This window comes from Bradyrhizobium genosp. A, assembly GCF_049949275.1.
Taxonomy (GTDB): domain Bacteria; phylum Pseudomonadota; class Alphaproteobacteria; order Rhizobiales; family Xanthobacteraceae; genus Bradyrhizobium.
The window spans coordinates 3,847,450-3,901,931 of the sequence record NZ_CP188196.1 but is presented as its reverse complement, the minus strand read 5'-3'; the positions used below and the strand labels follow the sequence as shown (position 1 = coordinate 3,901,931).

At 63.9% G+C, this 54,482-nt stretch carries 61 protein-coding genes and 1 pseudogene (2 of these 62 only partly in view); 24 read left to right on the top strand and 38 right to left on the bottom strand.

Going from position 1 to position 54,482, the window contains the following annotated elements; all coding sequences use genetic code 11:
* The 7 genes from mltG to ACP2YP_RS17915 all read right to left on the bottom strand — a co-directional run.
* Positions 1-166, bottom strand: partial view of an endolytic transglycosylase MltG gene (gene mltG / locus ACP2YP_RS17945; protein ID WP_426425702.1) — the start only. Its footprint begins 1,103 nt before the window's first position; only the first 166 of its 1,269 coding nucleotides appear in the window; it begins with the start codon at positions 164-166; its stop codon lies off the left edge, out of view.
* A 125-nt stretch (positions 167-291) separates the two neighbouring features.
* Positions 292-1,557, bottom strand: a complete 1,266-nt coding sequence (gene fabF / locus ACP2YP_RS17940) for a beta-ketoacyl-ACP synthase II (protein ID WP_426425700.1) — start codon at positions 1,555-1,557, stop codon at positions 292-294.
* 107 nt (positions 1,558-1,664) lie between these two features.
* Positions 1,665-1,904: an acyl carrier protein gene (locus ACP2YP_RS17935; RefSeq protein ID WP_008130699.1), complete on the bottom strand. Its 240-nt coding sequence runs from the start codon at positions 1,902-1,904 to the stop codon at positions 1,665-1,667.
* Between the two features lie 310 nt (positions 1,905-2,214).
* Positions 2,215-2,952, bottom strand: a complete 738-nt coding sequence (gene fabG, locus ACP2YP_RS17930) for a 3-oxoacyl-[acyl-carrier-protein] reductase (protein WP_426425699.1) — start codon at positions 2,950-2,952, stop codon at positions 2,215-2,217.
* 11 nt (positions 2,953-2,963) lie between these two features.
* On the bottom strand, positions 2,964-3,923 hold the full coding sequence (gene fabD / locus ACP2YP_RS17925; protein WP_426425698.1) for an ACP S-malonyltransferase: 960 nt from the start codon (positions 3,921-3,923) through the stop codon (positions 2,964-2,966).
* Positions 3,924-4,095: 172 nt separating this feature from the next.
* Positions 4,096-5,121, bottom strand: coding sequence for a fatty acid desaturase family protein (locus tag ACP2YP_RS17920; protein WP_426425697.1), 1,026 nt, complete (start codon positions 5,119-5,121; stop codon positions 4,096-4,098).
* 3 nt (positions 5,122-5,124) lie between these two features.
* Positions 5,125-5,826, bottom strand: a complete 702-nt coding sequence (locus ACP2YP_RS17915; RefSeq protein WP_426425696.1) for a TetR/AcrR family transcriptional regulator C-terminal domain-containing protein — start codon at positions 5,824-5,826, stop codon at positions 5,125-5,127.
* A 344-nt stretch (positions 5,827-6,170) separates the two neighbouring features.
* Here ACP2YP_RS17915 and rpsF point away from each other — a divergent pair, with 344 nt between their 5' ends.
* The 4 genes from rpsF (at position 6,171) to rplI (ending at position 8,659) form a co-directional block, all read left to right on the top strand.
* Positions 6,171-6,671, top strand: a complete 501-nt coding sequence (gene rpsF / locus ACP2YP_RS17910) for a 30S ribosomal protein S6 (RefSeq protein WP_426425695.1) — start codon at positions 6,171-6,173, stop codon at positions 6,669-6,671.
* Positions 6,672-6,676: 5 nt separating this feature from the next.
* On the top strand, positions 6,677-6,916 hold the full coding sequence (gene rpsR, locus ACP2YP_RS17905) for a 30S ribosomal protein S18 (RefSeq protein WP_007592020.1): 240 nt from the start codon (positions 6,677-6,679) through the stop codon (positions 6,914-6,916).
* 639 nt (positions 6,917-7,555) lie between these two features.
* The gene (locus tag ACP2YP_RS17900) at positions 7,556-8,005 is read left to right on the top strand and encodes a DUF2232 domain-containing protein (protein WP_426425694.1); all 450 of its coding nucleotides are present in this window, start codon (positions 7,556-7,558) and stop codon (positions 8,003-8,005) included.
* A 48-nt stretch (positions 8,006-8,053) separates the two neighbouring features.
* The gene (gene rplI, locus ACP2YP_RS17895; RefSeq protein ID WP_426425693.1) at positions 8,054-8,659 is read left to right on the top strand and encodes a 50S ribosomal protein L9; all 606 of its coding nucleotides are present in this window, start codon (positions 8,054-8,056) and stop codon (positions 8,657-8,659) included.
* A gap of 36 nt (positions 8,660-8,695) precedes the next feature.
* Here rplI and ACP2YP_RS17890 read toward each other — a convergent pair whose 3' ends face one another.
* From ACP2YP_RS17890 to ACP2YP_RS17880, 3 genes are all read right to left on the bottom strand, one after another.
* Positions 8,696-9,163 carry a PaaI family thioesterase gene (locus tag ACP2YP_RS17890; RefSeq protein ID WP_426425692.1) on the bottom strand — a complete coding sequence of 156 codons (468 nt, stop codon included), beginning with the start codon at positions 9,161-9,163 and terminating at the stop codon, positions 8,696-8,698.
* On the bottom strand, positions 9,160-9,771 hold the full coding sequence (locus ACP2YP_RS17885) for a TetR/AcrR family transcriptional regulator (protein WP_426425690.1): 612 nt from the start codon (positions 9,769-9,771) through the stop codon (positions 9,160-9,162). The genes ACP2YP_RS17890 and ACP2YP_RS17885 overlap by 4 nt, the downstream gene beginning before the upstream one ends.
* Before the next feature lie 105 nt (positions 9,772-9,876).
* Entirely contained in the window at positions 9,877-10,881 is a 1,005-nt protein-coding gene (locus ACP2YP_RS17880) for a hypothetical protein (RefSeq protein WP_426425689.1), read from the bottom strand.
* 279 nt (positions 10,882-11,160) lie between these two features.
* Here ACP2YP_RS17880 and ACP2YP_RS17875 point away from each other — a divergent pair, with 279 nt between their 5' ends.
* From ACP2YP_RS17875 to alr, 3 genes are all read left to right on the top strand, one after another.
* A complete protein-coding gene (locus tag ACP2YP_RS17875) occupies positions 11,161-12,411 on the top strand; it encodes a class I SAM-dependent methyltransferase (protein WP_426425688.1) in 1,251 nt (416 codons plus the stop codon).
* A gap of 762 nt (positions 12,412-13,173) precedes the next feature.
* Complete coding sequence (locus ACP2YP_RS17870; protein WP_426425687.1) at positions 13,174-14,685, top strand: replicative DNA helicase; 1,512 nt, start codon at positions 13,174-13,176, stop codon at positions 14,683-14,685.
* A 48-nt stretch (positions 14,686-14,733) separates the two neighbouring features.
* Positions 14,734-16,011 carry an alanine racemase gene (alr, locus tag ACP2YP_RS17865; protein ID WP_426425686.1) on the top strand — a complete coding sequence of 426 codons (1,278 nt, stop codon included), beginning with the start codon at positions 14,734-14,736 and terminating at the stop codon, positions 16,009-16,011.
* A 12-nt stretch (positions 16,012-16,023) separates the two neighbouring features.
* On the opposite strand, the gene ACP2YP_RS17860 is transcribed toward alr, so the two are convergent.
* Complete coding sequence (locus ACP2YP_RS17860) at positions 16,024-16,242, bottom strand: cysteine rich repeat-containing protein (RefSeq protein ID WP_426425685.1); 219 nt, start codon at positions 16,240-16,242, stop codon at positions 16,024-16,026.
* A 41-nt stretch (positions 16,243-16,283) separates the two neighbouring features.
* On the opposite strand from ACP2YP_RS17860, the gene ACP2YP_RS17855 reads away from it, so the two are divergent.
* Positions 16,284-17,054 (top strand): exodeoxyribonuclease III, encoded by a 771-nt coding sequence (locus tag ACP2YP_RS17855; protein WP_426425683.1) that lies wholly within the window; start codon positions 16,284-16,286, stop codon positions 17,052-17,054.
* Between the two features lie 119 nt (positions 17,055-17,173).
* On the opposite strand, the gene ACP2YP_RS17850 is transcribed toward ACP2YP_RS17855, so the two are convergent.
* The gene (locus ACP2YP_RS17850) at positions 17,174-17,542 is read right to left on the bottom strand and encodes a GFA family protein (protein ID WP_426425681.1); all 369 of its coding nucleotides are present in this window, start codon (positions 17,540-17,542) and stop codon (positions 17,174-17,176) included.
* Between the two features lie 255 nt (positions 17,543-17,797).
* Between ACP2YP_RS17850 and ACP2YP_RS17845 the strand changes: the two genes are divergently transcribed.
* The 6 genes from ACP2YP_RS17845 to ACP2YP_RS17820 all read left to right on the top strand — a co-directional run bounded on the left by ACP2YP_RS17845 (position 17,798) and on the right by ACP2YP_RS17820 (position 24,680).
* Positions 17,798-18,526 carry a sulfite exporter TauE/SafE family protein gene (locus ACP2YP_RS17845; RefSeq protein WP_426425679.1) on the top strand — a complete coding sequence of 243 codons (729 nt, stop codon included), beginning with the start codon at positions 17,798-17,800 and terminating at the stop codon, positions 18,524-18,526.
* Between the two features lie 16 nt (positions 18,527-18,542).
* Positions 18,543-19,991, top strand: a complete 1,449-nt coding sequence (gene radA, locus ACP2YP_RS17840; protein WP_426425678.1) for a DNA repair protein RadA — start codon at positions 18,543-18,545, stop codon at positions 19,989-19,991.
* A 168-nt stretch (positions 19,992-20,159) separates the two neighbouring features.
* Positions 20,160-20,789, top strand: a complete 630-nt coding sequence (locus tag ACP2YP_RS17835) for a CvpA family protein (RefSeq protein WP_027535210.1) — start codon at positions 20,160-20,162, stop codon at positions 20,787-20,789.
* A gap of 28 nt (positions 20,790-20,817) precedes the next feature.
* A complete protein-coding gene (purF, locus tag ACP2YP_RS17830; protein ID WP_426425677.1) occupies positions 20,818-22,329 on the top strand; it encodes an amidophosphoribosyltransferase in 1,512 nt (503 codons plus the stop codon).
* Positions 22,330-22,486: 157 nt separating this feature from the next.
* On the top strand, positions 22,487-23,230 hold the full coding sequence (locus ACP2YP_RS17825; RefSeq protein ID WP_426425676.1) for an SDR family NAD(P)-dependent oxidoreductase: 744 nt from the start codon (positions 22,487-22,489) through the stop codon (positions 23,228-23,230).
* Between the two features lie 223 nt (positions 23,231-23,453).
* Positions 23,454-24,680, top strand: coding sequence for an ABC transporter substrate-binding protein (locus ACP2YP_RS17820; RefSeq protein ID WP_426425675.1), 1,227 nt, complete (start codon positions 23,454-23,456; stop codon positions 24,678-24,680).
* 206 nt (positions 24,681-24,886) lie between these two features.
* Here ACP2YP_RS17820 and der read toward each other — a convergent pair whose 3' ends face one another.
* The 3 genes from der to ACP2YP_RS17805 are packed head-to-tail and all read right to left on the bottom strand — an operon-like array spanning position 24,887 to position 27,575.
* Positions 24,887-26,269, bottom strand: coding sequence for a ribosome biogenesis GTPase Der (gene der / locus ACP2YP_RS17815; RefSeq protein WP_426425674.1), 1,383 nt, complete (start codon positions 26,267-26,269; stop codon positions 24,887-24,889).
* A 50-nt stretch (positions 26,270-26,319) separates the two neighbouring features.
* Complete coding sequence (locus ACP2YP_RS17810; protein WP_426425673.1) at positions 26,320-26,880, bottom strand: hypothetical protein; 561 nt, start codon at positions 26,878-26,880, stop codon at positions 26,320-26,322.
* Between the two features lie 41 nt (positions 26,881-26,921).
* The gene (locus ACP2YP_RS17805; protein ID WP_426425672.1) at positions 26,922-27,575 is read right to left on the bottom strand and encodes a tetratricopeptide repeat protein; all 654 of its coding nucleotides are present in this window, start codon (positions 27,573-27,575) and stop codon (positions 26,922-26,924) included.
* Between the two features lie 320 nt (positions 27,576-27,895).
* Between ACP2YP_RS17805 and ACP2YP_RS17800 the strand changes: the two genes are divergently transcribed.
* Positions 27,896-28,111 carry a hypothetical protein gene (locus ACP2YP_RS17800; protein WP_426425671.1) on the top strand — a complete coding sequence of 72 codons (216 nt, stop codon included), beginning with the start codon at positions 27,896-27,898 and terminating at the stop codon, positions 28,109-28,111.
* 20 nt (positions 28,112-28,131) lie between these two features.
* Here ACP2YP_RS17800 and ACP2YP_RS17795 read toward each other — a convergent pair whose 3' ends face one another.
* The 3 genes from ACP2YP_RS17795 to ACP2YP_RS17785 all read right to left on the bottom strand — a co-directional run bounded on the left by ACP2YP_RS17795 (position 28,132) and on the right by ACP2YP_RS17785 (position 31,202).
* On the bottom strand, positions 28,132-28,716 hold the full coding sequence (locus ACP2YP_RS17795; RefSeq protein ID WP_426425670.1) for an NnrU family protein: 585 nt from the start codon (positions 28,714-28,716) through the stop codon (positions 28,132-28,134).
* Between the two features lie 185 nt (positions 28,717-28,901).
* Positions 28,902-29,480, bottom strand: coding sequence for a hypothetical protein (locus ACP2YP_RS17790; protein WP_426425669.1), 579 nt, complete (start codon positions 29,478-29,480; stop codon positions 28,902-28,904).
* Between the two features lie 102 nt (positions 29,481-29,582).
* A complete protein-coding gene (locus ACP2YP_RS17785) occupies positions 29,583-31,202 on the bottom strand; it encodes a peptide chain release factor 3 (protein ID WP_426425668.1) in 1,620 nt (539 codons plus the stop codon).
* A 158-nt stretch (positions 31,203-31,360) separates the two neighbouring features.
* Between ACP2YP_RS17785 and sugE the strand changes: the two genes are divergently transcribed.
* Complete coding sequence (gene sugE, locus ACP2YP_RS17780) at positions 31,361-31,675, top strand: quaternary ammonium compound efflux SMR transporter SugE (protein WP_426425666.1); 315 nt, start codon at positions 31,361-31,363, stop codon at positions 31,673-31,675.
* 20 nt (positions 31,676-31,695) lie between these two features.
* On the opposite strand, the gene ACP2YP_RS17775 is transcribed toward sugE, so the two are convergent.
* The 5 genes from ACP2YP_RS17775 to ACP2YP_RS17755 form a co-directional block, all read right to left on the bottom strand.
* Entirely contained in the window at positions 31,696-32,664 is a 969-nt protein-coding gene (locus tag ACP2YP_RS17775; protein WP_426425664.1) for a branched-chain amino acid ABC transporter permease, read from the bottom strand.
* Between the two features lies 1 nt (position 32,665).
* The gene (locus ACP2YP_RS17770) at positions 32,666-33,529 is read right to left on the bottom strand and encodes a branched-chain amino acid ABC transporter permease (RefSeq protein WP_027535195.1); all 864 of its coding nucleotides are present in this window, start codon (positions 33,527-33,529) and stop codon (positions 32,666-32,668) included.
* Between the two features lie 72 nt (positions 33,530-33,601).
* Complete coding sequence (locus ACP2YP_RS17765) at positions 33,602-34,822, bottom strand: ABC transporter substrate-binding protein (RefSeq protein WP_426425661.1); 1,221 nt, start codon at positions 34,820-34,822, stop codon at positions 33,602-33,604.
* A 48-nt stretch (positions 34,823-34,870) separates the two neighbouring features.
* Positions 34,871-35,617, bottom strand: a complete 747-nt coding sequence (locus tag ACP2YP_RS17760; protein WP_426425660.1) for an ABC transporter ATP-binding protein — start codon at positions 35,615-35,617, stop codon at positions 34,871-34,873.
* Entirely contained in the window at positions 35,610-36,365 is a 756-nt protein-coding gene (locus ACP2YP_RS17755; protein WP_426425658.1) for an ABC transporter ATP-binding protein, read from the bottom strand. Before ACP2YP_RS17755 ends, ACP2YP_RS17760 begins: the two co-directional genes overlap by 8 nt.
* Before the next feature lie 339 nt (positions 36,366-36,704).
* On the opposite strand from ACP2YP_RS17755, the gene ACP2YP_RS17750 reads away from it, so the two are divergent.
* On the top strand, positions 36,705-37,352 hold the full coding sequence (locus ACP2YP_RS17750; RefSeq protein WP_426425656.1) for a PAS domain-containing protein: 648 nt from the start codon (positions 36,705-36,707) through the stop codon (positions 37,350-37,352).
* Here ACP2YP_RS17750 and ACP2YP_RS17745 read toward each other — a convergent pair.
* Complete coding sequence (locus ACP2YP_RS17745) at positions 37,349-37,714, bottom strand: ArsC family reductase (protein WP_426425654.1); 366 nt, start codon at positions 37,712-37,714, stop codon at positions 37,349-37,351. The genes ACP2YP_RS17750 and ACP2YP_RS17745 overlap by 4 nt on opposite strands.
* A 105-nt stretch (positions 37,715-37,819) precedes the next feature.
* Here ACP2YP_RS17745 and ACP2YP_RS17740 point away from each other — a divergent pair, with 105 nt between their 5' ends.
* A complete protein-coding gene (locus ACP2YP_RS17740) occupies positions 37,820-38,191 on the top strand; it encodes a tRNA-binding protein (RefSeq protein WP_426425652.1) in 372 nt (123 codons plus the stop codon).
* A gap of 86 nt (positions 38,192-38,277) precedes the next feature.
* Here ACP2YP_RS17740 and ACP2YP_RS17735 read toward each other — a convergent pair whose 3' ends face one another.
* The 7 genes from ACP2YP_RS17735 to ACP2YP_RS17705 all read right to left on the bottom strand — a co-directional run bounded on the left by ACP2YP_RS17735 (position 38,278) and on the right by ACP2YP_RS17705 (position 44,644).
* Positions 38,278-38,982 (bottom strand): glutathione S-transferase family protein, encoded by a 705-nt coding sequence (locus tag ACP2YP_RS17735; RefSeq protein ID WP_426425650.1) that lies wholly within the window; start codon positions 38,980-38,982, stop codon positions 38,278-38,280.
* An 81-nt stretch (positions 38,983-39,063) separates the two neighbouring features.
* The gene (locus tag ACP2YP_RS17730; protein ID WP_426425649.1) at positions 39,064-39,207 is read right to left on the bottom strand and encodes a hypothetical protein; all 144 of its coding nucleotides are present in this window, start codon (positions 39,205-39,207) and stop codon (positions 39,064-39,066) included.
* Between the two features lie 116 nt (positions 39,208-39,323).
* Positions 39,324-39,989 carry a DUF429 domain-containing protein gene (locus ACP2YP_RS17725; RefSeq protein WP_426425648.1) on the bottom strand — a complete coding sequence of 222 codons (666 nt, stop codon included), beginning with the start codon at positions 39,987-39,989 and terminating at the stop codon, positions 39,324-39,326.
* A gap of 8 nt (positions 39,990-39,997) precedes the next feature.
* Positions 39,998-41,194, bottom strand: coding sequence for a serine hydrolase domain-containing protein (locus tag ACP2YP_RS17720; protein WP_426425647.1), 1,197 nt, complete (start codon positions 41,192-41,194; stop codon positions 39,998-40,000).
* Between the two features lie 484 nt (positions 41,195-41,678).
* Positions 41,679-42,371, bottom strand: coding sequence for a GNAT family N-acetyltransferase (locus ACP2YP_RS17715; RefSeq protein WP_426425646.1), 693 nt, complete (start codon positions 42,369-42,371; stop codon positions 41,679-41,681).
* Between the two features lie 4 nt (positions 42,372-42,375).
* Entirely contained in the window at positions 42,376-42,723 is a 348-nt protein-coding gene (locus ACP2YP_RS17710; RefSeq protein WP_027535184.1) for a Lin0512 family protein, read from the bottom strand.
* Positions 42,724-42,979: 256 nt separating this feature from the next.
* Entirely contained in the window at positions 42,980-44,644 is a 1,665-nt protein-coding gene (locus ACP2YP_RS17705; RefSeq protein WP_426425645.1) for an acetolactate synthase large subunit, read from the bottom strand.
* Between the two features lie 413 nt (positions 44,645-45,057).
* Here ACP2YP_RS17705 and ACP2YP_RS17700 point away from each other — a divergent pair, with 413 nt between their 5' ends.
* Positions 45,058-45,207: a hypothetical protein gene (locus tag ACP2YP_RS17700; RefSeq protein WP_426425644.1), complete on the top strand. Its 150-nt coding sequence runs from the start codon at positions 45,058-45,060 to the stop codon at positions 45,205-45,207.
* Between the two features lie 95 nt (positions 45,208-45,302).
* Here ACP2YP_RS17700 and ACP2YP_RS17695 read toward each other — a convergent pair.
* Positions 45,303-45,794 (bottom strand): annotated as a pseudogene (locus ACP2YP_RS17695) (MarR family winged helix-turn-helix transcriptional regulator); the annotation flags it as partial.
* Between the two features lie 109 nt (positions 45,795-45,903).
* On the opposite strand from ACP2YP_RS17695, the gene ACP2YP_RS17690 reads away from it, so the two are divergent.
* From ACP2YP_RS17690 to ACP2YP_RS17680, 3 genes are all read left to right on the top strand, one after another.
* Positions 45,904-46,299, top strand: coding sequence for an Ohr family peroxiredoxin (locus ACP2YP_RS17690; protein WP_426426191.1), 396 nt, complete (start codon positions 45,904-45,906; stop codon positions 46,297-46,299).
* Positions 46,300-46,380: 81 nt separating this feature from the next.
* Positions 46,381-46,797 carry a cupin domain-containing protein gene (locus tag ACP2YP_RS17685; protein WP_426425643.1) on the top strand — a complete coding sequence of 139 codons (417 nt, stop codon included), beginning with the start codon at positions 46,381-46,383 and terminating at the stop codon, positions 46,795-46,797.
* A 41-nt stretch (positions 46,798-46,838) separates the two neighbouring features.
* The gene (locus ACP2YP_RS17680; RefSeq protein WP_426425642.1) at positions 46,839-47,717 is read left to right on the top strand and encodes a bifunctional helix-turn-helix transcriptional regulator/GNAT family N-acetyltransferase; all 879 of its coding nucleotides are present in this window, start codon (positions 46,839-46,841) and stop codon (positions 47,715-47,717) included.
* Between the two features lie 6 nt (positions 47,718-47,723).
* On the opposite strand, the gene ACP2YP_RS17675 is transcribed toward ACP2YP_RS17680, so the two are convergent.
* The 4 genes from ACP2YP_RS17675 to ACP2YP_RS17660 form a co-directional block, all read right to left on the bottom strand.
* Complete coding sequence (locus tag ACP2YP_RS17675; RefSeq protein WP_426425640.1) at positions 47,724-48,944, bottom strand: MFS transporter; 1,221 nt, start codon at positions 48,942-48,944, stop codon at positions 47,724-47,726.
* 299 nt (positions 48,945-49,243) lie between these two features.
* Positions 49,244-50,317 (bottom strand): DEAD/DEAH box helicase, encoded by a 1,074-nt coding sequence (locus tag ACP2YP_RS17670; RefSeq protein WP_426426189.1) that lies wholly within the window; start codon positions 50,315-50,317, stop codon positions 49,244-49,246.
* Positions 50,318-50,360: 43 nt separating this feature from the next.
* Entirely contained in the window at positions 50,361-51,926 is a 1,566-nt protein-coding gene (locus ACP2YP_RS17665) for an SNF2-related protein (protein WP_426425638.1), read from the bottom strand.
* Positions 51,927-52,046: 120 nt separating this feature from the next.
* Positions 52,047-52,568 (bottom strand): SWIM zinc finger family protein, encoded by a 522-nt coding sequence (locus ACP2YP_RS17660; protein WP_426425637.1) that lies wholly within the window; start codon positions 52,566-52,568, stop codon positions 52,047-52,049.
* Positions 52,569-52,701: 133 nt separating this feature from the next.
* Here ACP2YP_RS17660 and ACP2YP_RS17655 point away from each other — a divergent pair, with 133 nt between their 5' ends.
* On the top strand, positions 52,702-53,160 hold the full coding sequence (locus ACP2YP_RS17655) for a cupin domain-containing protein (RefSeq protein WP_426425636.1): 459 nt from the start codon (positions 52,702-52,704) through the stop codon (positions 53,158-53,160).
* Between the two features lie 107 nt (positions 53,161-53,267).
* On the opposite strand, the gene ACP2YP_RS17650 is transcribed toward ACP2YP_RS17655, so the two are convergent.
* The gene (locus ACP2YP_RS17650) at positions 53,268-53,801 is read right to left on the bottom strand and encodes an RBBP9/YdeN family alpha/beta hydrolase (protein ID WP_426425635.1); all 534 of its coding nucleotides are present in this window, start codon (positions 53,799-53,801) and stop codon (positions 53,268-53,270) included.
* Positions 53,802-53,911: 110 nt separating this feature from the next.
* Here ACP2YP_RS17650 and ACP2YP_RS17645 point away from each other — a divergent pair, with 110 nt between their 5' ends.
* A complete protein-coding gene (locus ACP2YP_RS17645) occupies positions 53,912-54,388 on the top strand; it encodes an Lrp/AsnC family transcriptional regulator (RefSeq protein WP_426425633.1) in 477 nt (158 codons plus the stop codon).
* Between the two features lie 65 nt (positions 54,389-54,453).
* Here the strand turns inward: ACP2YP_RS17645 and ACP2YP_RS17640 are convergent, their stop codons facing one another.
* Positions 54,454-54,482: the 3' portion of a DUF308 domain-containing protein gene (locus ACP2YP_RS17640; protein WP_426425632.1), read on the bottom strand. 547 nt of this gene lie beyond the right edge of the window; the window shows 29 of its 576 coding nt (coding positions 548-576); its start codon lies off the right edge, out of view — the gene reads right to left on this strand; the stop codon is at positions 54,454-54,456.

Sequence of the window (54,482 nt, the reverse complement as noted above, 5' to 3'; positions counted from 1 at the left end):
CGCCGCCGGCGCCGAGCATGGCGATCAGCAGCAGGGTGATGATGGCGTTGCCGACCACGACAAAGGGGTTGCGGGCCCGCTCCGAACGCTTCGGCGGCGGCGGGACCTGCTCGGGCTCGAGCGCTGCCCGCGGACTCCGGGGCGAAATGGGCGGCCTTTCACTCATCGAAGCAACCTGAATCCTGCTGGTTCAATCGCAGCCTGACAATCGCTTGCCGAGCCAAATGCACGCGCCCACAGACATGACTATCGCCGAATACGGCAAAACGGTGGATTCGTCGCAACCACAAACTAATGGACCAGACGGCGGAAGATCACCGACGCGTTGGTACCGCCAAAACCAAAAGAATTCGACAACGCGACATTGACCTCGTGCTGCTTCGACTTATGCGGCACGAGATCAATCGCGGTCTCCACCGACGGGTTGTCCAGGTTGATGGTCGGCGGGACGACATTATCGCGAATCGCGAGGATGGCGAAGATCGCCTCGATCGCGCCGGCCGCGCCGAGCAGATGGCCGGTCGACGATTTGGTCGAGGACATCGCAACCTTGGAGGCGGCATTGCCGAGCAGGCGCTCCACCGCGCCGAGCTCGATCTCGTCGCCGAGCGGCGTCGAGGTGCCGTGCGCGTTGATGTAGTCGAGGTCGGATGCCGTGAGGCCGGCGCGCTTGAGCGCGGCCGACATGCTGCGGAAGCCGCCATCGCCATCGGGCGACGGCGACGTAATGTGATAGGCATCACCCGACAGACCGTATCCGATCACCTCGGCGTAGATCTTCGCGCCGCGGCGCTGGGCGTGCTCGAGCTCCTCCAGGACGAGGACGCCAGCGCCCTCGCCCATGACGAACCCGTCGCGGTCCTTGTCGTAGGGGCGCGAGGCCTTCTCCGGCGTCTGGTTGAAGGCGGTCGAGAGCGCGCGCGCGGCGTTGAAGCCGGCAATGCCGATGCGGCTGATCGGCGACTCGGCGCCACCGGCGACCATGACGTCGGCATCGCCGAGCGCAATCAGGCGGGCAGCATCGCCAACGGCATGCGCACCGGTCGAGCAGGCGGTGACCACCGAATGGTTCGGTCCCTTCAGGCCGTGCTTGATCGAGACGTAGCCGGATGCGAGATTGATCAGGCGGCCCGGAATGAAAAACGGCGACACCCGGCGCGGTCCGCGCTCCTTCAGGAGGATCGCTGTCTCGGCAATACCGGTGAGGCCGCCGATGCCCGAGCCGATCATGGTGCCGGTCGCGCATTTGTCCTCTTCGGTCTCGGGATGCCAGTTGGCATCATCGAGCGCCTGGCAGGCCGCGGCCATGCCGAAGATGATGAAGTCGTCGACCTTGCGCTGGACCTTCGGCTCCATCCATTTGTCGGGATTGAAGGTATCGTTCGAGCCGTCGCCGCGCACGACGGTGCAGGCGTATTTGGTCTGCAGATCGGAGACATCGAAGCTCTCGATCCTACGTGCGCCGCTTTCGCCGTTGAGGATGCGTTTCCAGGACGGCTCGACGCCGCAGCCGAGTGGCGACACCATGCCGAGACCAGTGACGACAACCCGCCTCATATCCGAAAACTCCGCATCGAAAGATTCACGGCCAATAACAAGAAACCGGCTGACCGCTGCGAAGCGGCCCGTCCGGTTTCAATGTTGTCCCCGCGAAATGAAGAGCCTTAGCTCTTCGCGTTCTTCTCGAGAAACTTCGTGGCGTCGCCGACGGTGAGAATCGTTTCCGCGGCGTCGTCCGGAATCTCGCAACCGAATTCTTCTTCGAACGCCATCACCAGTTCGACGGTGTCCAGACTGTCGGCGCCGAGGTCATCGATGAAGCTCGCTGCGTCGACAACCTTCTCGGGTTCAACACCAAGGTGTTCGACCACGATCTTCTTAACCCGCTCGCCAATGTCACTCATTGCATAACCTCGTGTTGTTCCCTGTAGACCCGACCCCCCGGGACGATACGAGCCGTCGTGGTCGTTGACTGCCTTCGCTTACGAACTTTGATTTGGCCCCACCTTAACCGATGGAGGCCCGGCGAACGACGGCCAAGGCTCCGCATCGCCAATATACAGGGTTTCAAAAACCTGCAATGGCGTTCTTTGCCCATCCGTTGAAGGTCCGGTTATCATACTTCAATTGCCTTGACTACACGCCTCAATTCGCTCCGGAAACGGCCGTTTGCCGCATCCTGCCCCGCCCATGTGGGCAGTGCGGAACGGCGGATCAGATCATGGCCATGCCGCCGTTGACGTGAATAGTCTGCCCGGTGACGTAGGCTGCTTCGTTCGAACTGAGGTAGACGGCGGCTGCCGCAATGTCCTCGGGCGTCCCCAGGCGGTTGGCCGGAACCTTGGTCAGAATCGCCTCGCGCTGCTTGTCGTTGAGCGCATCCGTCATCGGCGTCTTGATGAAGCCGGGCGCGATGCAGTTCGCGGTCACGCCACGCTTGGCGTATTCGGCGCCGAGCGTCTTGATCATGCCGATCAGGCCGGCCTTCGACGCGGTGTAATTGCCCTGCCCGGGATTGCCGGTGACGCCGACCACCGAGGTGATGGCGATGATGCGGCCGAAGCGCTTGCGCATCATCAATTTGGTGGCGGCACGCGCTAAGCGGAAGGTCGCGGTCAGATTGACGTTGATGACCTCGTCCCAATCCTCATCACGAAGCTGAACGAACAGATTGTCACGCGTGATGCCGGCGTTGGCGATGAGAATGTCGACCTGGCCCATCGCAGCTTCCGCGGCCGGGACCAGCGCCTCGACCTCGTCGGCCTTGGAGAGATTGCAGGGCAGCACGAGGGCGCGCTCGCCAAGCTTGCCGGCCAGTTCGTCCAGCACTTCCTTGCGCGTTCCAGAAATCGCGACGGTGGCGCCCTGCGCGTGCAGGGCCTGCGCGATCGCGCCGCCGATGCCGCCGGTCGCGCCGGTGACGAGCGCCTTTTTACCAGTCAGATCGAACATCGAGTACTCCTCTAGCCCTGCTTCGCAGCGGCCAATGCATCCTTGGCGGCGGCAATGTCGTTCGGACCGCCCACGGCAACGCCGACGGCGCCATCGGCAATACGCTTGACGAGTCCCGTCAGCACCTTGCCCGCGCCGATCTCGAAGAAACGGGTGACGCCCTGCCCCGCCATATAGGCAACCGACTCGCGCCAGCGTACCGTGCCGGTGACTTGCTCGACCAGGCGGCGGCGGATCTCGTCGGGATCGGTGATGGCGCTTGCCAGCACGTTTGAGACCAGCGGCGCAGCCGGCGCCTTGATCGTGACCTTGGACAGTGCCTCGGCCATGGCGTCGGCGGCGGGCTGCATCAGCTTGCAATGGAATGGTGCGGACACCGGCAGCAGTATCGCGCGCCTGGCACCCTTGGCCTTGGCGATCTCGACGGCGCGGTCGACCGCGGCCTTGTCGCCGGAGACGACCACCTGTCCGCCACCATTGTCATTGGCGGCCTGGCAGACCTGCCCCTGTGCCGCCTCCTTGGCGACCTCCATGGCGGCATCGTAATCTAGGCCGAGCAGCGCGGCCATCGCGCCGGCGCCGACCGGCACGGCCTTTTGCATTGCGAGACCGCGGGTGCGAAGCAGCCGCGCGGTGTCCGGGATCGTCAGGCTGCCGGCCGCAGCCAGCGCCGAATATTCGCCGAGCGAGTGGCCGGCAACGAAAGCCGCGTCCCGTCCCACGGAAAACCCGGCTTCAGCCTCCAGCACGCGCAGAGCGGCCACAGACACCGCCATCAGGGCCGGCTGGGCGTTCTCGGTGAGCTGAAGGGTTTCGGCCGGGCCATCCCAGATCGTGGCCGTCAGCTTCTGTCCCAGCGCGGCATCGACCTCGTCGAACACGGCGCGCGCCGCCGGAAAGGCGTCGGCCAAAGCCTTGCCCATGCCAACTGCCTGGGAACCCTGCCCCGGAAATGTGAATGCTGCCGTCATCGGCGCTCCCTGGATCGCTCGAGCCGTGTGCCTCGAGAACCCGGCAGCCGATGACGCCCGGCCCGAGCCTTGGTTCCCGACCATGCTCCGAAAGGGGCCGTAGACCCGCCTAGGGCTAAAATGTCAAGCCAAGATGGGAACTTCGGCCTGCATTCAACCGGGGATTCTGCCCCTAGAATCCACCGTTGGTCTGGTTGGCGTCGACCGCCGCCCCGGCCTGCGCGCGGCGCGCGCTGTTCACCAACTGGCCGGGACGGTCATCCCGATCGGGCTTCGCGGTCGCGAGCCGCAGCACCGCGGCGTAGCCCGGCTGCACCTCCATCCGTTCGGCATGCCGGCTCTCACTGAGCAGGCGGTGAACTTTCGGCAGATTGTAGCAGGGCACGTAGAACAGCAGATGATGCTCGAGATGGTAGTTCACGTAGTACGGCGCGATGAACAGGCGCTCGAGAAAATTGGCGTGCGTGGTGCGCGTGTTGCGCAAGGGATCGCTGCTGTCGGGCACGACGGCATGCTCGGCGATGTTGCGGATGCGGGTGATGACCATCATCCAGGTCAATAGCGGCACCAGCCATAGCAGCGGATAGGCCCACCACACGCCGGCCACCGCGAGCGCTGCGAACATCGCAGCGTTGACGAGGCATTGCGGGCCGAGCTTTTCCCAGAAATGCGCGGCGCGCTGCCGCCACGGCCAGTCGTTCGGACCGATCGCGTTGAGCAATTGCGCCTTGCGCTGCTGATAGCCGGTCTGCCCGGTGATGTCGCGAATGAACTTGCGGCGATAGCTCAGCCTGGTGATCGGAAACGGCGCCGACAGCACGAGATCCGGGTCGTCCTCCTGCTGGGTGCGTGCATGATGCTGCAGGTGGTAGCGGCGATAGCTGCGCGTCTCGGCGAAGAGAGGATAGGCGCAGAGCCATTGGCTCAGGGCCAGATTGGTCTTCTCGTCGGCGGACAGGCAACCATGCGCGCCGTCATGCATCAGAATCGCTAAGCCCAGCTGGCGCGAGCCGATGATAGCAACGGCGAGAACATAGGTGATCGGATTGGGCCACCAGGCGACCAGCACGATCGCGCCAATGATCAGCGCCCAGGCGTGGGCGATCATGGCGACGCCCTTCCACGTCACACGCTGGCGCACGTCTGCCAATTGATCGTCGGTCAGGAAATCGCGGGCACGCATGCGAAGCGCGGTCATGACCTACTCCTCACTGGAAGTGTTGGACGCGTCGCGCTCGTCGACGAGACGCAGGCGCGCAGTGTCAGCAGTGGATTTCGCCTGCTCGCCGAGCACGCGCAGCATCTCTGCGCAGAGTGCCTCTGGCGAGCGGCCCATGGCGTAGCCTTCGAGAATGATTCCGATGGCGACGGCCCAGAACCGCCGCGAGCTTTCGTCGGGCGCACGCAGCGAGCGCCAGCCATGGCGCGCGACCTGGCTCGCATAGGCGCGCGCGCCCTCGCTATGCAAACGTTCGATGGTGCGCTCGACCAGCGGCGCCAGATCCTGCCGCCGCCGCGTCAGCGTCAGCGCCTCGGCGAAGAAGGCGATCGAATCGCTCGCGGTCACGGTCTCGGCCAGCGCATGGGTGTATTCCCGCGGCGTGCGCGCCTTGAGCGCGGCCTGCTCGGTCGCGCGCGCCAGATAGAGGAGATCGCGGCAGGCGCATTCGACGAACAGCGCCTCCTTGGTGCGGAAGTAATAGGTGATCTGGCTCGGGAACGCGTCCGCTGCGGCTGCGATATCGGTGATCGCGGTGCCCGACAGCCCCCGCTCCCGAAACAGCGGGCTGGCGGCGTCCAGCAGCAGGGAACGCATCTTGCGTCCGGCCGAACGCGTCGCCCGCGCGGCATGCTTGGGGTCGCCAGCCGCCTCAAACGGCTCCTGGGCCGACTTTTCCACCATCGGATCCTCTCGTTGACTTATTTGTATGGCATACAAACAAATAGATCAAGCCGGAAGTGATATAGGAGGACGGTCCCCACCACCCCGCACCGGAACGACCCGGGCCGAAAACACGGCCGCAAACCTTGCCAAGCCGGCCAAAATCCGTATAAGGCGCGCATCCGCAGACCCCGGCCGGGAGCTGAACGGACGGTCTCAGCAAATCATTCGTGATTTTGGTGTGGCAGGGCCAGTCGGCCCGTCGTCCCGTGTTTCCGCCTTCTGAGCTTAATCCCAGAGTCCTTTCCGAAGGTCTCTTAAGGGCTTGACGCCGGGCGATGCGCTAACATGAGGAAAGGACGACTATGGCTCTCTATGAGCATGTTTTTCTCGCGCGCCAAGACGCGAGCTCGCAGCAGGTCGAAGAGCTGACTGCGCAGATGACCGGCATCGTCGAAGGTCTCGGCGGCAAGGTCACCAAGACCGAGAACTGGGGCGTTCGCTCCCTCACCTACCGCATGAACAAGAACCGCAAGGCGCACTTCGTGCTGCTCAACATCGACGCGCCCTCCGCGGCGATCGCCGAGATCGAGCGCCAGGAGCGCATCAGCGAAGACGTGATCCGTTATCTCAGCGTCCGCGTCGAAGAGCTCGAGGAAGGCCCGTCTGCGATGATGCGCAAGGCCGACCGCGATCGCGAGCGTGACGACCGTGGCGGTGGATTCCGCGATCGTGAAGGCGGCGGCTTCCGTGGCGACCGCGAAGGCGGTTTCCGTGGTGGCGATCGCGACGGCGGTGGCTTCCGCGGCGATCGCGGCCCGCGCCGTCCGCGCGAAGACGCTGAAACCACGACGGATGGGGAGTAAGAACAATGGCTGAAGCTGGTGCACGCCGCCCGTTTTTCCGTCGTCGCAAGAGCTGCCCGTTCACGGGCGCCAATGCTCCGAAGATCGACTACAAGGACTCCAAGCTCTTGATGCGTTACGTCTCCGAGCGCGGCAAGATCGTGCCGAGCCGCATCACCGCGGTGTCCGCGAAGAAGCAGCGTGAGCTCGCCCGCGCCATCAAGCGCGCGCGGTTCCTGGGCCTGCTGCCCTACGTCATTCGCTAAGACGAATTCGACCGGCGGCGATCACGCCGCCGGTCGTGATTTTCTGAACTCATAAGGCTTCCGGGTCGTCCGGTCGCCGATGGTTGGGGCAAAGCGCCTCTAACCGCTCGAAGGGAGCGGGACAGCTGATGATGGTATTTGGACTGATAGCCCTGATCGCCGGCGCTGCGTCGGCCCTGATGTTCGCCTCGATCCTGTCGGGCGCGCTGATCTCGCTCGTCCTGGTTTACCTCGCTCCGCTGCCGCTCATGCTCGCCGCGATCGCCTGGGGACCGCTCTGCGGCGCACTTGGTGGCCTCGTCGCGACGCTCGTCATCGCCGGCGCGCTCAGCCCGCCCCTCGCCCTCGGCTATGGTCTGGCGTTCGCGTTGCCGGCCTGGTGGCTTGGCCATCTCGCCATGCTGGGAAGGCCCGTGGCTGACGGCGTCGCCGGCAACGATGCCGCACCGCTCCAGGTCGAATGGTATCCGCTTGGACGTATCCTGCTCTGGATTGCGGCGCTGGCGACGCTCCTGACCGCTGGATCTCTGTTTTCGCTGGGAAGTGATGCGTCGACCATTAGCGACGCGATGCGCAACGGCTTCGCCAAAATTCTTTCACTGGTGAGCGAGACGACCGTTACGGAGATGCGTCGGCCTGATGGTCGCGGTCATTCCGGTTCTGGTCGCCGCATCGCAGATGGCGACGCTGACCTTGAACCTCTGGCTTGCCGCCAAGGTCGCTTCTGTCTCAGGGCGGCTGCATCGGCCCTGGCCGGACCTCAACGGTACGAGCCTGCCGCCGATGACTCTGGTCGCACTCTGCATCGCGCTTGCCTTCAGCTTCTTCGGCGGAATGACCGGCATTCTCGCCGTCGTCGTCACGACCGTCTTGATGATGGCCTATGCGCTGGTCGGCCTTGCCGTCCTGCACACCATCACGCGCGACCTCGCCAATCGCGCGTTCTGGCTCACCTCCGTCTACGCCATCCTCTTCATGTTCAGCGTGAGCCTTGTGCTGCTGACCGCCCTTGGGCTCGCGGATGCCGTGTTCGGCTTCCGCGAGCGCTTCCTGCGCAACCGGCAACCGCCGCCATTGCCGACCACTTAAGTCCAACCCGAAACCTGAAAACCCAGAGCACTTAAAAGGAGAACGAATATGGAAGTCATTTTGCTGGAACGCGTGAGCAAGCTCGGCCAGATGGGCGAAGTCGTGAAGGTTCGCGACGGTTATGCCCGCAATTTCCTGCTCAAGCGCGGTAAGGCGCTGCGCGCCACCGCCGACAACCGCGCCAAGTACGACGGCATGAAGGCCGACCTCGAGGCACGCAACCTCGCGTCGAAGGGCGAGGCGTCGAAGGTCGCCGAGAAGATCGAGGGCAAGAACATCATCGTGATCCGTCAGGCTTCGGAAGCCGGCCAGCTGTTCGGCTCGGTCACGGTGCGTGACGTGGTTGTCGCCTTCGAGGCCGACGGCGTTTCGCTTAACCGTCCTCAGGTGCAGCTCGACGCGCCGATCAAGACCATCGGCAAGCACACCATCACCGTCGCCGTTCACCCCGAAGTCGAGGTCGAGGTCAGTGTCACGGTTGCGCGCAGCCAGGACGAGGCCGAGCGCATCAACCGCGGCGAGGACATCTCCACCCGCAACGAGGACCGCGATGCGGCGGCCGAGGCGATCGCCGCCGCCGGCGAGTTCTTCGATCCGGAAGCCCAGCACGACGACGCCGAGCCGGCCCCGGCTGCGGAAGAGACCGAGAAGTAAGCCTCGCCCTTACGCAGGCTGCAAAGCCCGGCTGCCTCAGGCAGCCGGGCTTTTCGTTTTTGCACTTACATCCTCGCTCAGTATCGCGATCGAGGCGAGCGCCGTCGCCGTATGCTTCTCGACGCCGTCGCTGACGCAGAACACGTCGGCCGCGACCACGGAAACCTGACGGCCCGGTTTGATCACCCTCGCACGGCAGATCAGCTTGTCGCCGACCGCCGGCGACAGCAGGTTGAGCTTGTATTCCGCCGTCAGCGCCGGCTGGCCGCGCGAGGTCGCCGCCGCAATGGTCGTGGCATTGTCGACCAGGAAGGCGGTGACGCCGCCATGGAAGAAGCCGTGCTGCTGCAACAGCTCCGGCCGACGCTCGACCGCAATCGTGCAAGTGCCCCGCGACAATTCCGACAGCTCGGCGCCGACCAGATTCATAAAGCCCTGTCGGCCGACATTGGCGTGGATACGCTCGGCTACTGCTGCGAACTCGGGATCGGCTTCGTTGCTCATGTCGCCACTCCTTCCTTGGTGTTGACACGCCCGGGCGGCACCAGCGCACGGATGGCGCAGGCGATCAGTGTGTCGGCCTCGCCGCGCGGATCGGCGCGATCACGCCCGGAGAGAAAGGCCCGGCAGAAGATCTGCGCGGGGCCGATCAGCTGACTGACGAACATCACCGGTGTCATCGGCAGAAGCTCGCCGCTTGCGACCAACGGCGCGCGCCAGCGCCCGATGCCTTCGGCGAGCCGCGCATTCTGCGCGCGCTGGGCGTCGCGGACGTCCTCACCCCACTCGTTGCGCGAGATCTCGAAGAGATAGCGCGCCTCGCGGCGGCTCAGCACGACCCAGTCGAGATGGGCCCGGATCAGGCGATCGATGCCCTGCTCGGCATCGGCGACCTGATCGAGCGCGGCGAGCATCGCGGCGTGATAGTGCCGCAGCACCTCCAGGAACAGCGCGCCGGCGAGCTCCTTCTTGGAGCCGAACACGTGAAAAAAGCTGCCGTTGGAGGCACGGGCCTTGGCGCGGATCGCGGCCACCGTCGCGCCCTCGAAGCCCGACCGGTCGAACACCGCGAGCCCCGCAGCCAACAGATCGTCACGAACGCCGGACGACATCGCCACCTCTTGGAGTAACACTCTAGAGTAATGCTCTAATGGCGGTCAAGACACTGCGAAGGCCGCGCTTGGGCGCGGCCTTCGCAGATCGACGGGATTGTCGGCTTATCGCGAGATCGGCGGCGCCGGCGGACCGGAGGGCTCGGCGGGCGCAGACGGTGCCGGTTCTGCCGGCTTGGCCGCCGGTTCGGAGCTGGGCGCGGGCTCGGCCGGTTTAGAGACGGCCGCTTCCGCAGGCTTGGGCGCAGCCGGTTCAGCCGGCTTTGCGGCCGCCGGCGGGGCCGGTGTCACCTGCGGCACCGGATCGGGGCGCAGCGCCGGCGTCTCGCTGCTGCTCGGCTCGACCTTGGCGCTCTCCGGCTTGGCCTCTGCCGGCTTGGCCTCTGCCGGCTTTTCGGCCGGCTTGGCGTTGTCGGGTTTGGACTCGTCGCGACCGGAATCGACCTTGGCGCTCTCACTCTTCGGTTCGGTCTTGGGCTCAGTTTTGGAATCGACCTTCGGCGCGGCTGCGTCGTCCGTCTCCGGCTTGCCGCGCTTGCTCATGCGCTTGCCTTTGCGGCCCTGGGGCGGTTGTTCGGCGGTGGTCTCGGGCTTGGCGCCTTCCTTGGCGCCTTCCTTGGCGCCCTCTTCGCTCGGCCGCGCGGCGCGCTTCTGGCGCCCCTCAGGCGCCGGGGCAGCAGCGCCCTCGCCCTCCGGCTTGGCGGCCTCCTGCGAGCGCTGGCGGCGACCTTGATGCTCTGGCGACTGCCCAGGATTCGTGTTGGCGTCCTTCTCCTTGGCGCCGTCCTTCTTGTCCTTGCCGTCCTTGCCACCATCCTTGGACTGGTAGCGGGCGTCGGTGGCGCCGTTGGAGATGAGGTACGAGGCCAGCACGCCGGCCATGTCCGGGCTGGTGGTGTAGTGCTGACGCAGGAAGCTTGGCAGCGAGCCCGGCGCCACCGTCTTCAACAGACCTCGCGGGCTCTTGTGGCAGGCATTGCAGGTCTGCGCGAAGATCTGGGATGGGGCCTTGCCGGCCTCGAGGTTCGTCGCCTGCGCCAGAACGGCATCGGTGGCGCTGAAGCCAATCAGAAACAGCACCGTGGCGAGACTGAGCGCTCGGCTCGACATTCCCATCATCTCCATTGAAATCCGATAGATACGGCCGGCATGCGGGCGCGGCGGCGGTCACCTTTTAGCCGATTGCGCCGTGAATGGAAGCGCACTCATCAAGCATGTGATCCCGCGATTTTCGAATATCGGGTTTGAACACAACGCATTAGCGGTCCGGGAACAGGCTGCCTAGATTTACATGCGAGCGCATGGGAACCAATATAGTCTCAGGCGCGTGAATGTGTGATGGCCGGGTTTAGTCGCTTCTTTTCGGGTTCGCTCGAGAGGTGTGTGTCGATGGACCGCTTGTTGCGTAAGTTCTTGTCCCAATTCATCCGCCGCGGGTCGATGACGGTGACCACGGCAGGCGGAATGAAGTTCACCGTCGGCGACGGCTCCGGCGAGCCGGTCGAAGTCCGCTTCGTCACTGCCGACGCACAAAAGAGAGTCCTCATCAATCCCGAGCTCGGGCTTGGCGAGGCCTTTATGAATAGCGAGTTCGTCGTCGAGCGGGGCAGTATAGCTGATGCCCTCGCGATCCTGCTCGATCAAGCCGAGCTGTTGCCGCACTGGGCAAAACCCTGGTGGCACCTGCGCTATCTCGTCCGGCACCTGCGGCAGTTCAATCCGCGGGCACGCGCACGAACCAACGTCGCGCATCACTACGATCTCGACGCGCGGCTCTATTCGCTCTTCCTCGACGCCGACAAGCAATATAGCTGCGCCTATTTCGAGACGCAGGACGCCACCCTCGACGACGCGCAGCTCGCCAAGAAGCGGCATGTCACTGCAAAGCTGCTGGTCAGTCGCGGCCAGCGCGTGCTCGACATCGGCTCAGGCTGGGGCGGCCTCGGCCTCTATCTCGCCGAGATCGCAGGCGCCGACGTGACCGGCGTGACGCTGTCGACGGAGCAGTTGCAGATTGCGAACGCGCGCGCCGCCGAAAAAGGCCTGACGCGACAAGCACGCTTCCTGCTCCAGGACTATCGCGACATCGATGGCCCATTCGACCGCATCGTCTCGGTCGGCATGTTCGAGCACGTCGGAGCCAGATTCTACGACACTTACTTCAAGCGCTGCGCCGAGCTGCTCAGCGATGACGGCGTCATGCTGCTGCACTCGATCGGCCGCTCGCAGGGGCCGGATTCGACCAATCCCTGGATCGCCAAATACATCTTCCCCGGCGGTTACATCCCGTCGCTGTCGGAGGTGCTGCCCGCGATCGAGGACGCCGGTCTATTGGTTTGCGACGTCGAGATCTTGCGCCTGCACTACGCCGAGACCCTGAAGGCCTGGCGGGAACGTTTCATGGCGCGGCGCGAGGAAGCCGTGCAGCTCTACGACGAGCGCTTCGCGCTGATGTGGGAGTTTTATCTCGCCGCCTGCGAGATGACGTTCCGCAAGCAGGGCATGATGAATTTCCAGATCCAGCTGACCAAGCGCCAAGGCGTGGTCCCGATGACCCGCGACTATATCGCCCACGAAGAAGCGCGGCTGCGCTGCCTCGAGGGCGGCGCCATGCCGAAGCTGAAGCTTGCCGGTGAATGAGTTCTAGTGACGCAGGGTCGAAATCGGCGAGATCCGGCAAGAAGCCGGTAACGCTAGCTGCGCACGCAATGCTGCGAGGGTTTCGGGCGCGACCGGCAATCGCCGCTGCTCGGGCCGCGCGGCATGCTCCATGGCCGCGATCAGTCCGGACAGCCAAAGCCGGCTGCCAGCGTCGCTTCGCCAAACCTGTCGCTGCCGTTCTGGCCGCATCGCTTGCCTCGTCTCCCTAGTGGCAGGTTATGGGAGACAATCCCCTACCCGCTAGTTCTGTTCCGGAGGTACCCCCGAAAGAATCCGGGGAAATGTGATCTGCTTCACATAAGTCTGGTTGGTCCTGGCCTAGATCGTCGCCATGAGCAAAGAGACCCAAACCTCCTTCGACGTGCAGGACGACCTCCGCACCGATTACGCCCTGATCGCCAGCGGCGTCGGCGCGGCCCTGGTTGCGCTGGTCTACCTCCTGCTGGTCTGAAGCCCGCGCCGAAGCGGCCAGCGTGCGTCATTTCGCGCGCTCTTTGATACGTCTGCGCCTCAATCCATAAGGTTCACGGCATCCGGATTTATCCGTGGTGCGGCCGCGGCCGCTTCCCAGCGCCGGGCGAGTTCCGCAAAAATCCGTCAAGCGCGGCGCTTGCTGCGACCGCTAACCATCCACCATTTTAATGATCGGTTGATAGCGGCGAGCTTTTGCTTCCGCTTTGGCTTGAGGCGGCGCTTTATCCCGGCCCCGCATCCGCCCCAGAAAATTGCTATCGCTCGACAATGGCCCTGACTGATTCGAACGTCCTCAAACTCGCGCCCGAACCCGGAACTCCCGCTTATCGGAGCGCGCCGCACAATATCGAGGCGGAACAGAGCCTTCTCGGCGCGATTCTGGTCAACAACGACGCCTTCTATCGTGTCTCCGACTTCCTGGAGCCGAAGCACTATTTCGAGCCGCTGCACCAGACCATCTTCGAGACCGCCAGCAGCCTGATCCGGATGGGCAAGATCGCCACGCCCGTGACGCTGAAGACGTTCCTGCCCGCCGACACCGATGTCGGCGGCATGACCATCGGCCAATATCTGGCGCGGCTCGCGGCCGAGGCGACCACCATCATCAACGCCCAGGACTATGGGCGCACCATCTACGATCTTGCGCTGCGTCGTGACCTCATCGGCATCGGCGAAGACATGGTCAATGTCGCCTATGACGCGCCGGTCGACTTCGCGCCGCGGGCGCAGATCGAGGACGCCGAGCGCCGCCTCTACGAGCTCGCCGAGTCCGGCCGTTATGACGGCGGCTTCCAGAAGTTCTCGCAGGCGTTGGCGGTCGCCGTCGATCTCGCGGCAAAGGCGTTCCAGCGCGACGGAAAGCTGTCCGGCATCTCGACGGGGATGCGCGACCTCGACACCAAGATGGGCGGCCTGCAGCACTCCGACCTCATCATCGTGGCCGGACGCCCGGGCATGGGCAAGACGTCGCTGGCGACCAACATCGCCTACAACGTCGCCAAGGCCTATGTCGGCGAGGTCCAGGCCGACGGCACCATGAAGGCCGCCAATGGCGGCGTGATCGGCTTCTTCTCCTGCGAAATGTCGGCCGACCAGCTCGCCACGCGTATCGTGGCCGAGCGCACCGGAATTCCCTCCTCCCACATCCGTCGCGGCGGCATCTCGGAAGCCGATTTCGACAAGATCCGGGAGGTCTCGATCGAGCTGCAGTCGCTGCCTTTCTATGTCGACGCGACCGGCGGCCTGTCGATTGCGCAGCTGATGGCGCGCGCGCGCCGGCTGAAGCGCCAGAAGGGCCTCGACCTGCTCGTGATCGACTACATCCAGCTGCTCTCCGGCTCAGGCAAACGCGCCAACGACAGCCGCGTGCAGGAAATCACGGAGATCACGACGAGCCTGAAGGCGCTGGCGAAGGAGCTCAACGTCCCCGTGATCGCGCTGTCGCAGCTCTCGCGTCAGGTCGAATCCCGCGACGACAAGCGGCCGCAGCTCTCCGACTTGCGTGAATCCGGATCAATCGAGCAGGACGCCGACGTCGTGCTGTTCGTTTACCGCGAGGAATATTACCTCGCGATGAAGGAGCCACGGCCGGGCACGCCCGAACACGAGAAATGGCGCCTGGACATGGACCTAGCGTACGGCAAGGCCGAAGTCATCATCGGCAAGCAGCGCCACGGCCCGACAGGCACCGTCGATTTGGCGTTCGAAGCCTCGGTCACGCGGTTCGGCGACCTCGCGCCCGACAGTCAGCTGCCGGCTCGCAGCGGCAACGACTACTGAGAGTTCCTTGAACCGGGCCGGCCTCTTGCGTAAAACGGCGTCATGACAATGGCGTCCAACCCGAACACGATCCCGCAATCCGGCCTTCTCTCTGCGGAAGCCAATCAGGCTGCCGCGCTCGCAGCCCACGGCGGCGTGCTCACCGTCGATCTCGACGCCATCATCGCCAACTGGCGCAAGCTGGAGAAGACGGCCGTGCCGGCTGAGTGCTCGGCGGTGATCAAGGCCGACGCTTACGGCTGCGGCACCGCGCAGGTCGCGCTTGCGCTGAACAAGGCCGGCTGCAAGACCTTCTTCGTCGCCACGATCGAGGAGGCGCGCACGGCGCGCGCGGCGGTACCGGACGCTGCGATCTACGTGCTCGGCGGCTATTTCCAGAACACCGGCGAGCACTACGCCAAGATCAACTGCCGTCCCGTGATCGGCGACCTCAACGAGCTCGCCGAATGGGACGTGTTCTGCCGCCGCACCGGCTGGTCCGGGGGCGCCGCGATCCATATCGACACCGGCATGAACCGGCTCGGGCTGACGCTTGCGGAGGCGCAGGCCATCATCCCCCGCATCAATGCCGGCGATCACGGCATCACGCTGGTGATGAGCCATCTGGTCTCGGCCGAGCAGCTCAACAGCCCCGTCAATGCCAAGCAGCTCGCGGCCTTCCGCAGCATCGCCAGCGAATTTTCCGGTGTGCCCGCGACGCTTGCAAATTCGTCCGGCATTTTCCTTGGTGCGCCCTTCCAGTTCGACCTGGTTCGGCCGGGCGCTGCGCTCTACGGCGTCAATCCGACGCCGGAGGCCGACAATCCGATGCAGCCCGTGGTCGACCTCAAGGCGCGGATCGTGCAGACCCGCACCATCGAGCGCGGCGAGAGCGTCGGCTATGGCGGCACCTGGACCGCGCGGCGACCGACCAAGCTCGCGATCATCGCGGTCGGCTATGCCGACGGCTATTTCCGCGCCGCCAGCTCCAATGACGGCACCCGCGGCGCCGAGGTGATCGTTGCCGGCAAGCGCTGCCCAGTGGCGGGCCGCATCTCGATGGACCTGATCGCGATCGACATCACCGACCTTCCGCCAAACGCGGCGCGTCGCGGCCACATGGTGACGCTGCTCGGCGACGGCATCACTGTCGACGAGCTCGCGCATCATTTCGGCACGATCGGCTATGAGGTGCTGACCAGCCTCGGTCCCCGCTATGCGCGCATCTACAAGGGCGGCGATGTGGCGGAGCCGCTGGCGAAGCTGGAGCCCGCGCAGGCGGCCGAACCGCCGCACTCCCCGCCGCCCGTCGAGCAGCCGGCAAGTCCGCCGCCGCTACCGAGCTGAGCTGTCAGCCGCTTACTTCTTCTTCCTGCTATCCAGCGCTGCCTTACAGGTCGTGCTGAGCTGATCGCGCTTGCCGTTGAGGCAGGCCACGATGCCGCCGCCGGGCGCGATGCCGGCGCAGAATTTGTCGTAGTCCGCCTTGCATGCGCCGCGTGGATCGGCCGATTGTGCGGAACTGGCCCCGGAGAGTGCGACGACGAATGCGATAGCGGCAAAGCTCAACTTGGACATTGTGTCTCCGGTGTCGGGACGTACGAGGCGATCAGCTCTACATGAAGATTGCGACATTCAACATCAACAACATCAATCGCCGCCTGCCCAATCTGCTCGCATGGATGCGCGCGGCGAGGCCCGACGTGGTCGCGCTCCAGGAGTTGAAGGCAAGTGATGGCGAATTTCCGGCAGCGGCCATCGAAAAGGCCGGCTACGGCGCAGTCTGGCGCGGACAGAATACCTGGAACGGCGTCGCCATCCTCGCCCGCGGCGCCGAGCCCGTGCTGACGCGCGACCGGCTGCCGGGAAAACCCGACGACCACGAGGCTCGCTACATCGAGGCCGCCGTGCGCGGCATCATCGTCACCAGCATCTATCTGCCCAACGGCAATCCGCAGCCAGGGCCGAAGTTCGACTACAAGCTGGACTGGCTTGCGCGGCTGAAGCGCCACGCCAAGACTTTCATCAAGCAGGACCTGCCCGTGGTGCTCGCCGGCGACTACAACGTCGCGCCGGCGGCGATCGACATCTATCCGACGCGGTCATGGGACAAGGATGCGCTGATCCAGCCGCAAAGCCGTGCGGCGTTCGCCTCGCTCGTCGAGCAAGGCTGGTGCGATGCGATCCGCGAGCTGCACGGAGACAAGCGCATGTACACCTTCTGGGACTACAAGCGAAACCGCTGGGCGCGCGATGCGGGGCTCAGGCTCGACCACCTGCTGCTCAGCCCTGCGCTCGTCTCGCGCCTGGCAAAGGCCGGCGTCGACAAGAACGTACGCGGCGAGGACGGCGCGAGCGATCATGCTCCGGCGTGGGTGATGTTGAAATAAGCGAGGTGCCGTAGGGTGGGCAAAGCGAAGCGTGCCCACCAAATTCGCTTGTGCAGACAGATGGTGGGCACGGCGCAAGCGCGCCTTTGCGTACAGCAGATATGCGTGAAACCGCACGCTCACCACAAATTCCTGCCGTCGATCATGTTGACCGGCACAGCCTCCAGATCGAAATCGTCGAACAGGCGCGCATTCACCCCGACCTTGGGATTGTCGAAATCGGGCTTGCCTGTCGACCAGTCCGGCGACTCCGAATAGGTGCCGCAGCCGCAATTCGCGCAGAAATGATGTTTGACCGTGCGGCTCCCCCAGAGATAGGTCGCGACATTGTCAGGCGGTGACAGCAGCCGAAACTGCGCCGGCGTGTAATAGGCCCACAGCGCGCCGCGCTTGGTGCAGAGCGAGCAGGTACAGCGCGTCACGCTCGAAGGCGCCTCTGCCACCTCGAATACCGTCTCACCGCAATGACAACTTGCCTCGATCGGCATGACCTGCGCTCCGTTTTGTCAGGAGGTGGTCATAGCCCGCCCCTGCTGCCAACATGCTGTCAGCAGCATGGCTACCCTTGCACTCCAAATGGCGCACGCTCTTGCGAGCGGGGCCAACAAATATGAAAACAACCCCATGCACAGTAGCCGACCTATGTCAGATCAATACCTTACCCGGTTCCCGCGAAGCGCAATTTGACTCGTCGAGCAAAACACCGGCACCCTGCCAGCATCCAAGAATTACATCCCGATCCCTTGGCCTTTCTCTTCGTCCTCATCGTTGGCCTGATCGCAGGCACCATGTCCGGCATCGTCGGCACGGGCTCGTCGATCATGCTGATGCCGGTGCTGGTCTACGCCTATGGACCGAAGGAGGCCGTGCCGATCATGGCGGTCGCCTCCGTGATGGCAAACTTTTCGCGCATCCTGGCGTGGTGGCGCGAGGTCAACTGGCGGGCCTGCCTGGCCTATTCGGTCACCGGCATTCCGGCTGCGGTGCTGGGCGCACGGACGCTGCTCGCCCTGCCCTCGCACGCCGTGGATCTCGCCATCGGCATCTTCCTGATCGCGATGGTACCGGTGCGGCACTGGCTGGCGCGGCACGATCTCACAGCTAATCTCTGGCATCTCGCGATCGGCGGGGCGGTCATCGGTTATCTCACCGGCATCGTGGTCTCGACCGGCCCGCTCAGCGTCCCGCTATTCCTGTTCTATGGCCTGAGCAAGGGCGCCTTCCTCGCGACGGAAGCGGCTTCCTCCCTCGGCCTCTACTTCGCGAAATCGGTGACGTTCGAACGCTTCGGCGCGCTGACGCAGGAGGTCTTCATCAAGGGCCTGATCGCGGGCTCCTCGCTGATGGCCGGCGCTTTCGTCGCCAAGCGCTTCGTGCTGCACCTGAAACCAGGGATGTTCCGCCTGGTGATGGATGCGATCATGGTCGCGGCCGGGCTCTCCATGCTATGGAACGCGACGCAATCCTCCTGACACCGATTCACTTCCCATGGCCAAGAACACGCTTTCCTTCGTCTGCCAGAACTGCGGCGCGGCCTATAACCGCTGGCAGGGCAAGTGCGAGTCCTGCGGCGAATGGAATACGCTGGCCGAGGAGGACGCGACCGGCAGTGTGCCGGTCTCGATCCGCTCCAAGCGCAAGGGCCGCACCTTTGCGCTGGAGAGCCTCGCGGGAAAAAGCCCTGACGCGCCGCGTTTGTCCTCCGGCATGACCGAGCTCGACCGCGTGACCGGCGGCGGCTTCGTCCGCGGCTCGGTGCTGCTCGTCGGCGGCGATCCCGGCATCGGCAAATCGACGCTGCTGACACAGGCGACCAGTCTGATGGCGCGCGCCGGGCACCGCATCGTCTACATCTCCGGCGAAGAAGCCATTGCCCAGGTGCGGCTGCGCGCGGAGCGGCTCGGGCTGTCGGACGCACCGGTGCAGCTCGCGGCCGAAACCTCGGTCGAGGATATCGTCTCGACTTTGTCGGAAGGCGCCGTCCCCCGGCTGATCGTCATCGACTCGATCCAGACCATGTGGACCGACACGGTGGAATCGGCGCCCGGCACGGTGACGCAGGTGCGCGCCTCGGCGCAGGCGCTGATTCGTTTCGCCAAGAAGACCGGTGCCGCCATCATCCTGGTCGGCCACGTCACCAAGGACGGCCAGATCGCCGGCCCCCGCGTGGTCGAGCACATGGTCGATGCCGTGATGTCGTTCGAGGGCGAAGGCTCGCAGCAATTCCGTATCCTGCGCGCCGTGAAGAACCGTTTTGGTCCGACCGACGAGATCGGCGTGTTCGAGATGACCGGCCTCGGCCTGCGCGAGGTCACCAACCCGTCCGAGCTGTTCCTGTCCGAGCGTGACCTCGGCACGCCAGGCACCGCAGTCTTCGCCGGCATCGAGGGCACGCGGCCCGTTCTGGTCGAATTGCAGGCGCTGGTGGCCCCGACCTCGCTCGGCACCCCGCGCCGCGCCGTGGTCGGCTGGGATCAGAGCAGGCTCTCGATGGTGCTGGCGGTGCTGGAAGCCCATTGCGGGGTCAAACTCTCCGGCCACGACGTCTATCTGAACGTTGCGGGCGGCCTGCGCATCCACGAGCCGGCGGCCGACATGGCCGCCGCGGCGGCGCTGGTGTCCTCCCTGGTTAATGCGCAGTTACCCACCGATGCGGTCTATTTCGGCGAGATTTCGCTCTCCGGCGTCATCCGCCCGGTGGCGCAGACCCCGGCCCGGCTCAAGGAAGCGGTCAAGCTCGGCTTCAAGCGCGCCGTGCTGCCCGAATCGGCCCGCGGCGGCGATGCCAGCGGCGACGCTGGACTGACCCTGAACGCGGTCAACAGCCTCACCACCCTGGTCGCTGAAATCGCCGCCAAGGGCTCCCGCCGCGGCGACTCGAACCCGGCTGCGGAGAAAAATGCCACACCGGCAAGATTCCGCCGTGGAGAGGGGTAGCTGGAGGTGACGTCGAGCGTCCCCACCGCTATACAGCCGTCACAAAAGCAGCATGGGATTGCGTGGTTACGGCCTTGCCGGAAGCACCGTCTGCCCGTCACTTAGGGCGGCGGCCAAACACCGATTCGCTGAGCACCCTTTGAGCGTACGAGCGGACCAGACCAGCCGATGCCAGTAACACTCCTCGACCTGATCCTGCTCGGTGTGATGCTGATCTCGGGCCTGCTTGCCATGGTCCGCGGCTTCATGCGCGAAATCCTCTCGATCGCAGCCTGGGGCACGGCCGCGATCGTGACGCTATATTCGTTCTCCAAACTGCTGCCGACCGCCAAGACCTATTTCAACAACGACACCGTCGCGAGCGTGGTCGTGGTCGCCGGCGTGTTCGTCGGTACCCTGGTCGTGGTCTCCGTGATTACGGTCCGGATCTCCGACATGATCCTGGATTCGCGCATTGGCGCGCTGGACCGCACCCTTGGGTTCCTGTTTGGATTGGCGCGCGGGCTTTTGATCGTCGTGGTGGCCTTCCTGTTCTTCACCTGGCTGGTGCCGGACAAGCAGCGCCCCGACTGGGTCACGGGCGCGAAGTCCCGCGTGGTGCTCCAGGGAACCGGGGACTGGCTGATGTCCCTCTTGCCGGATGACCCCGAGAACACCATCTTGAAGAGATTCAAGAAAAACAAACCAGATGATGATCAAGCTGATACCGAGCAGCAGCCTTCGGGCAGCGGCGACGGATACAGTAAACCTGCTCGTGACAGCCTGAAGAAGCTGATCGAGAAACCTGCGGCGCGTTGATTTAGCCCTAACGAAAGGCGCGGACGAGATGCGACACCCTGACCAGGACGCCCATACTGAACTCGATCCCGGCTCCGCCGCGCTAGAGCTTCAGGACGACCTGGAGGGAGATACGCTGCGCGAGGAATGCGGCGTGTTCGGCATCTACGGACACCCGGACGCCGCTGCCATCACCGCCCTCGGCCTCCACGCTCTTCAACACCGCGGCCAGGAAGCTGCCGGCATCGTCTCCTACGACGGCAGCCGCTTCCACAGCGAACGGCGTCTCGGCCTCGTCGGCGACACCTTCTCCCGCCGCGAGGTGATCGACCGCCTGCCCGGCAACATGGCGGTCGGCCATGTCCGCTATTCCACCACTGGCGCGACCATCCTGCGCAACGTGCAGCCGCTGTTCGCCGAGCTTAATGCCGGCGGCCTCGCAGTCGCCCACAACGGTAACCTCACCAACGGCCTGACGCTGCGCCGCGAGCTCGTGAAGCACGGCGCGATGATGCAATCGACCACCGACACCGAGGTGATCCTGCACCTCGTCGCGCGCTCCAGGCGCGCCCGTTTCATCGAGCGCTATATCGACGCGCTGCGCGAGATCGAAGGTGCTTACGCGCTGGTCTCGTTGACCAACAAGAAGCTGGTCGGCGCGCGCGATCCGCGCGGCATTCGCCCGCTGGTGCTCGGCGAGCTCGACGGCTGTCCGATCCTGACATCGGAGACCTGCGCGCTCGACATCATCGGCGCGCGCTTCGTGCGCGACATCGAGGCCGGCGAAGTCATTGTGTTCGACGAGAACGGCCAGGACATTCACAAGCCCTTCCCGCCGATCGCGCCGCGGCCCTGCATCTTCGAGTACATCTATTTCTCCCGTCCGGACTCCATCGTCCATGGCCGCTCGGTCTACGAGGTGCGCAAGGCCTTTGGCGCACAGCTTGCGCGCGAGAGCCATGTGCCGGTCGATGTCGTCGTGCCGGTGCCGGATTCCGGCGTGCCGGCAGCGGTCGGCTACAGCCAGCATTCCGGCGTGCCGTTCGAGCTTGGCATCATCCGCAACCACTATGTCGGCCGCACCTTCATCCAGCCGACGCAGGCGATCCGCGAATCCGGCGTGCGCATGAAGCATTCGGCGAACCGCGCCGCGATCGAAGGCAAGCGCATCATCCTGATCGACGACTCGCTGGTGCGCGGAACCACCTCGAAGAAGATCGTGCGCATGATGCGCGATGCCGGCGCCAAGGAAGTGCATTTCCGCCTCGCCTCGCCGCCGATCCTCTATCCCGATTATTACGGCATCGACCTGCCCGACCGCGGCGGCCTTTTGGCCGCGACGCATTCGCTGGAGGAGATGCGCGAGATCATCGGCGCGGACTCGCTCGCCTTCCTGTCGATCGACGGCATGTACCGCGCCATGGGCGAGCCCGGCCGCGACCCGGCCAATCCGAAATTCTCGGATCACTGCTTTACCGGCGCCTATCCGACCCATCTCACCGACCAGACCCAGACCGAGCCGCAACCGCGCCAGCTGTCGCTGCTGGCGGAGGCGAGCTGACGGCGCAGCCGTCATCCCGGGGCGGTCCGCAGGACCGAACTATGGTGCGCAATTGCGCACCTGAGGATCTCGAGATTCCGGGTTCGATGCTTTGCATCGCCCCGGAATGACAGTCGCGGGGGCTTGTCCCGACTATCCACGTCTGTAAAACGCGGCCATGACAAAACCCCTCGCCTCCCGCATCGCTCTCATCACCGGCGCCTCGCGCGGCATCGGTTTTGCCACGGCACTCGCGCTGGCGAAGGCCGGTGCGCATATCGTTGCCACTGCGCGCACGCAAGGCGGGCTCGAGGAGCTCGACGACGAGATCCGCAAAGTAGGTGGCAGCAACGCTACGCTGGTCCCGCTCAACCTCACCGATTCCGACGGGATCGCGCGGCTTGGGGCCGGCCTGCACGAGCGCTATGGCAAGCTCGACATCCTCATCGGCAATGCCGGCGTGCTCGGTCCCTCCTCGCCGGTCGGCCATATCGAGCTCAAGACGTTCAACGACGTCATGGCCGTCAACGTCTCCGCGAACTTCCAGCTGATCCGCTGCATGGAGCCGCTGCTGAGGCAGTCCGATGCCGGCCGCGCCGTCTTCATCACCTCGGGAGCCGCCAATAAGGCGACCGCCTATGTCAGCCCCTACGCCGCCTCCAAGGCCGCGCTGGAGACGCTGGCACGCGCCTGGGCGCAGGAGACCGCGAACACGAAGCTGCGCGTCAACCTGTTCAACCCGGGTCCCGTCCGCACCCGCATGCGCGCCACGCTCATGCCGGGCGAGGATCCCGCGACGCTCGACACGCCCGAACAAGTCGCCGAATTCATCGTCCCGCTGTGCACGCCCGACTGGACCGAGACCGGCAAGTTCTACGACTACAAGACGCGCAGCCTGATGAGCTACCGCGCGCCGGCATAGGTATCCCCTATCGTGGTCGCGCCTTGCGGCCCGATGACGGGTTGATGAAATTTGCATCAGTGCCGGGCTTGCCGGATTAACCGATCGCTCCGACCGCTACGATTAGCGCATTGCCGCAAGCCTTGAGACAGGCTATCGGGAATCCAAGATCGTGACCGATCGCGCCGATGGTCGAAAGCCCCGTCCAAGAGGGCCGCCTCGGCATCAACAGGAGGGAAACACCATGAAGAACGCTCGCGCGTGGCGCTATGCCGCGCTGTTGACCTGTGCCGGCCTCGGCTTTGCCGGCTCGGCTTCCGCCCAAGACAAGACGGTGAAGATCGGCGTGTTGAACGACATGTCGAGCCTCTACGCCGACATCGGCGGCCCCAACTCGGTGGCTGCGGCCAAGATGGCGGTCGAAGATTCCGGCATGAAGGCAAAGGGCTGGACCATCGAGGTTCTCAGCGGCGACCACCAGAACAAGCCGGACATCGGGGTCAACATCGCCCGGCAATGGATCGACAACGACAGGGTTGACGCGATCGCCGACACGCCCACGTCCAGCGTCGCGCTTGCCGTCAGCAATATGGTGAAAGAGAAGAACTCGGTGCTGCTCAATTCTGGTGCGGCCACGGCTGATCTCACCGGCAAGGCCTGCACGCCGAACACGATCTCCTACACCTACGACACCTACATGCTCGCCAACGGCACCGGCAAGGCGCTGACCAAGGTTGGTGGCGACACCTGGTTCTTCCTGACCGCAGACTATGCCTTCGGCCATGCGCTCGAGCGCGACACCAGTGCCGTGGTCACGGCGAACGGCGGCAAGGTGCTCGGCGGCGTCAAGCATCCGCTCAACACGTCAGACTTCTCGTCGTTCCTGCTGCAGGCACAGAACTCCAAGGCCAAGATCGTCGGCCTTGCGAATGCCGGCGGCGACACGACCAATGCCATCAAGCAGGCTTCCGAATTCGGCATCGTCCAGGGCGGCCAGAAGCTCGCGGCGCTCCTCCTCTTCATCAGCGATGTCCATTCGCTTGGGCTGAAGACCGCTCAGGGGCTGACTTTTACCGAGTCGTTCTATTGGGACATGAACAACCAGACCCGGGAATGGTCCAAGCGCTTCGTCAAACTGTCGCCGAAAGGCACAATGCCTTCGATGGATGCGGCAGGCGTGTACGGAGTCGTGCTGCATTACCTCAAGGCGATGGAAGCCCTCGGCGGCAATCCGCATGACGGCGCCAAGGTCGTCGCCAAGATGAAGGAACTCCCGACCGACGATCCGGTATTCGGCAAGGGCACAGTCCGCATCGACGGTCGCCACATCATCCCGGCCTATCTGTTCGAGGTGAAGAAGCCGGAGGAGTCGAAGGGACCGTGGGACTATTACAAGCTGGTCGCCACCATCCCGGCGGAAGACGCGGCCAAGCCGCTCAAGGACAGCGAGTGTCCGCTGGTGAAGAAGTAGGCCAAGTCAACGCTGCTGTAGGGTGGGCAAAGGCGCGAGAGCGCCGTGCCCACCAGCTCTCAGTAAACGAAGAAGCGGTGGGCACGCTTCGCTTTGCCCACCCTACGAAACCGCCTTCGTCCGAGCCACTGCGCGATGAAATTGACGACCGATAGCGCTGCTGCCAGTCCCGCGTTAGAGCGCGCCTTGCGCCATCGCCTCGCCGCTCACGACGGCCGCTTGCGCTTGTGGGCGAAGGGATTGGCCTTCTCGCGCAAGGTGATGCGCACCGGCGTGCCCGGAAGGTCGAAAGCCTCACGCATCGAGTTAATGAGGTAGCGCAAGTAAGACTGCGGCACGGCATCCGCGCGCGAGCAGAACAAGACGAAGCTCGGCGGGCGCGCTTTGGTCTGCGTGATGTAGTTCAGCTTCAGCCGGCGGCCGGACACGGCCGGTGGCGGATTGGCCTGGACAGCTTCCTCGAACCAGCGGTTCAATGCCGAGGTCGAGACACGCCTGTTCCAGAGTGCATAGGCATCCTGGATCGCCTGCATCAGGCGATCGATGCCCTCGCCCATCAGGCCGGAGACGGCGACGATCGGCACGCCCTTGACTTGCGGCAGCCAATGATCGGCGTCGCGGCGCAAGGCCGAGATCGCGCCGCCGCCCTTGGTCTCCATCAGATCCCATTTGTTGACGGCGAGCACGACCGCGCGGCCCTCGCGCTCGATCAGATCGGCGATACGCAGATCCTGCTCCTCGAAGCGGTTCTGCGCGTCCATCATCATCACGACGACTTCGGCAAAGCGCACCGCGCGCAACGCGTCGGCAACCGAGAGCTTCTCCAGCTTCTCTTCGATGCGTGAGCGGCGACGCAGACCTGCCGTGTCGAACACGCGAAATTCGCGGCCCTTCCAATTGATCTCGACCGCGATGGAATCGCGCGTGGTGCCGGCTTCCGGGCTCGTCAGCAGGCGCTCCTCGCCGAGCAGATGGTTGATCATGGTCGACTTGCCGGCATTGGGACGGCCGACGATGGCAACCCGGATCGGACGCGTCGCGGCCTCTTCCTCGGTGAGCGGCTCGTCGTCCTCGGTCTCATCCTCGTCGACGGGCTCCGGCATCAGCTTGGCGAGCGCGTCGTAGAGTTCGCCCATGCCCTCGCCGTGCTCGGCCGAAATCTGGATGGGATCGCCGAGGCCAAGCGCAAAGGATTCCATTGCGCCGGCGTCGCCGTGCTTGCCTTCGCTCTTGTTGGCGACCAGCAGCACCGGCTTGTTGGCCTTGCGGGCGAAATCGGCGAAGGCGCGGTCGGTGGGCGTGAGGCCGATGCGGGCATCGATCACGAAGAACAGTGCATCGGCCTGCGCGATCGCAGCCTCGGTCTGCTCCTGCATCCGCGCCGTCAGCGAGCCCTTGGCACCTTCGTCGAGGCCAGCGGTGTCGATGATGGTGAATTCGAGATCGCCGAGCCTGGCCTCGCCCTCGCGGCGGTCGCGGGTGACGCCGGGCAAATCATCGACAAGCGCGAGCTTCTGTCCGACCAGGCGGTTGAACAGCGTCGACTTGCCGACATTGGGTCGGCCGATGATGGCGATCGTAAAGGACATTGGTCATTCGTGCGCCGTGGAAGTAGCGCCTGTCAAATCGGTGAAAAATATCAGCGCGAGAAACTGCCGCTGGGCATCGGTGCCGGGAAGGCCCCCTGCGTCTGCTGTGGCTGGGTGGTTTGAGCCGATTGCGCCGGCTGCTGAGCGGTTTGATCCGGCGGCGGCGCAGTGGTGCGCTTGCGGACGATCTTGTGCTTGGGCTGCGCGGCGGCCGGCGCTGGCGCCGCCTCGGGCTGGGCCTCGCCATCGACCTCGCCGGCCGGCGCTTCAGCCGGGGCGGCTGCGGTCGCGGCCGGCTGCCTGGCCTTCTTGCCCTTGGCGGATTTCGACGGTTTCGCCGGCTCAGCGGGCGGCGGCTCGGCCGGCAGCGCCGCAACGGCAGGCGCATCCTGCTGTTGCTGGGCGCCCTTGTACATGTCCTTCGGCACGCCCTGCTCGAGACCCGGCACGCCCTCGGGGAAGACCGGCTTGCGGTCGCCCGGCAGCTTTTTCTTGGTGTCGAGGAAGTCGAGCAGATCGCTCGGATCGAATCCGCCGCTAGAGCAGCCGCCCAGGAGGCCCGTGAAGGCGATCAGGACGGCGGCTGCGATCAAACGTGGCGTACGGCGCATATCGATATCTCGTCTTAGCTCACTTGACCGTCAGCTCTTGATCAGCTCTTGGCGACGGGCGGCAACAGGGCCTGAAGCGCTTCGGCGCGCGAGCGCAGGCCCGGCGGCGTTTCGCCGTCCTCGGCGATCGCGTCGACCCATTTGCGGGCCGCGGTCATGTCGTTGTTGCGCCAGGCCGACAGCGCCAGCAGCTCGCGGGCGCTGTGGCGGAAGGTCGATTTGGGCTCGGCAGAAGTCTCCAGCCGCTGCTGGATGTCGGCGTAGCTCGCGCTGTCCACCAGCAGGCCGGCGGCGCGAATCTTGGCAAGATCCCGCCACTCACTGCCGATGCTGCTGTCAGCGGCGATGTCGTCATACATCTTGGCGGCAGCCTTGGGATCGCGGGCGGACGCCTCAGCTGCGGCGCGCAGCCGCGCCAGGGTACGGTAGCCAGATGGGGCCTTGGCAGCGAGATCGGCAAAGGCCGTCTCGGCCTCCGCGTGCTTGCCCTGCTCCGACAGCTCGACGGCCTTCTCGAAGATCGCACCGGCCTCGGCGGCCTTCTTGGACTCCAGATACTGGTAGCCGCGCCAACCGCCCACGGCCGCCACGACCAGCACCATGAGGGCGATGAAGTACAGCGAATATTTGTCCCACAGCTTTTTGAGCTGCTCGCGACGTACTTCCTCGTCGACTTCGTCAAATAATTCAGACACTTAAGACTATCCCATCCCCGGCCGGGAGCACGCGCCCAACCGGCGCGACAGAAAACCCGTCCCCACGTGGCGGCGGCGATACCCTATCGATATGGCGCTGGCAAGGCAAAGCCAGCCCGATCAAGGCGTTAACCGGAACCATCCTTGTCATGCGATTCGTGCGTTGACCGTGGTAAGCGAGTTGCAGCTGGTTCACTGCTCCGGAGTTGTACCTTCCAGCAATGCAAGGCAACGTGTAGCCTGCCGGAACAACGTCAGATTGTGAAGGACGAGCGATGCCCCGATTGAATTATGTTACTCAATCTCCGGAAAACGTCAGCGTGGCCTATGCGGAGATGCCGTCCGGCGCGGAGATCTTGTTCGTCAACAAGACATCCGGAGAAAAGATAATACCGTCAAACAGCGACGCACTTGCCAAAGGCGGAGACGGGTCGGCGGATATCGCAATTCCGGACCATCACAGTGGCGATTATTTCCTCCTGGCGCAGAAAGCTGGCGAGTATCTCGCGCAGACCGTCGCCTTCACGCTCCGGTAGGTCGGCCACCCCTGCTGCCGTCATACTCCCACAACGGGCACACCGATTACGACGGGGTGGAACGCGAAGGCGAGCGCGAGATAGGCTACGATACCGACCGCGACTGCGATCAGGTCGTTAGTGACGCCGCCCACCGGAATCGGCGGCGCGCCGGGGTCGGTGCGATGTTTCAGCGAAATGCGGTCATACACCCCCCAGCCCAGGAACGAGCCGAACAGGATGATGGAGCCGAGATCGCCATTGGCGAGCAAATGCGCCGCCGCCCACAGCTTGACGCCGGCGAGCATCGGATGCTTCACCGTCGCATAGATGCGGCCGCGCAAGTAGGAAGCGACCACCAGGATGACGGCGGGCAGCATCAGCGCGACCGTGATGTGCTTCATCGCCTTCGGCGGGTACCAGACATCGATCCAGCCTGAGCTGCGATAATGGCCAAAACCCCAGACGATCAGCGCCAGTCCCGCAAGCGAGACGACAGAATAGAGGATCTTGTAGGTCCCCTCGCCCAGCCGCGCGATCGCCTGCGCCCGCGCGTCTCGTTTCGTCGTGAAAACATGGGCGGCGAAAAACAGCACCAGCCCCAGGATCATGACCAGCAGACCCACGACATCCTCCCCTCAACCAGCGCCCCGCCTCTGAAGTATCATCGATTGGCCGCCGGTCGCAACTCTCACTCCTCATGGTGAGGAGGCGCAAAGCGCTCGAGCCATGCAGGCCCGGCTGCCGCAACGGCGGGGCCCTCATCCTTCGAGACGCGCGCAAGCGCGCTCCTCAGGATGAGGAGATAGAGCTATTTTCCGAAATCGCGATTATCGACGTAGCGGATCGCGATCGGACGCCCGGCCAGGGCACCACCGAGGCCGCTGGTGAATTTCAGCGGCAGGCAGGCATTCAGCGATGCATTGATCGCATTGAGATAGGTCGTCCTTGTATCGGCCGGGACGCCTGCGGTCGCGTAGGTCAGGCGCGGCGGGCCGATCAGGCCGCCGGTCTTGTTGAAGCTGAAGCGCACCGACATCTGCATTCCGGTTCGGGCATTGTCCGACGGCGGCGACCAGCAGGTGCGCAGCTCCGCGAAGAGGTCGCCGATCGTATCGAGATCGTGATCAGGCTTCTGGTATCTGGCGCGGTCGGCGTCTGACGGGACGCTCTCGATCGTGAGCTGGAGGTTCTCGCCGTAGGGATAATCGATCTCGGGAATGCAGGGCCCGGGATCGAGCGGGCTGCAATAGGACGGTGTGCAAGGACGATTGTCGAGCACGCTGCACGGCTCATGCGCAAACGGGATCGGATTGATCTGGCGGTGCTGCGCATTGGTAGCGACCGCAGAGATCGCCAGCAGGACCAGAACGAGGATAGCGCGCCACATGCTTTGAGCTCGCGATGTCACGTGATGAAACGTGGCACCGTCTGCGAAGGCGTCAAGTCCGCGGGCGTTCACATGCTCGCGCTTAAACGGCCGGGCTTCGCCCTACCCCTTCTTCTTGACGTCCTTGACGTTGGTGAACGCGATGCCCTCGGCGCGTTCCCTGGTGTAGCCGAGATAGAACTCGTTCCGGGCCAGATATACGGGGTCGCCGTCGACGTCGTCGGCGATGCTGGAGGTGTTGGCCGCGATGAAAGTATCGAGCTTCTTGCGGTCCTCCGAGGAGACCCAGCGCGCGAGCTGGAACTCGCTCACCTCGAACTCGACCGGCAGCGAATATTCCGCCTCGAGCCGTGCCTTGAGCACGTCGAGCTGCAGCGCGCCGACCACGCCGACCAGCGCCGGTGCGCCGTCGCGCGGACGGAACACCTGCACGACGCCCTCTTCCGACATCTGCTGAAGCGCTTCCTTCAGCTTCTTCGCTTTCATCGCGTCGGTGAGACGGACACGGCGGACGATTTCAGGTGCGAAGCTCGGCACGCCGACGAAATTGAAATCCTCGCCCTCGGTCAGCGTGTCGCCGATGCGCAGCGTGCCGTGATTGGGAATGCCGACGACGTCGCCGGCAAAGGCCTCGTCCGCGACCGAGCGGTCCTGGGCAAAGAAGAATTGCGGGCTCGACAGCGGCATGCTCTTGCCGGTGCGCACCAGCTTCGCCTTCATGCCGCGGCTGAGCTTGCCGGAGCAGAGCCGCGCAAACGCGATGCGGTCGCGATGGTTCGGATCCATGTTGGCCTGGATCTTGAAAACGAAGGCGCTCATGCGCGGATCGGTCGCTTCGACCTTGCGCTGATCGCTGTCCTGCGCACGCGGCTCGGGCGCGAATTTGCCGAGGCCCTCCAGCAGATCGCCGACGCCGAAATTGCGCAGCGCGCTGCCGAAATAAACCGGCGTCAGATGGCCCTCGCGAAACGCGTCGAGCTCGAATGGCTTGGAGGCTTCAGTCACGAGCTCAAGCTCGTCCTTCACCCCGGAGACGTCGAGGTTCGCATTGAGCTTGGCGAGCTCAGCGATCTCGATCTGCTGCGCAGCGCCCGTCTTGGCGCCGCCGCCTTCGAGCAGGCGTACGCCGCCATTGACGACGTCATAGGTGCCGAGGAAGTCGCGGCCGCGGCCGACCGGCCAGGTCATCGGCGTGGTGTCGAGCGCCAGCGTCTTCTCGATCTCGTCGAGCAGCTCGAAAACGTCACGGCTCTCGCGATCCATTTTATTGATAAAGGTGATGATCGGGATGTCCCGAAGACGACACACCTCGAACAGCTTTCGCGTGCGCGCTTCGATGCCCTTGGCTGCGTCGATCACCATCACGGCGGAATCGACCGCCGTGAGCGTGCGATAAGTGTCTTCCGAAAAGTCTTCGTGGCCCGGCGTATCCAGCAGGTTGAACACGAGGCCTTCGAACTCGAAGGTCATGACCGAGGTCACGACCGAGATGCCGCGCTCGCGCTCGATCTTCATCCAGTCCGAGCGGGTGTTGCGCCGCTCGCCCTTGGCCTTGACCTGGCCGGCCAGATTGATGGCGCCGCCGAACAGCAGCAGCTTTTCGGTCAGCGTGGTCTTGCCGGCGTCCGGGTGCGAAATGATCGCAAAGGTGCGCCGCCGCGACACTTCTGCGGCAAGCGGGGAACGGGCCGGCGATTCGGCTGTGGTGGCGATGTCGGACATGGCGGGAGCGTTTGGCAGGGAAAAGGGGCCTGATCAAGCCTGATTTGGTGATTGCGGAGCCCTTCGGCCAGCCCCATATCGTCCTTTTGGGAGGGACGGCCCTCCTTTTCACAAGTCATTAGCCGCGGGGACGACCCTGCCTTGAATGGAGGGTCGTCATGGCCTGGAGCATCCTGTTCGTCGCCGGTCTTCTCGAGATCACCTGGGCGATTGGCCTGAAATATACCGAGGGATTTACCAGGCCGGTTCCGTCCGTCATCACGCTCGCGGCCATGGCCGGCAGCGTGATCCTGCTCGGACTCGCGCTCAAGTCACTGCCCGTCGGAACCGCCTATGCAGTCTGGACGGGCATCGGCGCGGTCGGCACCGCGACGCTCGGCATCATCCTGTTCGGCGAACCCGCCACCGGGCTTCGCCTCGCCAGTATCGGCCTGATCGTGGCCGGCATTGTCGGGCTGAAGCTCGTTACTTGATTGGCACCGAACTCAGCAACTTAGAGCGAGCGCCGGAAGTAATGGGCAATTTCGCCAACGACGCCACGGCGGAAGGTGAGCACGCAGATCACGAAGATCGAGCCCTGGATCACCGTCACCCACTGGCCAAAGCCGGCCAGATATTGCTGCATAGCGATGATCGCGAAGGCGCCGACCACCGGACCGAAAATGGTGCCGAGACCGCCGACCAGCGTCATCAGCACGACCTCGCCCGACATCGACCAGTGCACGTCGGTGAGCGAAGCGTTCTGCGCCACGAACACTTTCAGTGCGCCGGCAAAGCCGGCCAACGTCCCCGACAGGACAAACGCCAGGAACTTGTACTGGTCGGTCCGGTAGCCGAGCGAAATGGCGCGCGGCTCGTTCTCGCGGATCGACTTCAGGACCTCGCCGAAAGGCGAGTTGATGATGCGATAGATCAGCAGGAAACCCGCGAGGAAGCCGACCAGCACGACGTAGTAGAGCACGGTCGGCTTGGACAGGTCGAGCACGCCGAACATATGCCCCTGCGGAATGCCCTGGATGCCGTCCTCGCCATGGGTGAACGGCGTCTGGAGATAGATGAAGTACAGCAGCTGCGACAGCGCCAGCGTGATCATCGAGAAATAGATGCCCTGGCGGCGGATCGAGATGTAGCCGGTGATGAGCGATAGCCCGAACGCCGCGGCGATGCCGACGAGGATACCAAGCTCGGGCGGCAGCGCCCATACTTTCAGCGCGTGCGCACTGCAATAGCCGGCGGTGCCCATGAACATCGCGTGGCCGAACGACAACAGGCCGCCATAGCCGATCAAGAGATTGAAGGCGCAGGCGAGCAGCGCGAAGCACAGCGCCTGCATCACGAAGAACGGGTAGATGCCGCTAAACGGCACCGAAGCCAGCAGCAGCGCCATCACCACGAACACAATCATCTCATCACGCATCGCGCGCGGGGTCATTGGCAGCGTGTCATCCGTCAAGGCTGTCATATCAGGCTGCCCTTCCCGTCAATCCCGTTGGCTTTACCAAGAGCACCAGCACCATCAGCACGAACACGACGGTATTGGAGGCCTCGGGGTAGAAATATTTGGTCAGGCCCTCGATCACACCGAGCGCGAAGCCGGTGATGATGGAACCCATGATCGATCCCATGCCGCCGATCACCACCACCGCGAACACCACGATGATCAGGTCGGCGCCCATCAGCGGCCGGACCTGGTTGATCGGCGCGGAGAGCACGCCCGCGAGTGCGGCCAGGCCGACGCCGAGGCCGTAGGTCAACGTGATCATGCGCGGCACGTTGATACCGAAGGCACGCACCAGCGTTGGATTTTCAGTGGCGGCGCGCAAATAAGCGCCGAGCCGCGTCTTCTCGATCAGGAACCAGGTCGCAATGCACACGACCAGCGAGAAGATGACGACCCAGCCGCGGTAGACGGGTAAGAACATGAAGCCGAGATTCATGCCGCCCTTAAGCTGGTCCGGAATGGCGTAAGGCATGCCGGAGGAGCCAAAGTAGTTCTGGAACACGCCTTGCACGATCAGTGCGATGCCGAAGGTCAGCAGCAGGCCGTAGAGATGGTCGAGCCCGGTCAGCCATTGCAGCATGGTCCGCTCCAGGATCATGCCGAAGATGCCGACGATGATCGGCGCCAGCAGCAGCGCCCACCAGTAATTGATGCCGCCGAGGTTCAGCAGGAAATAGGCAACGAAGGCGCCCATCATGTAGAGCGCGCCATGGGCGAAATTGATGATGTTGAGCATGCCGAAGATCACGGCGAGCCCGAGACTGAGCAGCGCGTAGAACGAGCCGTTGATCAGTCCCACCAGTAGCTGTGCGTAGAGAGCCTGCATCGATCCAGCACCCAGTCCCTTCGGCGTTCCCAAAGTAGCGCCCGCCGGCTCGCCGCCGGCGGGCTGTTGGCCTTACTTCTTGAGCAGCGCGCACTTGCTCTCGGACAGCGGCGTGAAGGCCTGATCGCCCGACACCGTGCCGACGAGCTTGTAGAAGTCCCAGGGTCCCTTGGACTCGGAGGGCTTCTTCACCTCGAACAGATAGGCGTTGTGGATGGTGCGGCCGTTGGGCTGGATCTCGCCCTTGCCGAACAGATCATCTTCCGTCGGCATCGACTTCATCTTCTCGACGACCTTGACGCCGTCATGCGGATTGCCGCCGAGCGCGTCCAGCGCCTTGAGATAGTGGCGCACGCCGGCATAGACGCCCGCCTGCACCATGGTCGGCGGAGCGCTGTTCTTCATCTTCTCCGAGAACCTCTTGGAGAACGCCCGGGTCTGGTCGTTCATGTCCCAGTAAAAGGTCTCGGTGAAGTTCAGGCCCTGCGCGGTTTCCAGACCGATCGCCTTGACGTCGGTGAGGAACAAGAGCAGCGCCGCGAGCTTCTGGCCACCCTTGACGATGCCGAACTCGGCGGCCTGCTTGATCGTATTGGTGGTGTCGCCGCCGGCATTAGCAAGCCCGATGATCTTGGCCTTGGAGGCCTGCGCCTGGAGCAGGAAGGACGAGAAGTCCGGCGTGTTGAGCGGATGCTTGACGCCGCCGACGACCTTGCCGCCGTTGGCGGTGACGACAGCGGTGGTGTCACGCTCGAGCGCCGCACCGAAGGCATAGTCGGCAGTCAGGAAGAACCAGGTGTCGCCACCAGCCTTCACCAGCGCCTGCCCCGTGGTGTGGGCCAGCATGTAGGTGTCGTAGGTCCAGTGCACGGTGTTGGGCGAGCACTGCGCGTTGGTGAGGTCGGAGGTCGCCGCGCCCGAATTGATGTAGACGCCGTTCTTTTCCTTGACGATGTTGTTGACGGCGAGCGCCACGCCGGAGTTCGGCACGTCGACGATGATGTCGACCTTGTCGACGTCGAACCACTGCCGGGCGATCGCGGTGCCGATATCCGGCTTGTTCTGGTGATCACCCGAGATGATGTCGATCTTCCAGCCCTTGCCCGCGAGGCCGGAATCTTCAACCGCCATTCGGGCTGCCAGCGTCGAACCGGGGCCGCCGAGATCGGCATAGAGACCGGACTGATCGGACAGCGCGCCGATCTTGACCGTCTTGTCCTGCGCGAAGGCGGCGCCAGCGGTGGTCACGGCCAACGCCGTGCCGAGCAACAACGATGCAATCGACTTTTTCATGCTACTTCCCCTGTGAATCTTCTCGTAACCGTGCGACCCTTGGCCGTCCTAGACGCCGAGATAGGTGTGGAGCTTGTCCATGTTGGCGGCAAGCTCCGCATTGGAAAATCCGTCAATGATCTTGCCGTGCTCGACGACGTAATAACGGTCGGCGACGGTGGATGCGAACCGGAAGTTCTGCTCGACCAGAAGGATCGTGAAGCCTTCCTTCTTCAGCCGCGCAATGGTGTGACCGATCTGCTGAATGATGACAGGCGCGAGACCTTCGGTCGGCTCGTCCAGCATCAGGAAGCTGGCGCCGGTGCGCAGGATGCGCGCGATCGCGAGCATCTGCTGTTCGCCGCCGGACAGCTTGGTGCCCTGGCTGTTGAGCCGCTCCTTCAGATTCGGAAACAGATCGAAGATCTGCTCGAGCGGCAATCCGCCTGGGCGTACCACCGGCGGCAGCAACAGATTCTCCCGCACGTCGAGGCTGGAGAAGATTCCCCGCTCCTCCGGGCAGAACGCGATGCCCATGCGCGCGATCTTGTCGGAGGTCGCGCGGATGATGTCCTGGTTGTTGAATTTGATCGAGCCGGCGCGCTTGCCGATGATCCCCATGATCGACTTCAGCGTGGTCGTCTTGCCGGCGCCGTTGCGCCCGAGCAACGTGACGACCTCGCCCGCGTTCACGTCGAAATTGATCCCGTGCAGGATGTGGGACTCGCCGTACCAGGCCTCCAAGTTGCGGACCTGGAGGATGTTGCCGCCCGTTGCGGCCTTCGCCGGAGCCTCGGCCATTGCAATCTCAGGCATGACCGGCTCCCAAATAGGCTTCCTTGACGCGCTCGTCCTTGGTGAGCTCGGAATAATTACCCTGCGCGAGCACCTGTCCGCGCGTCAGCACGGTGATGATGTCGGAGAGATTGGCCACGACGCTTAAGTTATGCTCGACCATCAGGATGGTATACTTCGCCGAGATACGCTTGATCAGCGCCGCGATCTTGTCGATGTCCTCGTGGCCCATGCCGGCCATCGGCTCGTCCAGCAGCATCATCTCCGGATCGAGCGCTAGCGTGGTCGCGATCTCGAGCGCGCGCTTGCGCCCGTAAGGCATCTCGACTGCCGGCGTATTGGCAAACTCGCTGAGACCGACATCGTTCAACAGCTCATGCGCGCGGCTGTTGTAGCGGTTGAGCACGCTCTTGGAGCGCCAGAAATCGAAGGAGCTGCCGTGCTGGCGCTGAAGCGCGACACGAACGTTCTCCAATGCGGTCATGTGCGGAAACACCGCCGAGATCTGGAATGAACGAACCAGTCCCATGCGGGCCACGTCGGCCGGCGCCATCGCGGTGATGTCCTGTCCCTTGTACAGGATTTTTCCGGCAGACGGCTTGAGGAACTTGGTCAGAAGATTGAAGCACGTCGTCTTGCCGGCCCCGTTCGGGCCGATCAACGCGTGGATACTCCCGCGGCGAACCTTGAGCGCAACGTCGCGGACGGCGAAGAAGCCCGCGAACTCCTTGGTCAAGCCTTCCGTTTCGAGAATGAACTCATCGGCCAAACAGATTTCCCCCCGCCCGCGCAATGCGCGTGGCTGTCCTTGTTAATTCGGCTTTCCGGAGGCCTTGGAGCCTTCCCGGAACGCCGCCTCCGGGCGCGGAATATGCCGGAGGTGACGGGGGTTAGGCAAGGCGGAAAGCTGAGCAGGTCGAGCCTCCGGCCGGGAGTCTTATGCTCCCTTAGTTGGAGGTTTTGTGATGTCGCGCCTGCCGGCCTCCCGGTTCGCAAGACACCGGTCATCAAGCCGTCGTTAACGGTCTTTGGTCCCGCGCGCCAGCCTTCATCAAAAATTTTCCCGCCGCGGCGATCATGCGCGGGTTCAATCGCCGGGAATATTGCTTTGGATTTCGCCAGCGCCGCCCCCTCCGTCGTCAAGTCGATCAAGCAGCGTGACCTGCTCAACAATTGGCTGCGACTCTATGCGCGCCAGCAGACGGCGCCGGCGATCTGGGAGTATCAGCCCGCGCGACTCGAGGAGGAGCTATCCGATCTCATCTATTACACGGTGGACAATTCGACGCCGACGCCGCGCCTGACCATTCAGAGCGAGGGCACGCGGATCTCGCGCGCCTATGGCCATACCGGCAAGGGAATCCTGCTGGAGGATTATGTCGGGCCGCAGCTCGCGCCCTTTGTCATGCCGGTCTATCACGAATGCGTCGCGCGCGGACTTCCGGTCTACAGCGTTGCCGACGTCGACGACATCTACGGCCGCGTCGTCGCCTATGAGCGGCTGCTGCTGCCTTTCCTGACCGACGACAAGGTCAGTCACGTCATCGCTTCGCTCAAAACCTTCTGCGAAGACGGCGGCTTCGAGATCAAGAATCTGCTGCGCGGAAATGACGCGCCGCCGCGGCCGAAACTACGCACGGTGATCGACCGCGACCTGTTTCACCGCGCACCCGGCCGCATCGCGGCCGCCGACGTCGTGGAATTCGCCGACCAGTCCGGCCCCGGCGTCACCGCCGAGATCATCGAGCTGAATTAGCTCTTGCGCGATTTGGCGCTGACTTCCTTCTCGTAAACATCCGGCTTGAAGCCGACCAGGAGCTTGCCGCCGATTTCGAGCACGGGCCGCTTGATCATCGATGGTTGCGCTAGCATCAGCGCCAACGCCTTCTTCTCGGTCAGGCCTTCCTTGTCGGCATCGGGCAGCTTCTTGAAGGTGGTGCCGGCGCGATTGAGCAGCATTTCCCAGCCGAGCTTGTCGCTCCATTGCTTGAGCTTGTCCTTCTCGACGCCGGCGGCCTTGTAGTCGTGGAACTCGTAGGCGACGCCATGGGTGTCAAGCCAGGCGCGCGCCTTCTTCATGGTGTCGCAGTTCTTGATGCCGTAGATGATGTTGGGCAAGACGGTCCTCGCGCATGCGTCGTGGTGGCTCTGCGTTGTACGAAACTCCGCTTCGCGCGACAATATTGCCAACGACGCTGTCGACCTCTTCCGAACGGACACACCATGCACGTCACCCACGATCCCGCCGCATCCGCCTCGCCGACCATCGACTTCAACACGTTTCTCTCGGTCGATATCCGCGTCGGCACCATCGTCGATGCAAAACCGTTTCCCGAGGCGCGCAAGCCGGCCTGGCGGCTGTGGATCGACTTCGGCCCCGCCATCGGCGTGCGCAAGAGCTCGGCGCAGATCACCGAGAACCATCCGATCGAGACGCTGATCGGACAGCAGGTCGCGGCCGTCGTTAATTTCCCGCCGCGCCAGATCGGACCTGTTGTCTCGGAGGTGCTGACGCTCGGCTTCCCCGATGCCGACGGCAAGGTCGTGCTGATGCAGCCGAGCAAGCCGGTGCCGAACGGCGGGCGGCTGTTCTAGCGGCAGGCATCGCCTTCGCCGGCCGCCCATCGCTTCATCCTCCTGTTTCATCGGCCAGGCCACCCCGGACTTGACCAAAAGCTCTCTCACGGCCGCTTGGGAATGTTCAACCCGCGCTCAACGGCCGGACGCACCAGCCCGCGTTCGAGCCAGGCCGCGACCGACTTGAACTGAGTGAATTCGACGAGATCGCCGGCACCGTAAAAGCCGACGAGGTTGCGTACCCAGCCAAACATCGAAATGTCGGCGATGGTGTAGTCGTCATCCATGAACCATTGCTGGTCGGCAAGATGCGTCTCCATCACGCCAAGCAGGCGTTTGGCCTCGCTGACGTAGCGATCCCGCGGCCGCTTGTCCTCAAAATCCTTGCCGGCGAATTTGTGGAAGAAGCCGACCTGGCCGAACATCGGCCCGATGCCGCCCATCTGGAAGTGCACCCACTGGATGGTCTGGTAACGGCGCGCGGCATCCTGCGGCAGCAGCTTGCCGGTCTTCTCCGCGAGGTATTGCAGGATGGCACCGGACTCGAACAGTGGCAGCGGTCTGCCGCCGGGGCCGTTGGGATCGAGGATCGCCGGGATCTTGCCGTTCGGATTGAGCGAGAGGAATTCCGGCGTCTTCTGGTCGTCCTTGCCGAAGTCCACGAGATGGACTTCGTAGGGCAATCCGATCTCCTCCAGCATGATCGAAACCTTGACGCCGTTAGGCGTCGGCAGCGAATAGAGCTGGAGCAACTCCGGATGCTTGGCAGGCCAGCGCTTGGTGATCGGAAAGGCGGACAAATCGGACATCGGGACCCCGGCATCGTTCGTGAGATGCCGCCCAATCTAGGCGAGCCACCGAACGGCGCAAGGCCGAGCCATTCAGCCGGATCACAACGGCCGCAGCAGATGACTGGTGGCGTAGACCATGTCGCGCTGGGCGCGTTGGTCGACGAAGAGCTGCGCGGTGACGAGCAATGCTCCGGCGAAAACGAGCGCGAGCATCGCTGTCGCGAACTGACTGGCATCATTCATCGCACGAGCTTCTCTCAATTCTGTTCGCACGGGGAACGCTGGCCGGCCATCGCCAGTTCCTATATGGTTCAAATAATTTTGCCTGTTTTTCCCGGACTCGGGCTATCGGCACCGCCTCAGTAATTGATCTCCATCCGCAGACCGCGCGGATCGATCTCATCCCCGCCGACGCGCTGCGTGCTGTCCCGCGCCGCGACTGCGCAGGCGCAGGCATCGATGAGATCGTCGCGGCCTATGCCGGCGCCGTGGCGCTGCGTCAGCCACTTTGGCAAGCGCGTAAAGCCACGTTGCGCCAACAGTGCGATGCGTTGCTCGCGACCTTCCGCCGATGTCTTCCTCGCAAGCAGGACTCCCCTCGCAAGATTCCGGAAGATCAATTCCGGATGTGCCTCGCCGATCGTCGTCTGCCGCGCCGGCGTCATGATCTCGTCGACCTCCCTGATCTTGTCCCTGATGTTCCAGAGCTGCGCCGAGACGCCCCTGCCCTTGCCTTCGTGCTCCCAATAGTGGCGATTGGCCGCCGCCATGTCGGGAAACGTCCAGAGATCGCGGCGGGCCCCGAGGAATACAGCGGGGCCTACCAATTCGCGCGCGCGCAGGTCGCACGCGCGATAGCCGCTCAGCTTCAATCCGATCGGCATGTCGATCATCGCACGCGCATGCGGCATCGCGAGCAGACGCGTCAGGCCCGGCGAATAGTCGAATCCATGCTGGCCGCGCTCATCGATCCACGCGGCGACCCAGCCGAAGCGAAATCCATCGAGACCGAGATAATTCGGCACGCCGGCGGTCAGCCTCCGACCGCCTGGTAGGCCAGGCGCTTGAACTCGAAGAAGAACGGATTCCAGAAGCCCATATGGCGCTGGGCCATCAGGACGCCGGCGGTGTTGGCTTCAGGGCATATCCACCAATGGGTGCCGGCGAGCCCGCCCCACTGGAATTCGCCGGTGGAATTCGGAGGATCGAACGGCGTCGGCGCGAAGGTCACGGCGCCGCCGAGGCCAAAGCCCTTGCCGGGCATCGGCCCGAGATTGGCAAAGCGAATGGTCTGGCCCGCCGGCAACTGGTTGGTCATCATCAGCCGCAGCGTCTCCGGCTTCAGCAACGCCTCCGGCCCGGGCACCAGGGCGCGCACCAGCGCGAGCATGTCTGGCAGGGTCGAGACCAGCCCGCCGCCACCCGACAGCCGCGGGAACGGCCGTCGATAGGCCTGCGGGTAAGGCAGATTGTCGGCGCGGGTCAAGCCGGGCTTCATCGGATCGAGCACGTCGGCGCCGGTGTAGTGCGCGACCAGCCTGCCCTGCTGCGTTTCAGGCACGGAGAAGCCGGTATCGGTCATGCCGAGCGGATCGAAGATGCGTGCTTTGAAGAAGGCGTCAAGGGGCTTGCCCGAGACGACCTCCACGACACGGCCGACCACGTCGGTCGCCACCGAATATTCCCAGCTCGCGCCGGGTTGATAGGACAGCGGCAGATCGGCAAGCTTGTCGATCATGTCGGTCAGCGGCGTCAGCGGATTGAGCACGCGCGCGTCGTTGTAGCCCTTGAACAGCACCGTGCCGGGATCGAAGATGCCGTAGCTGAGACCCGAGGTGTGGGTCAGAAGCTGCCGGATCGTGATCGGGCCGTTCGCCGGCTCGATATCGGCAAGATTTGCCGCCCCTTGCTTCAGCACTTTGCGATTGCCAAGCTGCGGCAGGTATTTCTCGATTGCGTCATCGAGCCCGATGCGGCCTTCCTCGACCAGCAGCATGACCGCAGAGGTGACGAAAATCTTGGTGTTGGAGAAGGCACGAAAGATATGGTCCGGCCGGAGCGCCGTCTTCGCCTCGCGATCGGCAAAGCCGACGCATTGCTGGTCGACCACCTCGCGTCCGCGCAGCACTGCCCAGGACACGCCGGGAACGATCTCCTGATCGACGTAGCGCTGCATCGCCGTCCGCACAGCGGAAAAATCTGGTGTCTTATTTGTTGTCCTGGCGTCCATGGATAGGCTCCCCCCGAATTGGTTGCGATGGATATAGCAACGAATCGGCCGCGGGGAAGCCCGTTCGCGCGAGGCGCGGGCGGCGCCTGTAACACCCGCATTTTTGTTTCGCCGCGTGTTCGCACGCCGTGTGAGCAACACAACGAAAACGCCAGCAATCCTTGCGGCAAGACCTCGTTAAGCGCGCGACCTTTAGCCTCATCGTCATGTTCAGCGTATCCCAGACATCACCAGGAGTGACCGGTAATGACCTCGATCTCTGCCACGACCACCAATTCCTACTCCCCACTCGACCGCCTCAAGAGCGAACTCACCAAGGAAGTCTCGGCCGGCACCATCAGCTCGAGCGATGAGTCCGCGCTCTCATCCGCGCTCGACGGCATCGATTCCTCGCTCAAGAGCGGCGCATCGAGCATGATCCTTTCGGGAAACCGCTTCGCACTTTTCCGGATCATGCTGCGGCCCGGCGCACTCCGCCGGGCCGTCATCCCTGCTTCACGAGCGCCGTCACGTGCAGACGGCGACGGATGCGCATGCCCTGGCGCTGATAGAGCGCAATGGCTGACGTGTTGTTCGAAAACACGTGCAGGAACGGAATTTCTCCGCGCGCCTCGATCTGGCGCGCCACCGCTGCGAGCAGCGCCTGCGCGTAGCCGCGCCCGCGATAATCGGGATGAACGCAGACCGCTGTCATCTCGACGAACTTCCCCGGATTCATACGCTCGCCGGTCATCGCGACCAATTCGCCGCCGGCGCGAATGCCAAGGAACGTGCCGAGCTCATGCGTTCGCAACGCGAACGGCCCGGGCTTGGTCAGCGCCGTCAGCGCCATCATCGCGGGGACGTCGGCCTTGCCGAGCGTGACGATCTCGGCGTCAGGCGACGGGCTGTCCGCAGGCGAGCCGATCATCTGCTCGCCTGTCTCGGCCAGCACGACGTTGAAGCCGGCGGGAACGTCGACCGGCTCCGGCGTGAACAGCGCGACAACCTGCGAAGGCGACATCAGATCGCCGAGCGCGGCAAAGCTTGCCGCGGACATGTCGACCATGTCGGCAAACGGCGTCATGTCCACGGGATAACGCAGCGCCCGCGGGCCGCCTTCGGCCAGATGCTTATGGCTCGTGGTCAGCGCGCTCCAGATCGGATGATCCAGTAGCCGCAGATCGCTGTCGGACATCGGCCTAGTCCTTGTCGAAGCTGACGATGACAGCGGCGTTAGCGATGAGGATGGGGTCGTTGGCCTGCTCCGTCGCCGAGGGAATCTCCAGCCCTCCCTTGACGGCGTTGACGGTCACGGTGCCGTAGGGAAGCTCCTTCGCAACCGCCTCCTTGTCGACGGCCTCGGGATTGGGCACGCCGATGGTGACGTCGACGAACATGTCGTTTGCGGTCTTGCCGATCATCCGGAAGAAACCGAGGCTCGAATGCCGGATCGCATCCGACACAGCCCGCTTCGCCGCCTTGGTGGCGTCCCGGCCGTGAACGTCGACGCCCATGCCCATCTCGGTGATACAGCGAACGCGAGTCATATCTTATTCCTGTTTTTGGTTGGATGATGGTCAGTGTCATTGATTGGGGAGCGCGAGACAAGTTCCTCTCGTGTCCCGGACGCGCAGCAACGCTTTAGCGTTGCTGCGTAGAGCCGGGACCCAGGAAGCCATGGAGTTCGCTGATCCATGGGCCCCGGCTCTGCAGCGCACCGCTGAAGGAGCGCTGCGCTGCGTCCGGGGCACGAGACCGTAGTTTTGTACGCGCTTCTGCTTCAACATCATCGTCGCAAGCAACTCACGCCTTCGACTTCTCATGCGCCCGCAACTCATCGACGAGCACGCGCACATTCTCCGAATAGTCGATCGGGATCACGACCAAATGCACGCCGCCCTCCTTGAATGCCGTATCGAGCGTCGGGCCAAAGCTGTCGATACTTTCGATGCGATGCCCCGTGGCGCCATAGGCGTTCGCGTACATGACAAAGTCGGGATTGCCGAAGGTCATGCCGTAATCGGCAAAGTGATCGACGGCCTGTTTCCAGCGGATCATGCCGTAGGCGTTGTCCTCGAGCACGAGCACGACGAGATTGAGCTTGAGACGGACGGCGGTCTCCATCTCCTGGCTGTTCATCATGAAGCCGCCGTCGCCGGCGACCGCGAGCACGCGGCGATCGGGATAGAGCATCGCGGCCATCATCGCCGACGGCAGGCCGGCCCCCATCGTCGCCAGCGCGTTGTCGAGCAAAAGCGTGTTGGCGACACGGGTGCGGTAGTTGCGCGCGAACCAGATCTTGTACATGCCGTTGTCGAGCGCGACGATGCCGTTCTCCGGGATGACCTGGCGGATGTCGTGCACGATGCGCTGTGGCGTCGGCGGCCAGCGCGTCTCGGTGGCGCGGTCTGCGATGTGCTTGAGGATCTCTTCGCGCAACGGCAAGAGTGCTGCCGCCTGTGGCAGCTTGCCTTCGAGCCGGTCGGCCAGAAGCTCGAGGCTCGGGCCGACGTCGCCGACCACCTCGGCGTCGGGAAAATAGACCTGCTCGACGCTGGCCGAGGTGTAGCTGACGTGAATCACTTTCGGTCCCGACGGCCCCATGATGAAGGGTGGCTTCTCGATCGGGTCATGGCCGATCGCCACGATCAGATCAGCGGCGTCGATGGCATCGTGGACATAGTCACGCTCGGACAGCGCCGCGGTGCCCATGTAGAGATTGGTGCCGCCGGGCACGGTGCCTTTGCCCATCTGCGTGGTGAAGAACGGAATGCCGGTCCGCCGCACGAAGCTCGCGATGCCGTGGGTCGAGCGCGGCCGGCTGGTCGCTGCGCCCATCATCACCAGCGGATGCTTTGCGGCCAAAATCATCCCGGCGGCACGGTCGAGCGCAGCGCGATGAGCGACCGGAATCTCGATCGGGTGGATCGGAATCACGGAGGTGGCCGACACCTCGTCGCCCGCGATGTCTTCGGGTAGTTCGAGATGCACCGGACCCGGCCGCTCCTCCATCGCCACGCGAAAGGCATCGCGCACCACGGTCGGGATCGACGAGGCGCTGATGATCTGCCGAGAGAGCTTGGTCAGCGGCTTCATGGTCGCGACCACGTCCACGATCTGGAATCGCGCCTGTCGGCTGCTCATGATCGGCTTCTGGCCGGTGATGAGGATCATCGGCATCGCGCCGAGATGCGCATAGGCCGCGCCGGTCGACAGGTTGAGCGCACCGGGGCCGAGCGTCGACAGGCAAACGCCGGGCTTGCCCGTGAGCCGGCCATGCGTCGCGGCCATGAAGGCAGCCGCTTGCTCATGGCGGGTCAGGACCAGCTCGATTTTGGAGGTCCGCAGCGACTCGACCAGGTCGAGGTTTTCCTCGCCGGGAACACCGAAGATGCGATCGACGCCTTCGTTCTCCAGCGCTGCAACGAACAGGTCGGATCCTTTGACTTTATGGTCCTGCTCGCTCATGCCGCCTCCGCTTGCTGCTGGCTCCCGTGTTCCGGGGGCGGCCCATGGTAGCGGCTAGCGGCGCGGGCACAACTCACAATGAAGCGTGATCCGTCTCGCGTCGTGCGCTCCTGCAATACTCCACTGTCATGCCCCGGCTTGACCAGGCTTGACCGGGGCATCCAGTACGCCGCGGCGTTTCGGTTCAGGCCGGACTAGATCTTCGCTTCGCTAGAGATACGGCCGATCCAAGAGCCGCCGGATTATCGCGCGTGGTGCGATTGGCTCATCCCCGACAGCGTATCGGATGAAGGACCGAGGCAACGGCCGTGCGCACTCTCTACAACGTGACGAGATGATGTCCATCCTCCCATTGAGACGATGTCGCATCGCAACTAGCTCTTGAGAAACTCTCTTTCTGATGGAGAATTTCCATGCGCAAGACCAACACCCCATCCGCCAAAAACCATCGCTATGAGCTCGTGCGCGACGATGGCAGCGATTTCGTTGCGTATCAGCGCCGCCGCGACGACGGTCTCTGGCAGACCGTCGCGACCTGGATGATTCCGCGCTCCGCCTGCTAGAGCGACGCCACTCACGTGCGTCGGAGGCGGACGCCGACTCCGACTTTAAGTTCGGACGCGCGTGCCTGGTCTTGATTAGCGCTTCTTCTCACCGCTTGCGTGTTGCGCAGCAGATTGTCGCGCAGCCGGCTCACCGTTGTCTGCACCACCGGAAAATCATCACCGAGCCCGGTCGCCTCGATCACGGCCCCCCCGAGATCCTGCTCGATCAGCTTTTTGCCGGCCGCTGTCAGGCTGACCCGCACCTGGCGCTCGTCGGCTGGATCGCGGTGGCGCTTGATCAAGCCCATCTGTTCCAGCTTCTTCAGGATCGGCGTCAACGTGTTGGATTCCAGGAACAGCTTGTCGCCGAGCGCACTCACGGTCAGTTCGTCTTCGTCCGAGAGCGCCACCATGGCGATGTACTGGGTGTAGGTCAGGCCGACCTTGTCCAGCAGCGGCTTGTAAGCGCGGCCAAAGGCCAGATTGGCCGAATAGACGGCAAAGCATAGGAAATTCGACAGTTTTCGGCCTTTATCGGTGGATTTGGAAAGACGGGCCACGGGAACCTCCGCAATTTGTGATCTGCCAACCGATATAAATCGCATCCGATTAAATCGGAAGAGCTTGACCGGGCAGCACACCAGGTTTATTTCAACGCGCATCCGATTAGATCGGATACGATATAACTCCAACCCGAGAGGATCTGTCATGACCATCGCAGCAAAAGTTCTCTTCACCGGAAAGACCCACGTCACCGCGGGCCAAGACGGCGCCGCGCGCTCGCAGGATGGCCAGCTCGACATCAAGCTGCCGCAGCCGCACCCCGCCGCCGAAAACCTGTTCGCCGCCGCGTGGTCGGCCTGCTATCTCGGCGCGATCGGCCTCGCCGCCGCTCAGCGCAAGGTCAAGCTGCCGCAAGAGCCGTCGGTCGATGCCGCGATCGACCTGAACAATGCGGCCAGCGGCTTCTTCCTGCGCGCCCGCCTCGACGTCAGCGTCCCCGGCGTCGATCGCGCCATCGCCCAGGAGCTGATCGAGGCCGCGCACGGAATCTGCCCCTACTCCAAGGCGGTTCACGGCAACATCGAAGTGACCACCACGCTCGTCTGAAGCGCATCACCCGACGCGGGCCGGCCGAACAACGGCCGGGCCCGCGCGGCGCAGACATCGACCGACCACAAGGAGCCGATCATGAGCAAGAATTTCCCGCAAACCGTCCGCGCGCTGGCGAGTGCCGCCGTGCTTGCGACCAATCTTGTCACGCTGCCGGCAGCCGCCGCGCAACCGACCGGCGTCACCCGCACCGACCTCCAGCGCCACGATCTCAGCGTGCCTGGACGCGAGGCGGTGCAGGTCCGCGTCGACCTCGCCCCCGGCGTTGCGTTCGGCCGCCACCTTCATCCGGGCGAGGAGGTCATCTATGTGCTGGCCGGCACCGTGGAATATGACGTCGACGGCAAGCCGCCGGTGACGCTGAAGGCCGGCGATGTGCTGTTCATTCCGGCCGGAACGGTTCATGCCGCGAAGAATGTGGGCAGCGGGACTGCGAGCGAGCTTGCGACCTATATCGTCGCGAAAGACAAGCCTCTGCTGACACTCGTGAAGTGAGGTGGATTGACCAGCTCGCGATATCTGACTAAAGTCAGATAATGCTCGATCCCGTCTCCCGCGTCCGCCGCTTCAACCGTGCCGTGACCTCCGCCGTCGGCGCGCTCGATACGTCCTTCCTCGGGCGCGGGCGGCCGCTGGGGGCGGCGCGCGTGCTCAATGCGATCGGACAGGGACGCTCCGACGTCGGCGAGGTCCGCGACTATCTCGGCCTCGATTCCGGGCTGATGAGCCGGCTGTTGCGCAGCCTCGAAGAGGAAGGCCTGATCGAGACGCAAGCGCACGCGGACGATGCGCGGCGCCGCGTGGCCAACCTGACTCGCGTCGGCAAGCGCGAATTCGCGGCCTATGAGGCGCTGTCGAATACGCAGGCCGAGAGCTTTCTCGCCCGGAATGCGCAAGCCGAGGCGCTGCTCGCGGCGATGGACCTGATCGCGTCCGCGCTGACGCGCGATCGTATCGCGCTCGCCGAGATGGATCCGCGCAGCGACGAGGCGCGCTATTGCCTGAGAGAGTATTACGCCGAGCTCGGTCGCCGCTTCAAACAGGGCTTTGACGTCTCGCTGTCGCGCGATCCTGATGCCAAGGACATGCGCCGGCCGCGCGGCAGCTTCATCGTGGCGATATCGGACACGCTGCCGATCGGCTGCGTCGGCCTGAAGGGAACGGATCACGGCTATGCCGAGATCAAGCGGCTGTGGGTCGCGCCCTCCGCGCGCGGATTGGGCCTCGGCAAGCGCCTGATGGATGCCGCCGAGGATGCCGCACCCACACTCGGCATCGCACTGTTGCGGCTCGACACCAACAGCGCGCTGCCGGAGGCCGGCCAGCTCTACCGCACCACCGGCTGGCGCGAGATCCCGCGCTTCAACGACGACCCCTACCCGGATTTGTTCTTCGAGAAACAGATCCGGTCGTAGATCTCGTCACGCCGCCACCGGCGCGGGCTCAGCTTGCGGCTTCGGGAACGGGCGGAACGTCATCGCCATCAGGAAGGCGCCGAGGCCCATCGCCCAGGAGCCGATATAAAGCCAGGCGTAGCTGGAGAACGCATCATAGATCAGGCCGCCGGCGAGCGGGCCCGTTGCCATGCCGAGACTGCCGGCCATCGCCGTGCCGCCGATCACGGTGCCCATCATCTTGAGCGGAAAGTTTTCGCGGACGATCACCGCATAGAGCGGCATGGTGCCGGCATAGATGAAGCCGAAGATCATCGCGACCATGTAGAAGGTCGTGAGCTGATGGGCGAAGACATAGGCGAGCGCGCCGAAGGCTTGCGCGAGCAGACCCGAGACCAGCACGCGCTTGGCGCCCAGACGATCGCCCATCAGGCCGAAGGCGATGCGGCCACCGAGACCAGCCAGCCCCTCGACGCTGTAGATCGTCACCGCCGAGATCAGCGGGATGCCGCAGCTCACGGCATAGCTGACGGTGTGGATGATCGGGCCGGAATGGGTGGCGCAGCAGAAGAAATTGGTGGCGAGCAGGATGATGAATTGCGGCGAGCGCAGCGCTTCGCCCACCGTCATCTCGGATTGCGGGCCGCTCCCGGCCGCTGCCGCGACCGGCGGATGCGCCAGCGCCGGCGGACGGCGGACCAGGAGTGCGACCGGGATCATGATGACAGCGACGACCAACGACACGATCTGCATCGCGGTGCGCCAGTCATGGTTGGAGACGAGCCAGGCCGCGAATGGCGCCATTGTCATCGGCGCCACGCCCATGCCGGCCGACACCAGCGAGACCGCGAGGCCGCGTTGGGTGTCGAACCAGCCGGTGACGGTCGCCATCATCGGCGCAAAGATCGCGGCGCAGGAGGCGCCGACCAGCAGGCCGAACACGAACTGGAACACAATGAGCGAGGTCGCATGGCTCGCGGCGAACAGGCTCAGCGCCAGCACGGTCGATCCCGTCAGCACCACCGGCAGCGGACCAAACTTGTCCGTCAGCGTGCCCCAGGCCATGCTGGTGAAGGCCATCGCCAGGAAGCCAATCGTCATCGCGCTGGAGATGCCGGTCACCGACCAGCCGGTGTCCTTGGCGATCGGCTGCAGGAACACGGGTAGCGAAAACATGCCGCCAATCGCGACACAGCCGAGCAATCCGCCGGCGGCGACGATCACCCAGCGATAAGAGGAACCCGTCATTGTTGTCTCCCGTCAGGTCTGTCTGGGTGGAAGACGAATGGAAATGGCGAAAGCAGACAGGTATTGCGACATTTTTCAAGGCAGGCATTCGTGACCCGCCAGCAAAATGCCGAAAACAACCCCATGCACAGTAGCCCGCCGCAGCGGGATCAATGACTTACGATGCGCGTCAATTGCGGTGCAGGGAACTTGCGATGGCAAGCCGCGATTTGACTCGTCGGGCAAAACACCGGCATCATTTAATCATCCAGACCAAGCTGAATCCCATCCACCGAAAGCGCCGGTCCTCCTGCGTCCGGCTACACGTCGAACAACGCGTTCACATCGCCCTCGGTAAGGGCCGACGCTATCCCGCAGTCGCGATCGAACAGGCCGTCGGCGAGCGCGCGCTTCCTGGCTTTGAGCTCGTCCATCTTTTCCTCGATCGTCCCGGCGGCCACCAGCCTGTAGACGAAGACGGCCTTGTCCTGTCCGATCCGATATGCGCGATCGATCGCCTGTTCCTCGACCGCGGGATTCCACCAGGGATCGAAGATGACGACGGTATCGGCAGCCGTGAGATTGAGACCGACGCCGCCTGCCTTCAGGCTGACCAGGAAAACATCGGCCTTGCCGCCCTGGAAGGCTTCAATCGCCGCCTTGCGGTCCCTGGTCTCGCCGGTGAGCAGGCTGTAGCGCAGACCGTCGGCGTCGAAGCGCTTCCGGATCAGATCGAGCATGGAGGTGAATTGCGAGAAGACGATGATCTTGCGCCCCTCGCTCAGCAATTCTCCCACCATATCGATCAGGCGATCGAGCTTGGCCGACGGCCGTTCGACGCCGTCGTTCAGCTTCAGCAACGCCGGATCGCAGCAGGCCTGCCGCATCCGCAGCAGAGCCTCGAGCACCACGATGTGGCTCTTGGCGAGGCCACGCTTGGCGATGGCCTCGCGAACCTTGCGCGACATCGTGAGCCGTATCGAATCGTAGAGATCACGTTGCGGTCCTTCCAGCAGGATGGTCTCGACCATTTCGGTCTTGGGCGGCAGCTCCGTCGCCACCTCCGTCTTGGTACGACGCAACAGAAAAGGCTTGACGCGCCGCGCCAGCGCCGCCGTTCGCACCTTGTCGGCACGCTTCTCGATTGGCGTGCGCCACTGGCGTGAAAAGGCTGCCTTGTCGCCGAGATAACCCGGATTGGCGAAACTCATGATCGACCAGAGCTCTCCGAGGTGATTTTCCATCGGCGTGCCCGTGAGGCAGAAGCGGTGCTTCGCCTTCGTTTCGCGCAGCCATCGCGTGGTCGCAGCATCGGGGTTCTTGACCGTCTGCGCCTCGTCCAGCACCGCCATGTGCCACTCCCGCGCCAGCAGCGTTTCGCGGTCTCTTGCGATCAGCGGATAGGTGGTCAGAACCAGATCGTGGTCCCCGATGGCGTCAAACTTGTGCTTGCGATCTGGCCCGTGCAGGACGAAGCACCTTCAGGTCGGGCGCGAACCTTGCCGCCTCGGCCGACCAGTTCGTCATCAGGCTGGTCGGCGCGACGACCAGCGCGGGATTGGCGAGGTGACCCCGAGCTTTCTCCAGCGCGATCAAGGCCAGGATCTGGACAGTCTTGCCCAGTCCCATGTCGTCGGCGAGGATGCCGCCCAACCCGCTCTCGCGAAGTAGATCGAGCCATGCCACGCCCTGGGCCTGATACGTCCGAAGCGTGGCGCGAAAGGTCGACGGCAATTCCGGCGCAGTCAGCCCTCTCGTCTGGAGCAGGCCCGCGAGCCGCCGGAGATTGTCGGCGCTCCGAAAAGCGAAATGCTCGTTCTCGACGCCGAGCAGCGGAACGAGGTCAGCGCGCGACAGCCTGATCTTGCTGGAGGCGCCATCGAATGCGCCGCTCATGTGCAAGCCGTGCAGCGCCAGCACGAGCGGCAGGAAGCGGTCGGCAGCCAGCGCGAGGTGGCGGCCGTCGGCCAGCGGCAGAAAGAAACGTTCGCCCTTGTCGGCGAGCTGGGTCAGCAGTTCCGGGGTGAAGCCAGGTTCCGAAACCAGCGTCGCCAGGAGCGGCGCGAGATCGCGCCGCTCGCCGTCGATCTCGATGCCGAGCGCCAGTTCGAACCAGTCGATGCCGCTGGAGTCCAGCGCTGCATCGAAATCGCCTGACGACTCCGCAACGCGGAACGGAAAGTCGTCGTCGATCAGGATTTCGAAACCCTCCGATCGCAATTGCTCGGCATGCAGCGCGAGGAAATCGAACCAGCCGCGCTGGTCGCGCAGCGTGAGATCCATGGCATGGCGGTACTCGAGCATCGGAAGCACCGACCGTGCATCGGCGAGACCGACCTCGACGACGCGCTTGCGCGCCTGCTTCTCCTTGCCCAGGCGGCGTGCGATCGCATAGACCTGCCCGCCTTGAAACAGCTCCAGCCGGCTCGATCGCTGGGTCGGATCGATGTCGAACCCACCGTAGCGGAAGCCGAGGCTGGCCACGCCGGCGGGACCGGACTGTTCGCTCTTGGTGTGATAGTAATAATAGCTTGAACCGACATGTCCGAGCTTCAGCCGCAGCACGGGACGCGGATCTTCGTCGACGAGCACAGCAGTCGCCGGAGGCACCGGCAGGAGGCCGTGGTGAAGCTCGGGCAGCCTTTGGCTCAGGCGGCGTGACACCTCTTCGAGCTGCGCGCGGGGGATGGAAGGTGCAGCCAGGAACTGGCAGGCCAGCCGTGGCGGCAGGCCGAGCTGCACGGGCCCGATCACACTATTGGCTTCATCGACATAGACCGGTGGTTCGGCATTGAGTGCGAACGCCCCTGACACGACGAGGTGTGGTGCAACGCCGCGCCCGGCTCCCTTTTGCCATTCGATCCGGCCCTCGCGCGCGTCGCCCCAGCTTAACGGCGCCCGCTTGTGGTCGACCCAGAACGCGCGGCCGGTCGCGACGATCCGGAGCAACAGCTCTTCCGGATGCGGCCCCTGGGCATAGTTGTTGCGGACGCGGCTGTTCACCTCCGTCACAATGTCGACGTCGACATCACGGAAGTATTTCGGCGCCCGTTCCGGCTTGAACTCGTACGGGCTGGGACTGCCGTAATTGTCGGCATAGTCTCCGCCCTTGCGCAGCCGAACCTACCGCAGGGACACCGCGAGATAAGGCATCGCCCCGTCCGACGGATGCAGGCAATAAAGCAATCGCTGGCTCTCATCGGCGGCATAGTCGCTGCTCCGCGCCGCACGGCCGACACTGTCGATCCACGTGTCGACCTCGTAACCCAGGACCGGCGGAGCCGACGGCGCCTGCACCTTGGCGGGCTTTGCCGCCTGCGCGACAGGTTCGGATGCCAACACGGGCGGGGCCTTGCCATTCAGTGCCTCGAGCAGGGTCGCTGCCACATGCTTGCAGTTGAAGGCCATCGGACAACTGCAACCGCCATCGATGTCGGTGAGGCTGTCGTCGTCGAACTCCAGCTGGATGTCGACGCGGTATTTTTTCGATTCGCTGCCTCGCACCTGGGAACTGACGTGCGTCAGGTCGTCGCTGACCTTCACGCCGGAGACGCGGCCCTGAGCCTGATAGGCGTGCGCCTTCTCCATCGCCGCTCGGCTGAAGTAACTGTAGATTTCCTTGCGTTTGAGAACGTCCGAGAGCACTTGCAGCGATTCCAATATCCGGCGTGCAGCATAGCCGTTTCGACGAGGCCATTGTAGCCGGTTCGGGACCGATGCCCCTGGCGTCCCCCATTCCGTCCACCTAAATCTCAGGGATATGCTCCGGGAACAGCCCATGCCAAAAATCGACGTCGCTGCCGTCCCAGCCCGCAAGGGCTCCGGCTATCCCGTGCCGTTCGACGCCCCTTGCGCCGATCGCATCCGCAAGCGGCTCGGCAATGCCGGGGGCTTGTCCGATTTCGGAGTCAATCTGATGCGCCTGCCGCCAGGCAACTGGTCGAGCCAGCGGCACTGGCACTCGCACGAGGACGAATTCGTATACGTGCTCGAAGGCGAAGTGATCCTCGTCGAGGATGATGGCGAAACCGTGCTGCGCGCCGGCGACTGTGCCGCCTTCCCGAAAGGCAGCGGCAACGGCCATCACATGATCAACCGGTCGGATGCGATCGCCGTTTACCTCGAAGTCGGATCGCGCGCACCCGACGATCTCACGACCTGCTCCGACATCGACATGATGAGCGCCAACTCCGACGGACGATTCGTGCACAAGGATGGCACGCCGTATCCGGAGTAACAAAAATCTCGAAAACAACCCGGCCGTTGTCCGATCAACGACTTAGCGTCGGCTCTTCATACCAAGCTGCGAATTGACAATTCGGGCAAAACACCGGCACGACCCGGCTAGATCCGTGCATGAAATTCCATGAGGATCCGACGACCTTCCGGCCAGTCACCGAGATTGCTTCCGCCATTGATGTGACCCTTCGCGCCGATGTTGACGAGGTCACTGCCCCACTGCCCTGCTCTCGCTTCCACGTATGGCAGAGACGCGTAAGGATCATCGGTGCTGGCCACGATCATCGAGGGAAAGCGGAAGCGTTCTTCCGGCACGGACGCGAACGCCGCAGCCTCGGCAGGAAACGCAGGAGACCGCGGATCGGGAACAGCAACAAGAAGCGCTCCCTTCACAGGCCCGGGCCTACGGCTTTGCCAATACGCGACGAGCAGGCAGGCGAGGCTGTGGGCTACGAGCACTGGCGGAGTCTTCGCCGCGCTGACCGCCCGGTCCAGGGCCGCGAGCCAGTCGACCAGATCGGGGTGATCCCAACTCGATGGGTTGAAACGACGGATGGCAGGGTCGGCCTGCTCCCAGCGGCTTTGCCAATGCGCCTCGCCGGAGTTGCCAATGCCTGGCAAATGGATGAATTCCGTCACGCTTATCCCTTCATATTTCGCTACGCTCTCGCTGAGCATGGCGATTTACAAGCGCAAACGGAATTGGCATTCATCGGAAAGCGACACGCAATTCCGATAGATTAGAGGTCATGACGAGAAGCCAAGAGTTTCACCCCATTCTCGATCCGACAGATATTGCGATCATCGAAACGCTGCAGGACGATGGCCGCATCAGCGTCTCGGAATTGGGGAGAAAGGTCGGTTTGTCCCAGCCAGCCACCTCGGAACGGCTGAAGCGGCTGGAGGAGCGCGGGATCATCAAGGCCTATCGCGCGGTCATCGATCCGGCCGCCGTCGGCCTCCGCATGATGGCGATCATCCGCCTGCGGACGACGCACGAGCACATCGCGGCATGCTTGAAGCAATTTGCCGAGATGCCCGAGATCATCGAAGTCCTGCGGCTGACCGGAGAGGATTGCTTTCACCTCAAGGTGTTCGTGCCCTCGCCGGCGGACCTCGAGCGCATCGTCGATGCGATTGCCCGATATGGTTCGGTCACGACCGCCATCGTGCTGCGGAGCGAACCGCCGAAGCGGATCGGGCGTGAGCTGATGCAAAGGAGCTAGCGCACGATTTTGACACGTCGGGCAACACACCTGCACGATGTCATCATCCCGCAAGCGACATCGCATTACCCTTGCTGCATCCGCCTGGCACGCC

Excerpts from the sequence above, each read along its gene's own strand:
- ACP2YP_RS17645 (WP_426425633.1), top strand. The coding sequence starts at position 53,912 with ATGACGAGAAGCCAAGAGTTTCACCCCATTCTCGATCCGACAGATATT.
- ACP2YP_RS17855 (WP_426425683.1), top strand. The coding sequence starts at position 16,284 with ATGAAGATTGCGACATTCAACATCAACAACATCAATCGCCGCCTGCCC.
- ACP2YP_RS17820 (WP_426425675.1), top strand. The coding sequence starts at position 23,454 with ATGAAGAACGCTCGCGCGTGGCGCTATGCCGCGCTGTTGACCTGTGCC.
- ACP2YP_RS17920 (WP_426425697.1), bottom strand. The coding sequence starts at position 5,121 with ATGACCGCGCTTCGCATGCGTGCCCGCGATTTCCTGACCGACGATCAA.
- ACP2YP_RS17765 (WP_426425661.1), bottom strand. The coding sequence starts at position 34,822 with ATGAAAAAGTCGATTGCATCGTTGTTGCTCGGCACGGCGTTGGCCGTG.
- ACP2YP_RS17885 (WP_426425690.1), bottom strand. The coding sequence starts at position 9,771 with ATGTCGTCCGGCGTTCGTGACGATCTGTTGGCTGCGGGGCTCGCGGTG.
- ACP2YP_RS17835 (WP_027535210.1), top strand. The coding sequence starts at position 20,160 with ATGCCAGTAACACTCCTCGACCTGATCCTGCTCGGTGTGATGCTGATC.
- der (WP_426425674.1), bottom strand. The coding sequence starts at position 26,269 with ATGTCCTTTACGATCGCCATCATCGGCCGACCCAATGTCGGCAAGTCG.
- ACP2YP_RS17810 (WP_426425673.1), bottom strand. The coding sequence starts at position 26,880 with ATGCGCCGTACGCCACGTTTGATCGCAGCCGCCGTCCTGATCGCCTTC.
- ACP2YP_RS17880 (WP_426425689.1), bottom strand. The coding sequence starts at position 10,881 with ATGTCGAGCCGAGCGCTCAGTCTCGCCACGGTGCTGTTTCTGATTGGC.
- ACP2YP_RS17850 (WP_426425681.1), bottom strand. The coding sequence starts at position 17,542 with ATGCCGATCGAGGCAAGTTGTCATTGCGGTGAGACGGTATTCGAGGTG.
- ACP2YP_RS17735 (WP_426425650.1), bottom strand. The coding sequence starts at position 38,982 with ATGTCCGATTTGTCCGCCTTTCCGATCACCAAGCGCTGGCCTGCCAAG.
- ACP2YP_RS17680 (WP_426425642.1), top strand. The coding sequence starts at position 46,839 with ATGCTCGATCCCGTCTCCCGCGTCCGCCGCTTCAACCGTGCCGTGACC.
- ACP2YP_RS17790 (WP_426425669.1), bottom strand. The coding sequence starts at position 29,480 with ATGTGGCGCGCTATCCTCGTTCTGGTCCTGCTGGCGATCTCTGCGGTC.
- rplI (WP_426425693.1), top strand. The coding sequence starts at position 8,054 with ATGGAAGTCATTTTGCTGGAACGCGTGAGCAAGCTCGGCCAGATGGGC.
- ACP2YP_RS17675 (WP_426425640.1), bottom strand. The coding sequence starts at position 48,944 with ATGACGGGTTCCTCTTATCGCTGGGTGATCGTCGCCGCCGGCGGATTG.
- ACP2YP_RS17730 (WP_426425649.1), bottom strand. The coding sequence starts at position 39,207 with ATGAATGATGCCAGTCAGTTCGCGACAGCGATGCTCGCGCTCGTTTTC.
- ACP2YP_RS17775 (WP_426425664.1), bottom strand. The coding sequence starts at position 32,664 with ATGACAGCCTTGACGGATGACACGCTGCCAATGACCCCGCGCGCGATG.
- ACP2YP_RS17700 (WP_426425644.1), top strand. The coding sequence starts at position 45,058 with ATGCGCAAGACCAACACCCCATCCGCCAAAAACCATCGCTATGAGCTC.
- ACP2YP_RS17705 (WP_426425645.1), bottom strand. The coding sequence starts at position 44,644 with ATGAGCGAGCAGGACCATAAAGTCAAAGGATCCGACCTGTTCGTTGCA.
- ACP2YP_RS17770 (WP_027535195.1), bottom strand. The coding sequence starts at position 33,529 with ATGCAGGCTCTCTACGCACAGCTACTGGTGGGACTGATCAACGGCTCG.
- radA (WP_426425678.1), top strand. The coding sequence starts at position 18,543 with ATGGCCAAGAACACGCTTTCCTTCGTCTGCCAGAACTGCGGCGCGGCC.
- ACP2YP_RS17915 (WP_426425696.1), bottom strand. The coding sequence starts at position 5,826 with ATGGTGGAAAAGTCGGCCCAGGAGCCGTTTGAGGCGGCTGGCGACCCC.
- ACP2YP_RS17740 (WP_426425652.1), top strand. The coding sequence starts at position 37,820 with ATGCACGTCACCCACGATCCCGCCGCATCCGCCTCGCCGACCATCGAC.
- ACP2YP_RS17870 (WP_426425687.1), top strand. The coding sequence starts at position 13,174 with ATGGCCCTGACTGATTCGAACGTCCTCAAACTCGCGCCCGAACCCGGA.
- rpsR (WP_007592020.1), top strand. The coding sequence starts at position 6,677 with ATGGCTGAAGCTGGTGCACGCCGCCCGTTTTTCCGTCGTCGCAAGAGC.
- ACP2YP_RS17720 (WP_426425647.1), bottom strand. The coding sequence starts at position 41,194 with ATGGACGCCAGGACAACAAATAAGACACCAGATTTTTCCGCTGTGCGG.
- ACP2YP_RS17935 (WP_008130699.1), bottom strand. The coding sequence starts at position 1,904 with ATGAGTGACATTGGCGAGCGGGTTAAGAAGATCGTGGTCGAACACCTT.
- fabF (WP_426425700.1), bottom strand. The coding sequence starts at position 1,557 with ATGAGGCGGGTTGTCGTCACTGGTCTCGGCATGGTGTCGCCACTCGGC.
- ACP2YP_RS17760 (WP_426425660.1), bottom strand. The coding sequence starts at position 35,617 with ATGCCTGAGATTGCAATGGCCGAGGCTCCGGCGAAGGCCGCAACGGGC.
- ACP2YP_RS17710 (WP_027535184.1), bottom strand. The coding sequence starts at position 42,723 with ATGACTCGCGTTCGCTGTATCACCGAGATGGGCATGGGCGTCGACGTT.
- ACP2YP_RS17875 (WP_426425688.1), top strand. The coding sequence starts at position 11,161 with ATGGACCGCTTGTTGCGTAAGTTCTTGTCCCAATTCATCCGCCGCGGG.
- alr (WP_426425686.1), top strand. The coding sequence starts at position 14,734 with ATGGCGTCCAACCCGAACACGATCCCGCAATCCGGCCTTCTCTCTGCG.
- ACP2YP_RS17655 (WP_426425636.1), top strand. The coding sequence starts at position 52,702 with ATGCCAAAAATCGACGTCGCTGCCGTCCCAGCCCGCAAGGGCTCCGGC.
- ACP2YP_RS17685 (WP_426425643.1), top strand. The coding sequence starts at position 46,381 with ATGAGCAAGAATTTCCCGCAAACCGTCCGCGCGCTGGCGAGTGCCGCC.
- ACP2YP_RS17825 (WP_426425676.1), top strand. The coding sequence starts at position 22,487 with ATGACAAAACCCCTCGCCTCCCGCATCGCTCTCATCACCGGCGCCTCG.
- rpsF (WP_426425695.1), top strand. The coding sequence starts at position 6,171 with ATGGCTCTCTATGAGCATGTTTTTCTCGCGCGCCAAGACGCGAGCTCG.
- ACP2YP_RS17785 (WP_426425668.1), bottom strand. The coding sequence starts at position 31,202 with ATGTCCGACATCGCCACCACAGCCGAATCGCCGGCCCGTTCCCCGCTT.
- ACP2YP_RS17900 (WP_426425694.1), top strand. The coding sequence starts at position 7,556 with ATGGTCGCGGTCATTCCGGTTCTGGTCGCCGCATCGCAGATGGCGACG.
- sugE (WP_426425666.1), top strand. The coding sequence starts at position 31,361 with ATGGCCTGGAGCATCCTGTTCGTCGCCGGTCTTCTCGAGATCACCTGG.
- ACP2YP_RS17890 (WP_426425692.1), bottom strand. The coding sequence starts at position 9,163 with ATGAGCAACGAAGCCGATCCCGAGTTCGCAGCAGTAGCCGAGCGTATC.
- purF (WP_426425677.1), top strand. The coding sequence starts at position 20,818 with ATGCGACACCCTGACCAGGACGCCCATACTGAACTCGATCCCGGCTCC.
- fabD (WP_426425698.1), bottom strand. The coding sequence starts at position 3,923 with ATGACGGCAGCATTCACATTTCCGGGGCAGGGTTCCCAGGCAGTTGGC.
- ACP2YP_RS17860 (WP_426425685.1), bottom strand. The coding sequence starts at position 16,242 with ATGTCCAAGTTGAGCTTTGCCGCTATCGCATTCGTCGTCGCACTCTCC.
- fabG (WP_426425699.1), bottom strand. The coding sequence starts at position 2,952 with ATGTTCGATCTGACTGGTAAAAAGGCGCTCGTCACCGGCGCGACCGGC.
- ACP2YP_RS17715 (WP_426425646.1), bottom strand. The coding sequence starts at position 42,371 with ATGTCCGACAGCGATCTGCGGCTACTGGATCATCCGATCTGGAGCGCG.